40 protein-coding genes (2 of these 40 only partly in view) are annotated in these 57,671 nt (G+C 69.5%); 32 read left to right on the top strand and 8 right to left on the bottom strand.

Annotated elements, in window-relative coordinates; genetic code table 11:
* The 9 genes from OG329_RS02710 to OG329_RS02670 all read left to right on the top strand — a co-directional run.
* Positions 1 to 74, top strand: partial view of a 2-amino-3,7-dideoxy-D-threo-hept-6-ulosonate synthase gene (locus tag OG329_RS02710; protein WP_405792424.1) — the 3' end only. Its footprint begins 751 nt before the window's first position; 74 of the gene's 825 nt are visible here — the last part of the coding sequence; the start codon falls outside the window, past its left edge; its stop codon occupies positions 72 to 74.
* Positions 75 to 106: 32 nt separating this feature from the next.
* Positions 107 to 1,210: a 3-dehydroquinate synthase II family protein gene (locus tag OG329_RS02705; protein WP_405792422.1), complete on the top strand. Its 1,104-nt coding sequence runs from the start codon at positions 107 to 109 to the stop codon at positions 1,208 to 1,210.
* 3 nt (positions 1,211 to 1,213) lie between these two features.
* Complete coding sequence (locus tag OG329_RS02700; protein WP_405792420.1) at positions 1,214 to 2,014, top strand: amidohydrolase family protein; 801 nt, start codon at positions 1,214 to 1,216, stop codon at positions 2,012 to 2,014.
* Positions 2,007 to 3,323 (top strand): phenylacetate--CoA ligase family protein, encoded by a 1,317-nt coding sequence (locus OG329_RS02695; RefSeq protein ID WP_405792418.1) that lies wholly within the window; start codon positions 2,007 to 2,009, stop codon positions 3,321 to 3,323. The genes OG329_RS02700 and OG329_RS02695 overlap by 8 nt, the downstream gene beginning before the upstream one ends.
* A 28-nt stretch (positions 3,324 to 3,351) precedes the next feature.
* Positions 3,352 to 4,551 carry an FAD-dependent monooxygenase gene (locus tag OG329_RS02690; RefSeq protein WP_405792416.1) on the top strand — a complete coding sequence of 400 codons (1,200 nt, stop codon included), beginning with the start codon at positions 3,352 to 3,354 and terminating at the stop codon, positions 4,549 to 4,551.
* 2 nt (positions 4,552 to 4,553) lie between these two features.
* The gene (locus OG329_RS02685; protein ID WP_405792414.1) at positions 4,554 to 5,339 is read left to right on the top strand and encodes a 2,3-dihydro-2,3-dihydroxybenzoate dehydrogenase; all 786 of its coding nucleotides are present in this window, start codon (positions 4,554 to 4,556) and stop codon (positions 5,337 to 5,339) included.
* Between the two features lie 32 nt (positions 5,340 to 5,371).
* Positions 5,372 to 6,010 carry an isochorismatase family protein gene (locus OG329_RS02680; RefSeq protein WP_405792412.1) on the top strand — a complete coding sequence of 213 codons (639 nt, stop codon included), beginning with the start codon at positions 5,372 to 5,374 and terminating at the stop codon, positions 6,008 to 6,010.
* Positions 6,011 to 6,074: 64 nt separating this feature from the next.
* The gene (locus OG329_RS02675; RefSeq protein ID WP_405792410.1) at positions 6,075 to 7,682 is read left to right on the top strand and encodes a DUF6851 domain-containing protein; all 1,608 of its coding nucleotides are present in this window, start codon (positions 6,075 to 6,077) and stop codon (positions 7,680 to 7,682) included.
* 120 nt (positions 7,683 to 7,802) lie between these two features.
* Positions 7,803 to 8,504: an SDR family NAD(P)-dependent oxidoreductase gene (locus OG329_RS02670; RefSeq protein ID WP_405792408.1), complete on the top strand. Its 702-nt coding sequence runs from the start codon at positions 7,803 to 7,805 to the stop codon at positions 8,502 to 8,504.
* Between the two features lie 49 nt (positions 8,505 to 8,553).
* Here OG329_RS02670 and OG329_RS02665 read toward each other — a convergent pair whose 3' ends face one another.
* The gene (locus tag OG329_RS02665) at positions 8,554 to 9,291 is read right to left on the bottom strand and encodes a DUF6081 family protein (RefSeq protein WP_405792407.1); all 738 of its coding nucleotides are present in this window, start codon (positions 9,289 to 9,291) and stop codon (positions 8,554 to 8,556) included.
* Between the two features lie 201 nt (positions 9,292 to 9,492).
* On the opposite strand from OG329_RS02665, the gene OG329_RS02660 reads away from it, so the two are divergent.
* The 3 genes from OG329_RS02660 (at position 9,493) to OG329_RS02650 (ending at position 13,275) form a co-directional block, all read left to right on the top strand.
* Complete coding sequence (locus tag OG329_RS02660) at positions 9,493 to 9,828, top strand: DUF485 domain-containing protein (RefSeq protein ID WP_405792405.1); 336 nt, start codon at positions 9,493 to 9,495, stop codon at positions 9,826 to 9,828.
* Positions 9,825 to 11,564, top strand: a complete 1,740-nt coding sequence (locus tag OG329_RS02655; protein WP_405792403.1) for a cation acetate symporter — start codon at positions 9,825 to 9,827, stop codon at positions 11,562 to 11,564. Before OG329_RS02660 ends, OG329_RS02655 begins: the two co-directional genes overlap by 4 nt.
* Positions 11,565 to 11,676: 112 nt before the next feature.
* Complete coding sequence (locus tag OG329_RS02650) at positions 11,677 to 13,275, top strand: FAD-dependent monooxygenase (RefSeq protein WP_405792401.1); 1,599 nt, start codon at positions 11,677 to 11,679, stop codon at positions 13,273 to 13,275.
* 90 nt (positions 13,276 to 13,365) lie between these two features.
* Here OG329_RS02650 and OG329_RS02645 read toward each other — a convergent pair whose 3' ends face one another.
* The gene (locus OG329_RS02645) at positions 13,366 to 14,802 is read right to left on the bottom strand and encodes a vanadium-dependent haloperoxidase (protein ID WP_405792399.1); all 1,437 of its coding nucleotides are present in this window, start codon (positions 14,800 to 14,802) and stop codon (positions 13,366 to 13,368) included.
* A gap of 579 nt (positions 14,803 to 15,381) precedes the next feature.
* Here OG329_RS02645 and OG329_RS02640 point away from each other — a divergent pair.
* The 5 genes from OG329_RS02640 (at position 15,382) to OG329_RS02620 (ending at position 27,678) form a co-directional block, all read left to right on the top strand.
* Positions 15,382 to 16,272 carry a hypothetical protein gene (locus OG329_RS02640; protein WP_405792397.1) on the top strand — a complete coding sequence of 297 codons (891 nt, stop codon included), beginning with the start codon at positions 15,382 to 15,384 and terminating at the stop codon, positions 16,270 to 16,272.
* 99 nt (positions 16,273 to 16,371) lie between these two features.
* Positions 16,372 to 17,502, top strand: coding sequence for a sensor histidine kinase (locus tag OG329_RS02635; RefSeq protein ID WP_405792395.1), 1,131 nt, complete (start codon positions 16,372 to 16,374; stop codon positions 17,500 to 17,502).
* The gene (locus OG329_RS02630) at positions 17,499 to 18,161 is read left to right on the top strand and encodes a response regulator (RefSeq protein ID WP_405792393.1); all 663 of its coding nucleotides are present in this window, start codon (positions 17,499 to 17,501) and stop codon (positions 18,159 to 18,161) included. The genes OG329_RS02635 and OG329_RS02630 overlap by 4 nt, the downstream gene beginning before the upstream one ends.
* 189 nt (positions 18,162 to 18,350) lie before the next feature.
* Positions 18,351 to 26,174 carry an RHS repeat-associated core domain-containing protein gene (locus OG329_RS02625; protein ID WP_405792391.1) on the top strand — a complete coding sequence of 2,608 codons (7,824 nt, stop codon included), beginning with the start codon at positions 18,351 to 18,353 and terminating at the stop codon, positions 26,172 to 26,174.
* 700 nt (positions 26,175 to 26,874) lie between these two features.
* Positions 26,875 to 27,678 (top strand): Dyp-type peroxidase, encoded by an 804-nt coding sequence (locus OG329_RS02620; RefSeq protein ID WP_405792389.1) that lies wholly within the window; start codon positions 26,875 to 26,877, stop codon positions 27,676 to 27,678.
* A gap of 9 nt (positions 27,679 to 27,687) precedes the next feature.
* On the opposite strand, the gene OG329_RS02615 is transcribed toward OG329_RS02620, so the two are convergent.
* Positions 27,688 to 28,635 carry a methionyl-tRNA formyltransferase gene (locus OG329_RS02615; protein WP_405792388.1) on the bottom strand — a complete coding sequence of 316 codons (948 nt, stop codon included), beginning with the start codon at positions 28,633 to 28,635 and terminating at the stop codon, positions 27,688 to 27,690.
* Positions 28,636 to 28,868: 233 nt separating this feature from the next.
* On the opposite strand from OG329_RS02615, the gene OG329_RS02610 reads away from it, so the two are divergent.
* From OG329_RS02610 to OG329_RS02575, 8 genes are all read left to right on the top strand, one after another.
* Positions 28,869 to 30,215, top strand: a complete 1,347-nt coding sequence (locus tag OG329_RS02610) for a lysine N(6)-hydroxylase/L-ornithine N(5)-oxygenase family protein (protein ID WP_405792386.1) — start codon at positions 28,869 to 28,871, stop codon at positions 30,213 to 30,215.
* Positions 30,216 to 30,269: 54 nt separating this feature from the next.
* Positions 30,270 to 31,331 (top strand): FecCD family ABC transporter permease, encoded by a 1,062-nt coding sequence (locus tag OG329_RS02605; protein ID WP_405792384.1) that lies wholly within the window; start codon positions 30,270 to 30,272, stop codon positions 31,329 to 31,331.
* A complete protein-coding gene (locus tag OG329_RS02600; RefSeq protein WP_405792382.1) occupies positions 31,328 to 32,437 on the top strand; it encodes a FecCD family ABC transporter permease in 1,110 nt (369 codons plus the stop codon). The genes OG329_RS02605 and OG329_RS02600 overlap by 4 nt, the downstream gene beginning before the upstream one ends.
* A gap of 124 nt (positions 32,438 to 32,561) precedes the next feature.
* Positions 32,562 to 33,380, top strand: a complete 819-nt coding sequence (locus OG329_RS02595) for an ABC transporter ATP-binding protein (RefSeq protein WP_405801620.1) — start codon at positions 32,562 to 32,564, stop codon at positions 33,378 to 33,380.
* A gap of 157 nt (positions 33,381 to 33,537) precedes the next feature.
* Entirely contained in the window at positions 33,538 to 34,590 is a 1,053-nt protein-coding gene (locus tag OG329_RS02590) for an iron-siderophore ABC transporter substrate-binding protein (protein ID WP_405792381.1), read from the top strand.
* 28 nt (positions 34,591 to 34,618) lie between these two features.
* On the top strand, positions 34,619 to 36,472 hold the full coding sequence (locus OG329_RS02585) for an ABC transporter ATP-binding protein (protein ID WP_405792379.1): 1,854 nt from the start codon (positions 34,619 to 34,621) through the stop codon (positions 36,470 to 36,472).
* Between the two features lie 67 nt (positions 36,473 to 36,539).
* Positions 36,540 to 47,609, top strand: a complete 11,070-nt coding sequence (locus OG329_RS02580) for an amino acid adenylation domain-containing protein (protein ID WP_405792377.1) — start codon at positions 36,540 to 36,542, stop codon at positions 47,607 to 47,609.
* 64 nt (positions 47,610 to 47,673) lie between these two features.
* The gene (locus tag OG329_RS02575; protein WP_405801619.1) at positions 47,674 to 49,296 is read left to right on the top strand and encodes an ABC transporter ATP-binding protein; all 1,623 of its coding nucleotides are present in this window, start codon (positions 47,674 to 47,676) and stop codon (positions 49,294 to 49,296) included.
* 34 nt (positions 49,297 to 49,330) lie between these two features.
* On the opposite strand, the gene OG329_RS02570 is transcribed toward OG329_RS02575, so the two are convergent.
* On the bottom strand, positions 49,331 to 50,470 hold the full coding sequence (locus OG329_RS02570) for an alpha/beta hydrolase-fold protein (protein WP_405792375.1): 1,140 nt from the start codon (positions 50,468 to 50,470) through the stop codon (positions 49,331 to 49,333).
* Between the two features lie 110 nt (positions 50,471 to 50,580).
* Between OG329_RS02570 and OG329_RS02565 the strand changes: the two genes are divergently transcribed.
* Positions 50,581 to 50,793 carry an MbtH family protein gene (locus tag OG329_RS02565; RefSeq protein ID WP_405792373.1) on the top strand — a complete coding sequence of 71 codons (213 nt, stop codon included), beginning with the start codon at positions 50,581 to 50,583 and terminating at the stop codon, positions 50,791 to 50,793.
* Positions 50,794 to 50,904: 111 nt separating this feature from the next.
* Positions 50,905 to 51,450, top strand: coding sequence for a GNAT family N-acetyltransferase (locus OG329_RS02560; RefSeq protein WP_405792371.1), 546 nt, complete (start codon positions 50,905 to 50,907; stop codon positions 51,448 to 51,450).
* A 45-nt stretch (positions 51,451 to 51,495) separates the two neighbouring features.
* Here the strand turns inward: OG329_RS02560 and argB are convergent, their stop codons facing one another.
* From argB to OG329_RS02545, 3 genes are all read right to left on the bottom strand, one after another.
* Entirely contained in the window at positions 51,496 to 52,407 is a 912-nt protein-coding gene (argB, locus tag OG329_RS02555; RefSeq protein WP_405792369.1) for an acetylglutamate kinase, read from the bottom strand.
* Between the two features lie 109 nt (positions 52,408 to 52,516).
* Complete coding sequence (locus OG329_RS02550; protein ID WP_405792367.1) at positions 52,517 to 52,927, bottom strand: VOC family protein; 411 nt, start codon at positions 52,925 to 52,927, stop codon at positions 52,517 to 52,519.
* A 10-nt stretch (positions 52,928 to 52,937) separates the two neighbouring features.
* Positions 52,938 to 53,381 carry a helix-turn-helix transcriptional regulator gene (locus OG329_RS02545; RefSeq protein WP_405792365.1) on the bottom strand — a complete coding sequence of 148 codons (444 nt, stop codon included), beginning with the start codon at positions 53,379 to 53,381 and terminating at the stop codon, positions 52,938 to 52,940.
* Between the two features lie 180 nt (positions 53,382 to 53,561).
* On the opposite strand from OG329_RS02545, the gene OG329_RS02540 reads away from it, so the two are divergent.
* On the top strand, positions 53,562 to 54,017 hold the full coding sequence (locus OG329_RS02540; protein ID WP_405792363.1) for an iron chaperone: 456 nt from the start codon (positions 53,562 to 53,564) through the stop codon (positions 54,015 to 54,017).
* Positions 54,018 to 54,250: 233 nt separating this feature from the next.
* On the top strand, positions 54,251 to 55,048 hold the full coding sequence (locus OG329_RS02535) for an SAM-dependent methyltransferase (protein ID WP_405792361.1): 798 nt from the start codon (positions 54,251 to 54,253) through the stop codon (positions 55,046 to 55,048).
* A gap of 33 nt (positions 55,049 to 55,081) precedes the next feature.
* On the opposite strand, the gene OG329_RS02530 is transcribed toward OG329_RS02535, so the two are convergent.
* On the bottom strand, positions 55,082 to 55,930 hold the full coding sequence (locus tag OG329_RS02530) for an SAM-dependent methyltransferase (RefSeq protein WP_405792359.1): 849 nt from the start codon (positions 55,928 to 55,930) through the stop codon (positions 55,082 to 55,084).
* A gap of 360 nt (positions 55,931 to 56,290) precedes the next feature.
* Between OG329_RS02530 and OG329_RS02525 the strand changes: the two genes are divergently transcribed.
* The 3 genes in view from OG329_RS02525 to OG329_RS02515 are tightly spaced (at most 2 nt apart) and all read left to right on the top strand, a layout consistent with a single transcriptional unit that may run on beyond the window.
* Complete coding sequence (locus OG329_RS02525; protein ID WP_405792357.1) at positions 56,291 to 56,530, top strand: hypothetical protein; 240 nt, start codon at positions 56,291 to 56,293, stop codon at positions 56,528 to 56,530.
* Complete coding sequence (locus OG329_RS02520; protein ID WP_405792355.1) at positions 56,530 to 57,138, top strand: RNA polymerase sigma factor; 609 nt, start codon at positions 56,530 to 56,532, stop codon at positions 57,136 to 57,138. Before OG329_RS02525 ends, OG329_RS02520 begins: the two co-directional genes overlap by 1 nt.
* A 2-nt stretch (positions 57,139 to 57,140) precedes the next feature.
* Positions 57,141 to 57,671 carry the 5' portion of a hypothetical protein gene (locus OG329_RS02515; protein WP_405792353.1) on the top strand. Its footprint extends 156 nt past the window's final position, so the window shows 531 of its 687 coding nt (coding positions 1-531); the start codon lies at positions 57,141 to 57,143; the stop codon falls past the right edge of the window.

The raw sequence follows: 57,671 nt of genomic DNA, 5'->3' as shown, positions 1-57,671 counted from the left end.
CGCGCCTGGTGCATGAATCACCCCACGTCCCGGACCGGGACGGTGTGAACAACCATCTCGCCCTCACGTCATGAGACTTCCCGACCCTTCAGCCGAGGAGAAATCTGTGAAGCTGTGCTGGCTGGACATCCGCGACGCCGACGGCGCCAAGCAAGCCATAGTCGAGGAAGCCGTCCACCAGAGGGTGGACGCCATCGTGGCGGCCGAACTGGCCGACCTGGAGCCGCTTCCCCCGACCGTGAAGAAGGTTCTGTTCCCGAAGAATCAGCCGCTGCCGGAGAAGCTGGCACCGGCCGACCTCGTCATCGTCGACCCGGCGCTCCACGGGGAGCCCGCCGAACTGGCGCACCGTCACCCCGATGTGGAGTTCGGCCGGTACGTGGAGATCACGGACGCCGCCAGCCTGGACGACGCCTGCCGCGCGGCGCGCCTGGACAAGTGGAGCCTGCTGTACTTCCGCGACCCCACCAAGATCCCGCTGGAGATCGTGCTGGCCGCCGCGGCCGGAGCGGACGGCAGCACCATCACGCAGGTGGCCGACGTGGAGGAGGCGCGGATCGTCTTCGGCGTCCTGGAGCACGGCTCGGACGGCGTGATGCTCGCCTCGCGCGCGCCGGGGGAGGCGACCGGACTCAAGGCCGCGGCGGTCAGCGAGACGGCGGAACTGCCGCTCGTGGAGCTGGAGATCACCGGGATCCGGCGAGCGGGGATGGGCGAACGGGCATGCGTCGACACCTGCACCAACTTCGGTCTGGACGAGGGGATCCTCGTCGGCTCGCACTCCACCGGCATGATCTTGTGCTGTAGCGAGACCCACCCGCTTCCGTACATGCCGACCCGGCCGTTCCGGGTCAACGCCGGTGCGCTCCACTCGTACACGCTGTCCGCCGAGGGGCGCACCAACTACCTCAGTGAACTCGTCGCCGGCGGCAGGGTGCTCGCCGTCGACGCGAAGGGGCGGTCACGGGTCGTCACCGTGGGGCGGGTCAAGATCGAGACGCGCCCGCTGCTGGCGATCGACGCGGTCTCGGCGTCCGGTGTCAGCGTCAACCTCATCGTCCAAGACGACTGGCACGTACGGGTGTTGGGGCCGGGCGGCACGGTTTTGAACGTCACGGATCTGACGGCGGGTACGAAGGTGCTCGGCCATCTGCCGGTCAAGCAGCGGCATGTCGGCTACCCGATCGACGAGTTCTGCATCGAGAAGTGAGCCATGGCCGCCATGACCGCACAGCCCGTGCTGGACTTCCACGTACGCCTGGCACCCCGGCCGGGCGCCGGTGAACGGCTCCTGTCGACGCTGGACGACTGCGCTCTGACGCGAGCGGTGGTGTGCGCGGGCGGCACCATCGACCTGGACCGGCTGTCCCGCCAGCTCGTCGAGGGCGGGCACGTCCAGACCGACGCCGACAACGACGCGGTGCTGAAAATCTGCGCGGGCACCGACGGGCGCCTGGTGCCGTTCTTCTTCGCCAACCCGCACCGCCCGCCCGAGGTGTACCGGTCCAGCGCCGCCGAGTTCCACGGCCTGGAGATCTCACCCGCCGTCCACGGCATCGGCCTCACCGATCCACGAATCGCCGAACTCGTCGCCGTGGCAGCCGAGTTCGGCCACTCGGTGTACGTGGTGTGCCTGGCCAGGCGCGGTGCGACCGTGGCCGACCTGGTCGGCCTGGCCCGCCGGTTCCCGCGCGTGAACTTCGTCCTGGGACACAGCGGCATCGGCAACATCGACCTCCACGCCCTCACCCTGATCCGGGACGAGCCCAACATCCTGCTGGAGACCTCCGGCGGATACACGTGCGTGGCCGAGGCCGCGCTGAGCCGCCTCGGCGCCGAGCGGATGGTCTTCGGCACCGAGTACCCGCTCCAGCACCCGTCCGTGGAGCTGGCCAAATTCCGGGCACTGGGGCTGCCGCCCGAGCACTGGCGGCGCATTGCCTGGGACAACGCGCATCGACTGCTGGGCCAGGTCCGGGGAATCGACCGTCAGGAGAGGAAAAGCGGTGAATGACGTACGTTCGAGCCTGCCTCAACTCGGCGAGTGGAAGGGGCCGCAGGAGCTGCGGCGCCTCCAGGAGAAGCAACTGCCGCAGACCGTCGCCTGGGCGGCGCGCTCGCCGTTCTACCGCCGCCGTCTGAACGCGGCGGCCCTGCCCACGACCCCCGCCGACCTCGCCACCCTGCCGCTGACCACCAAGCAGGACCTGCGGGACAACTACCCGTACGGCATGCTCGCCGTCCCCAAGGAGCGGCTGGCCACCTACCACGAGTCGAGCGGGACCGCAGGCTCGCCGACGCCCTCCTACTACACGCAGGAGGACTGGACCGACCTCGCCGAACGCTTCGCCCGCAAGTGGATAGGGATCTCCGGCGAGGACGTCTTCCTGGTGCGCACGCCGTACGCGCTGCTGCTGACAGGGCATCTCGCGCACGCCGCCGCCCGGCTGCGCGGCGCCACCGTCGTGCCAGGCGACAACCGGTCGCTGGCCATGCCGTACGCCCGCGTGGCACGGGTCATGCACGACCTCGGCGTCACCCTGACCTGGTCGGTGCCGACCGAATGCCTCATCTGGGCCGCCGCGGCGACCGCCGCCGGGCACCGGCCCGGCGCCGACTTCCCCGCGCTGCGCGCCCTGTTCGTCGGCGGCGAGCCGCTGACCGCCGCCCGCCGCCGCCGGATCAGCAAGCTGTGGGGCGTGCCGGTCATCGAGGAGTACGGCTCCACGGAGACCGGCAGCCTCGCCGGAGAGTGCCGGCACGGCCGGATGCATCTGTGGGCCGACCGGGCGCTGTTCGAGGTGTACGACCCGAAGACCGGCACCGTCCGCGCGGACGGCGAGGGCCAGCTCGTGGTCACACCGCTGTTCCGCGAGGCGATGCCCCTGCTGCGCTACAACCTCGAGGACAACGTGTCCGTCTCCTACGGAGACTGCGAATGCGGCTGGGACCTGCCCACGGTCCAGGTGTTCGGCAGGTCGGCGTTCGGCCACCGGGTCGGTGCCGCGACGATCACGCAGCACCGACTGGAGGAGCTTGTCTTCTCCCTCCCGGACTCCTACGCAGTGGTGTTCTGGCGGGCGAAGGCGGAACCGGCGCTGCTGCGCGTCGAGTTCGAGGTGGACGAGGAGCACCGGGCGCACGCGCAGGCGCGGTTGGCCGCCTCGGTGCGAGCCGAGTTCGGCGTCGACAGCGAGGTCGTCGGGCTGGCGCCGGGGACTCTCGTACCGCATGACGCGCTGACCGCCATGCCCGACGTGGTCAAGCCGCGCAGCCTGTTCGGGCCCGACGAGGACTGGGGCAAGGCGCTCCTCTACTACTGATGGCCCACTGCCTACCGATGGGGACGACATGCCTCAGATGAGGGTGGCCGTGGCCGGGGCCGGAATCGCCGGCCTCACCTTCGTCGCCGCCCTTCGCCGGGCCGGCGTCGACTGCCACGTCTACGAGCAGACGCAGCACCTGGCCGAGGTGGGCGCGGGAGTACAACTGGCGCCCAACGCCACCCGGTTGCTGCGCAGGCTGGGACTCGGGGAACGCCTGCGCGACGTCGCGGTCGCACCGCGGGCGATCGAGATGCGCCGCTGGGACGACGGCACGCTGCTGCAACGCACCCCGCTGGGCGACGAGTGCCACAGCCGCTTCGGGGCGCCGTACTACACCGTGCACCGCGCGGACCTGCACAGCGCTCTGCTCTCGCTCGTGCCACCCGACCAGGTGCACCTCGGGGCCCGTTGCGTCGCCGTCACACAGGACACCGACGCGGCGGTGCTGCACATGTCGGACGGTTCGACGGTCGCGGCCGACCTGGTCGTGGGCGCCGACGGCATTCACTCGGTCGCGCGGGAGCAGTTGGTCGCCGACCGGCCTCGCTACTCCGGGCAGACGATCTACCGGGGCCTCGTGTCTGCCGACCGAGTGCGCCATCTGCTCGCCGAACCCCGTGTGCGGTTGTGGCTCGGACCGGACCGGCACTGCGTGTGCTATCCGGTGTCCGCCGGCCGGCAGGTGAGCTTCGGCGCGACCGTCGCCGCCTCCGACTGGCGGGAGGAGTCCTGGTCGGCACGGGGCGACGCCGCCGAACTCGTGGCCGCGTACGAGGGCTGGCACCCGGACGTCGTACAACTGCTCGGCGCGGCGCGGACGGTCAGCAGATGGGCGCTGCACGATCGCGACAGCGTGGACCGGCTCGGCTCGGGGCGGGTGACCGTCATCGGCGATGCCGCGCATCCGATGCTGCCGTTCCAGGCCCAGGGCGCGAACCAGGCGATCGAGGACGCGTTCGTGCTCGCGGTCTGCCTGGCCGACGCGGGCACCGGCACTGGCACCGGGGGCCTGAGCGCGGCCCTGCGCCGCTACGAGCGGATCCGCCTCGCGCGCACCACGCGGATCCAGGGCCGGTCCCGTAACAACGCGAAGACCTTCCATCTGGCCGACGGGGACGCGCAGCGCCGTCGCGACACCGCCGCCCAGACCTCATCGGGTCTGGACGGGCACGAGTGGTTATTCGGGTACGACGCCGAGCACGCCGCCACGACCAGCGGGAGCTGATGATGGAACTGACCGGAATCGAGTCGAAGATCGCACTGGTCACCGGCGCGGCGCAGGGCATCGGCGCCGCCGTGGCGAGCGTTCTGGCGGGCGCGGGAGCACATGTCGCGGCCGTGGACCGCAACGCCGACGCGCTCGCCACCGCCGTGGCCAAGCTCACGGCCGGCGGCGGGTCGGTCCGCGGCTACGGCCTCGACGTCTGCGACAGCGAGGCGGTGGACGCGCTCGTGCGGCGCGTCGAGGACGAACAGGGGCCCATCGGCATCCTCGTCAACGCGGCCGGCGTCCTGCACACCGGCCGGGTGGTCGAACTGACGGACCGTCAGTGGGAGGAGACCTTCTCGGTCAACGCGGGCGGGGTGTTCCACATGTCCCGTGCGGTGGCCAGACGGATGACCGGCCGCCGCCAGGGCTCGATCGTGACCGTGGCGTCCAACGCCGCCGGCGTGCCGCGCGTGGAGATGGGCGCGTACGCCGCCTCGAAGGCCGCGTCCGCCCAGTTCACCCGGTGTCTGGGGCTGGAGCTTTCCGACTACGGCATCCGGTGCAACGTCGTCTCGCCCGGCTCCACCGACACACCCATGCTGCGCTCGATGTTCCACGAGGACGCCGATCCCCGGCAGGTGATCGAAGGCTCCCCGGCCGCGTACCGCGTGGGCATCCCGCTGCGGAAGCTGGCCCGGCCGCAGGACGTGGCGGAGGCGGTCGCGTACCTCGTGTCCGAGCAGGCCGGTCACGTCACGATGCACGACCTGTACGTGGACGGCGGCGCGGCCCTGCACGTATGACGCCGTCCGACACACCAAGCAGGAGGCGAACCATGGCCATGAACCCGATCGCGCCCTACCGCATGCCCGGCGACGGCGATCTGCCGAATCCGGCGGTGCCCTGGCGCCCGCGCCCGGACCGGGCCGTCGTGCTGGTGCATGACATGCAACGATATTTCCTGCGTCCGTTCCCGGCCGGGCAGTCGCCGCTGACCGAGCTGGTCGCCAACGTCGCGCAACTGCTCGCGGCGGCACGCGCCGCCGACATACCGGTGATGTACACGGCACAGCCGGGTGGCATGAGCCGTCAGGACCGCGCGCTGCTGCACGACTTCTGGGGACCCGGCATGGGTGTCGACGAGACCGATCGCGCCATCGCCGACGAAGTCGCCCCCGAACCGGGCGAGACGGTGCTCACCAAATGGCGCTACAGCGCGTTCTTCCGCAGCGACCTGGAGGAACGGCTACGGCGGTCGGGACGCGACCAGCTCATCGTCTGCGGTGTCTACGCGCACATGGGGTGCCTCATCACCGCCTGCGACGCGTTCAGCCGCGACATCCAGCCCTTCCTCGTGGCGGACGCGCTGGCCGACCTGACGCTCGACGACCACCTCATGGCGCTTCGCTACGCCGCGGACCGGTGCGCGGTGCCCCTGTCCACGGCCGACGTGCTCGCCGAGTTGGGGCACTAGGAAGCCGTACGTCCCTGTACATCCCCCAGATGTTTTCAGCCCATCAGCGAAGAGGACACCACGCATGACGACACTCAGACCTTCTTCGGTCGCAGGATCAGGATCAGGAACAGGAACAGGATCAGGATCAGGATCAGGATCCGCGCCGCGGCGCCGGACGCTGCTGCTCAGTGGGCTCGGCGGTGCCTCGACCGCGGCGCTCGCCACCCTCGGGCAGAGCGGAACCGCAGCCGCCGCCGGAGAGCCCGCCCGCCCGGTGACGGAGTCGGCCGCCGACTTCGACTTCGACACCGGCAATTTCGTCCTGGAGCTGATCGCCCCGTTCCATCCGGCCACGGACGCCATCGCCCCCATGGATGTGACCGTGCTGCACCGGTTCATCCATCTGTCCACCACCGCGTGGTTCGACGCGCTGGCGCCGTACCACCCGACCGCGGTCGGTGTGCACTCCCGGCTCGCCCGCCGTCCGGCCGGCGAGTCGGCCACCAACCGGAACAGGAACATCGCCGCCCTGCACGCCTCGTACCAGGTGATCAAGGGGGTGGAGCCGGGACGGGGGCCGCTTTTCCGGGAGTTGATGACCTCGGTCGGCCTCGACCCCGACGACAGGTCCGAGGACCCGACCAGTCCGGTCGGTATCGGCAATCTGGCCGGCAAGGCGGTCGTCGCGGCCAGTGAGCGCGACGGTATGAACCAGCTCGGTGACGAGGGGCGCCGGTACAACGGCGAGCCCTACGCGGACTACACCGGCTACCGGCCGGTCAACACCGCCTTCGACCTGGTCAACCCCTCCCGCTGGCAGCCGAAGCTGGGGCCCCACAGTCGCCGTCTCGGCGGGGGAGGGGGCGACAAGGGCATCTTCACCGTCCAGCACTTCGTCACCCCGCAGATGCGCCTGACGAAGGCACACACCTTCCGCGACCCGAGCCGGTTCAAGCTCGCCCCGCCCCGGCACACCGACCACACCCGGGCCCGCGACTACAAGCGCTCGGTGGACGAGATCCTGGCGGCGTCGGCCGCCCTCACCGACGAGCAGAAGGCGAAGGCGGAGTTCTTCGACAACAAGATATTGGGCCTCGGCATGTCGGTGGGCGCGGCGGCCCTGGCCCACGGCGAGCTGGACCTGGACCGTTGGGTCCATCTGCTCTTCGCCAACACCGTGTCGCTGTTCGACTCGCTGATCGCCGTCTGGCATCACAAGGCGGCGTACGACGCCGTACGCCCGTTCAGCGCGGTCCGGCATGTGTACGGCAGCGCCCGGGTCACCGCCTGGGGCGGCCCCGGCAAGGGGACCGTGGACGACATGCCCGCCGACGAGTGGGCGAGCTATCTGAACGTGGGGGACCACTCCGACTACCCGTCCGGCTCCACCACGCTCTGCTCCGCCCAGGCGCAGGCGGCCCGGCGCTTCTTCGACGACGACGTCCTGAACCTGCGATACAGCGCTCGCGCCGGCTCCTCGCTCGTGGAGCCGGGGATCACCCCCGCCCGTGATCTGACCCTGCACTTCGCCACCTGGACGGAATTCGTCCGGGACTGCGCCACCAGCCGGGTGTGGGGCGGGGTGCACTTCGCGAAGACGGTCGAGAGATCCATCGACTTCGGTGTGCAATTCGGCGATCTGGCCTACGAGTTCGTGCAGCGGCACGTCAAGGGCGACGTCGCTTTCTAGAACGCGGGCGGAGTCGAGCGAAATCCCGCGAATACGGGGTGAACGCCGGCGACAGGGCGGGGGTACCTTCGGCTGACCGGCCACGAGGCCGGGAATGCGGAGACACGGAGGGACACGTCAATGCCGGATCGCACTCATGTCGTTGTCATCGGCGGAACGTCGGGCCTCGGGCGCCATTTCGCCGAGACATGCGCCGAACGAGGAAACGACGTGATCATCACCGGCCGTTCCGAGGAACGGACCAAAGGTGTCGCGGACGAGATCGGCGGGCACACGCGCGGGCTCGCGCTGGATCTGACCGACCCGGAGCGGGTGGTGGCCGGGCTGGCCGACGTACGACGCGTCGACCAGCTCGTGCTCGCGGCACTCCACCGGGACCACAACACGGTCCGCGAATACCGTCCGGCCGACGCGACGCGCCTGCTGACGGTGAAACTCGTCGGCTATACGGCGGTCCTGCACGCCCTCGCCGCACGGATGAACGACGACAGCGCCGTCGTACTGCTCGGCGGCCTCGCCAGCCACCGGCCCTACCCCGGCTCCACGACCGTGACGACCGCCAACGGCGGCATCGGGGCCCTGGTCCGCACGCTGGCGGTGGAACTCTCGCCGATCCGGGTCAACGCCCTGCACCCGAGCATCGTCGCCGACACGCCGTTCTGGGACGACAAGCCGGCCGCACGCGAGGCCGCGCAGACGCGGGCGCTCACCAAGCGGCCGGTGACGATGCGGGACTGCACCGAGGCGATCACGTTCCTGCTGGAGAACCGCGCGATCAACGGTGTCAACCTGAACATCGACGGCGGAGACGTACTCATCTGACTGATCCGACCGATCCGACCGATCCGACTGATCTGACTCATCTGCCGGATCAGCCTCCGGTCGTGATCCGCCACGGCCCCCACCGGCCCCGCGCGCCCTGCCCGTGCTCACGCTCCCGGCGGGCGTAGCGGGAGAGGTCGCGGGCGGAGAACAGGGCCATGCCCGCGTCGAAGCCCGTCACCGGCACCGGAAGCCGTGCCCAGTAGGCGAGTTGGCCGTCGACGTACCACCGGGCCTCCGACGTCTCGGCCCGGTAGGTGATGGCGTAGCGGTGTGTACGGCCCGGCTCCGTCGCTACGTCCATGACGGCCCGGTGGATGTAGTGCTCGTGCGGGTGGGTCACGCCGGGGATCACCAGCCGTTCGACCACCGCGTACACGGTGTCGTTGGTCGCGGCGGCGTTGAGTACGACACCGGTCTCGAGGTCGAAGAGGTTCACCGTGCCGAAGGCGTCGAGCAGATCGTAGGGAATCTGGCGGTAGGTCCGTACCGCCATGTCGACCTCGAATGTCAACTGTCCCGCCGCCGGCACGGCGAAGTGCCGCACCGACCGGTACATCTGCTTGGCGTTGTTCCGCCTGGGGTCCGTGTCGTGGAAGCGGGTGAACGGGTCGACGGTCAGCTCCAGTCGCCCGTCCCCGGTGCGCACCAGTGCGTTGCGGTCCTGGTAGCGGTGACTTTCGCCGTCGGCCCCCTTCGTCGCCATGATTCGCCAGCGGGCGGTGTCGAGTTCGACGCTGGTGAAGTCGTCGTACGTCCAGGTGTTCATCTCCGTCGCCGAGGTCATTCAGCCACCATCGGCCCGGCCGCGGTCGCGGGGAATCACACGTTCACGCGGTTCCCGGGGGCGCACGCCATTTCCGCGCGGCCCGCCGGAAATCCCGTGAATGGGCCATGTCGGGGCGGGTGTTCCGGCCCGAGACTGCCGTACTGACCGACCCCCACATCACGACGTCGTATCACGACGTCCTCAAATTGAGGAGGTGTCATGGGAGCGATGGATTCGGCAGCGGAAAGTGACCGCTATGTCGCGGTATATGACAGCGCGGAGTTCAAGACTCTGCGGCGCCGATCGAATACGTTCATCATCCGGGCGAGCATCATCTTCTACGGGTGGTGGCTCCTCGTCATCTTTCTTGCCGCCTTCGCGCCGGGCGTCTTCCGGCAGGGGCTAGGCGGCCCCATGAATGTCGGCCTGCTGTTCGTATTCCTGTCGCTCAACCTCGTGATGGTGATCTCCGGGATGTACATGCGATTCGCCCGCACCCGACTGGATCCCCTCAGTGAGCAGATCCGGGCGGACCTGGAAGGAGATCCCCGATGATGACCGGTGCCGCTCTCGCGGCCGCTCCGCCGCCTCCGGTGGACAACACGTGGGCGGCGCCGGCGATCGCCGCCGCTATGGCCATCGCCCTCGCGGTCGTGGTGTTCGCCCTGGTGCGCTCGGCGGGCGGCACCATACGCGACGGGGGCGACTTCCTTCTCGCGGGCCGGAAGATCGGTGTCGGCCAGAACGCCCTCGCGATGGTCGGCGGGGCCATCATGTACTCGACCGCGATCATCATCACCGGGCATGTCGCGCTGAACGGCTTCGACGCCGTACTCCTGCTGACGGCCTTCACGATCTCCACCGTGCTCGCGGTACTCATCTACGCCTCGCCCGTGCGCAACGTGGGCGGGCACACGATGGGCGATCTGTTCGCGCTGCGCGCCCGCGAACGCCCGGCGCGGATCGCGTCGGCGGTGATCACCCTGACGATCTACGGCATGTTCATGATCGTCATGGTGGCTGCGATCGGTATGGTCGCCAGCCGGATGTTCGACACCAGCTCCACGGTGAACAAGCCCCTGGTGGCCATCGTGGTCGCCGTCGTCGGTCTGGTCGCCATCATGTACGTCTACGTCGGCGGGATGCTCGGAATCACCCGGATGCTGGTGCTCAAGGTGGTTCTGGTGGTCGGCCTGATCGCCGTACTCACCGGCATCGTCATGGCCAGATACAAGCTGAACATCTTCGCCCTGCTCGACGACGCCGAGGCCAACGCGGCACCGGACAAACGCGGTTTCGACCTGCTGGGTCCGGGCCGCCTGTTCGGCGAGGGCTCCACGCCGAACTCGGGGCAGGACCCCTGGGTCCATCTGTCCAAGACCTTCTCCATCGCCGTCGGGGTCATGGGGATGCCGTTCCTCTTCATGCGCTACTTCGTGGCCACCAGCGGCCGCGCCGCGCGCCGGTCGGCCGGCTGGGCGTCGATGATCATTGTCGGGTTCTACCAGTGCATGATCGTCCTCGGTCTCGGCGCCATCGCGATACTCGGCGCCAAGAACATCGGCGTGATCCCGGCCCACCGCGACATCACCCTGCCCAAGCTCGCGGACGAACTCGGCGGTCAGTGGGCGTCCGGCGCGCTCGGCGCGGTGGCCCTGCTGTCGGTCGGCTCGGTCTTCGCGGTGCTGCTGATGAACGCGGTCATGTGCTTCACCAAGGACATCAACGCGGCCCGCGGCCGTAAGCCGGAACCGGCGACCGAGCTGAAGGACATACGGCGCAACGGACTGGTCATCGGAATCGTGACCCTCATCGTGGGCATGGTGATGCTGACGCAGCTCACCCACGTCTTCATTCCGACATCGATCGACGTGGGGGCCGCCACCGTCCTGCCGGCGGTCGTCTACTCGATGTTCTGGCGCCGCTTCAACACCGCGGGACTGATGTGGACGGTCTACGGAGGGCTCGCCGTGACCATGTTCATGGTCGTGTTCTCCAACGGGGTGTCGGGTGACCCCGCCGCCCTGTTCCCCGACGCCGACTTCAAGTTCGTGGACTTCGAGCCCGGACTCCTCGGCGCGCCGCTCGGCTTCCTGTTCGGCTACATCGGCACGCTCACCAGCGACGAGCGTAACGACGCCGGCTACGCCCAGATGCGGGTACGTGCCCTCACCGGCGCCGTCATCCCCGCCCGTACCGACGTGGGGACCGACGCCCGCAAGGACCTGCCGGGCCCGCGCGGCGTCGACGAGCCCGACCGGGAGAAACGGACGTCCAGCGAAGCGCTCTGAGCAATCCCGAACGGTGTGGGGCGGTCCGACCGCCCCACACCGTTCTGCGCTCGCCAAGCGCCCAGCCCCAGCCCCACCCCAGCCCCACCCCAGACCCCCTCGGGAGGCAATCGTGGATCCGGTACCGGTTCTTGTCGTGGGCGCGGGCCCGGTCGGCATGGTCACCGCTCTCGCACTCGCCCGCCACGGCGTTCACTGCGTTCTCGTCGACCGGGACTTCGAGACGTCCGTCCATCCGAAGCTGGACTACGTCAACTCCCGCAGCATGGAGTTCTTCCGGCAACTCGGGATCGCCGACGACGTCCGGGCCGCCGGTGCCGGGCCGGAGCATCCGGCCGACGTCATCTGGTCCACCGGCCTCGCGGGTGAGCCGATCACCACCTGGAGCCTGCCCTCGGTGTCCGAGCAGTGGCGGCGTATCACCGAGAACAACGACGGCACCCAGCCCGCCGAGCCCGGCCAGCGGATCTCCCAGATCGATCTGGAACCGGTCCTGCGTGCCCACTGCCGGCGCGAACCGCTCATCGAGCTGCGCCGCGGCCTGCGCTTCGACTCCCTCACCCAGGACGACGAGGTGGTGACCAGCCACCTGGCCGACGTACTGACCGGCGATCACCTCCGGCTGCGATCGCGGTACGTGATCGGTTGCGACGGTGCGTCGAGCCAGGTCCGCACGGCGGTGGGCATCGGCCAGGAGGGCTTCGACGTCCCCGGCCTGCCGGGCGCCTTCATGGTGCACTTCAAGAGCCGCGATCTGGACACCCTGCACCGGCACGGGCGGTTCTGGCACTACTTCGCCTTCAGATACATCATCATCGCCCAGGACGAGGTGGACACCTGGACCGCGCACGTCAACGGCGTGGACCCGGCCGAGTTCGACACACCACCGGCCGATCCCGCGGCATTCCTGCGCGACACGATGCGGGTGGACCTGAAGATCGACAAGGTGCTGCTGACCTCTCGCTGGCGCCCCGGCTTCATGATCGCGGACCACTACCGCGCCGGACGGGTTCTCCTCGCCGGCGACGCCGCTCACCGAATGTTCCCCACCGGCGCGTACGGAATGAACACGGGCATCGGCGACGCGATCGACGCGGCATGGAAGATCGCCGCCCTCGTGAAGGGCTTCGGCGGCCCCGCTCTGCTCGACAGCTACGAGGCCGAACGCCACCCGGTGGGGCTGCGCAACATGCGTACGTCGCACCGGCACCTCGGCGTGCACCTCGAGGCGGGGCGACTCCTGCGCGAGGGCGCCCCGATCGAGGCCGTGGCGTCCTTCCTCGACGCGGAGCGGGGCGAGAACGAGTACCCGGGAATCGAGCTGGGCTACCGCTACGACGGCTCGCCCGTCGTCTGCCACGAGGACTCGCCCGGACCGCCGTGGAGCCCTCAGGAGTACACACCGACGACCTGGCCCGGAGCCCGTCCGCCCAGCCTGCTGCTCGAGGACGGGACACCGATCCTCGATCGCTTCGGCCCGTCCTTCACGCTCATCGACTTCGCCGGTGACGGGAGCGCTGACGCGCTCCTCGAAGCGGCGGCCGCTCAACGTCTGCCGCTCAGCCACGTGGTGGTGGCGGACGCAGGCGCCCGGCGGACATGGGAGCGCGACCTCGTACTTCTGAGGCCCGACCACCATGTGGCCTGGCGCGGGAACAACGCCCCCGCGGACCCGGCCGCCGTGGTCCGACGCGTACGAGGCGCTTCGTAATCCCCTGGCAGACAGCAGACAGCAGACAGCAGCCGACTGCCGACGACGCCTGGGGGGAGGCGTCGTCGGCAGCCGGCGTCGGTGGGGAGCTCAGCCGCCGTTCAGCTTGCGCTGGACGAACTCGTAGCTCAGGTCGCCGATCTCCGGCGCGTACTCGTTCGAGGCATCGATCGAGGCAGGGAAGTTCTCGCCGCCCCAGACCCTGCTCTCACCGCAGTCGTCGGCGAAATCGGTCCAGTTGCTCCAGTGCAGAGTGAGATCACCGGCCGGGGTGGCTCCCGGTTCGACCAGGGAAGAACCCTTGGCGACGGGGAAGTTGATGTCGATCTTGTCCGTGCCGGTGAATCGCCGTACCTGCTGGGCGAAGGCGAAACAGAGTGAGGAAGTCGCGGAGGGATACTCGGGGTGGTCGGCCGAGTTCATGTTCAGATAGCTCTGCCACTCGTTCCCGGTGATGTCGTTGACGGTGCCCTTCTCCGGTCCGCCCCACGCCGTCACGTTCTTCTTCCCGTACAGGTAGTGAATCGCGCTGAACGGCCGCACCGAGTCGTATTTGCGCTTGAAGTGCCAGGTGGCGATGGTGACATCGACAAAGGCGACGTCGGACGTGGTGATGTAGTGCACCATCTTCTCGGTGCTGTACTTGCCCCCGGTGACCACCGGAGTGCCGGCGACAGCCCCGAAGGTCAGCACCTTGTCGTTGAAAAGCTCGGCGGTCATCTTCTGGCGGTCGTCCAGGTTCGCCGACGCTTTCAGGACCTCGTCGGCCTGACGCTGGTACGCCTTGCGATTGAAGTGGTTGCTCTGCGTCGGCGGAGAGACCTTGAACTGGGTGGGACTGTCGTACGAGAACGGCCGCACCCGGCCGAACTGGGGAGTCGCGAACTGCTGCTCTTTGAAGACGTTGTTCACCGTGGTCACGTTCGGCTGCCAGCGCGACGGGTTACGCAGCTCGTAGGCGCTGTTGACCGGCCGGTAGCCCGTGTAGTCCGCGTAGGGCTGCTTGTTGTACTCCCGACCGCCTTCGTCGCCCGCCCGGTTGGAACCGTCATTCTCCCGCGCCGCCATGGCGTTCTTGGCGGCGAGAATCCCAATACCGCTCGGAGTCGTCGGGTCTTCCTCGGTGTTGTCGGGGTCGAGGCCCGCCGCTTCCATCATCTCGAGCCAACGCGACTTGTACTGCGGAAGGATTTCGTTGAACGAGGTGAAAGCGGAGTAGATGACGGCGATGTTGATGTTACGCGTCGTGTGCTCGTCGCTCGGGCGCCGGCCGAGGTCCGAGAAGATACCTGAAGCCGTGGGGTGGTACGGGGCTATGGCGTCGAACCACGGCATCTCTATCAGCATGGCGTGATCCACGGTCAACGAGACGGACCGGCCGGAGCTCTGCTCGCGCGACACCCGCTGGAACTTCGGATAGATGACTTCGATCAGGGCGTTCCCGTGATCGAGATCGAAAGCCGCCGCTTTCTGCGGGGCCGCAGGCGCGGCGCTGGTGAGTGATCCCACCAGAGTCACCGCGGTCACGATGGTCACCGCGTACCCCAGGCGTCGGCTCCGCGGTCGCCTCAAATTCGTCACCGGAATTTCTCCTTGTCGGTCGACCTTCTGAATATCCGCAATCTGAGTAGTCGCAAGGGGCCGCGATTCCATTGAATCGAGGTTGGCAGGATCTTGAACGACGCTAGCGGGTCCCATTCTTCGAGTCCACTACTCGATTGAGCAGTGGACACTACCCACGCCGGGGCGGCGGCGGGGGTTGCTCGCGGTGCGACCCTGCGCCGATGATGCGGAGGGAAGGCAGTTTCCGTACGTGCATCAGCTCCTACCTATTGATAGGTGAGTGTTCGGATGTGGGGCAATGTGGAGACCCTGGAGATGGCCGGCAACTCAACCAGTGAGGGATTCCCGGCGCGCGAGGCGCATGCGCGGGGCCCGATCGCGTCGGACCGCAGGACCACCGTTTCGGTGCCGATATCCTCCCTGCTTCCCGGTGATTCACCCCGACTGGCCGGGGAGAATGCCGAACATGTAAGGCTGTTGGCCGGGACACAGGATCTTCCGCCGATTCTTGTGCACCGGAGCACGATGCGGGTCATTGACGGTATGCATCGGCTGCGAGTCGCCAGGCTGCGGGGCGACGAGAATGTCCTTGTCGAGTTCTTCGACGGTGACGAGAACGAAGCCTTTCTGCTCTCCGTCAACGCCAACATCAAGCATGGGCTGCCGCTTTCGCTGGCCGACCGGGAGGCGGCGGCGGGCCGCGTCCTCACCATGTACCGGCAATGGTCGGACCGGGCCATCGCCGCCGCCACCGGGCTGTCCCCGACGACGGTGAGCGCGATCCGCCGGCGTGCGTTCGTCCCGGCGGCGGAGCGGGAGAGCGGTCGCGTGGGGAGAGACGGGCGAGTGCGTCCCGTGGACGGTTCGTCAGGCAGACGGCGGGCGAGCGAGGTGATCGCCATGAGGCCCGACGCGTCCCTGCGCGCCATCGCCAGGGAGGCCGGTATCTCGGTGGGGACGGCGCGAGACGTGCGCCAACGGCTTCAGGCGGGCCGAGACCCCGTCCTGGCCCCTCAGCCGCCCACCGCCGAGGCGCACAGGCCGTCGCCCCACGACGGGGTGGACCCGCGGCGGCGACACGGCACGGGCAACGCCCAGCCGAGGAACACCCAACAGAACAACATGCCTCAGGGCAGCACTCCGCACGGCAGCACTCCGCAGCGGAACCCCCCCCAGAGCGGCGACTGGCGCGCGGTGCGGGGCAATCTCAGCAGTGACCCCGCGGTGAAGTACGCGGAGAACGGCCGCGCCTTCGTCCGATGGGTCGACGGTCACATGGTCGAGCCGGTCGAGTGGTGCGGGCTGGTCGACGCGGTACCGCCCCACTGGCGATATTCCGTCGCCGAGTTGGCCCGGTCGTGCGCGGGAGCCTGGCTGGACTTCGCCCAGGAACTCGAGCAGAGAGCGCGGACGCAATCCGATTCCGCCGGCTGACGGATTCCCGGACCCCGCGAAAAGTACCGTGGGCGTGGTAGTCAACTACTCGTCCGCCAGCAGGAGTTGTATGTGGCGAGATCCGGCTAAGGTGCCCGTATGAGCACAGGACTGGCCAGTGTCTGGGCCCAGGTAAGAGGTTGGGTGATCGCGGTCTGCGTGGCCGCGATGCTGCTGATCACCGCGCTGGCCGAGGATCACGCCGCCAGGGATCTCGATGTACTGGGATACGCGTTCGTCGTGACGAGCGGCCTGGCACTGGCATTCGGCCGCCGGGCTCCCGTCCCCGTCCTGGCCGTCACCGGGCTGTGCGCGCTGGGATACAACGCGGTCGGATTCGAAGTGCCCGCCGTCGCCTACCTGTTCGCGGTGTACGCCGCCGTACGGTCGGGGCACCGGATCATCACCCTGGTGACGAGCGTGGCCCTGCTGCTCACCCTCCCGCTCGCGGTCATGGCCTCACCCGGCGACGGGCCCGCGGGCGACGCGTTCGTACAGGCCCGGGGCGTCCTCGAACTGGCCTGGCTGATCGCCGCCGGCGCCGCCGGTGAGGCGCTGTGGCAGGCCGAGCGACGGGCGAACGAAGCCGAGCGCACCCGCGAGGAGACGGCGCGACTGCGTGCGACCGAGGAACGGCTGCACATCGCACGGGAGTTGCACGACTCGCTCACCCACCAGATCTCGATCGTCAAGGTGCAGGCCGAGGTCGCCGTGCATCTGGCCCGCAAGCGCGGCGAGCGGGTACCGGAGGCCCTGCTGGCGATCCAGCAGGCCGGCCGCGAGGCGACGCGGGAACTGCGGGCGACGCTGGAGACGCTGCGCGACGACGGCGAGACGTCCGCGCACGGTCTCGACCACCTCCCCGAACTGGTCGAACGGGCCCTGGGAATAGGGCTGAAGACGACGCTGACGATCGAAGGACAGCGACACGACGTGCCGGACGCGGTGGACCGGACCGCCTACCGCATCGTCCAGGAGTCCCTGACGAACACCGCCCGGCACGCCGCCGCGGCCACCGCGTCGATCCGGATCGACTACCGCTCGGACGCTGTCGCCATCCAGATCGACGACGACGGAACGGCCGATCCCGGCGCCGAACTGGTACCCGGTGTCGGGCTGTTGGGGATGCGCGAACGCGTCACCGCGCTCGGCGGCAGGCTGCGCGCGGAGCCGCGCGTCGAAGGCGGGTTCACCGTCCAGGCCGAACTCCCCATGGTGAGGGTCTCGTGATCCGTGTCCTGCTCGTGGACGACCAGCCGCTCCTTCGCAGCGGCTTCCGCGCGCTTCTCGACGCCGAGGACGACATCAAGGTGGTGGCCGAGGCCGCCAACGGCAAGGAGGGCCTGGCCCACGCCAGGGAACACCTGCCGGACCTCGCCCTCATCGACATCTCGATGCCGGTCATGGACGGCATCGAGGCGACCCGCCAGATCGCCGCCGACCCGGTCCTCGCCCAGATCCACGTCGTCATCCTGACCAACTACGGCCTCGACGAGAACGTCTTCAACGCGCTGCGCGCGGGCGCCGCCGGATTCCTGGTCAAGGACATCGAGCCGGACGACTTCCTGCACTCCGTACGCGTCGCTGCACGCGGGGACGCCCTGCTCTCACCGTCGATCACCAGAATGCTGATCAGCCGGTACGTCGCCCAGCCGCCCAGCACAGGGGTCGCCAAGGGCCTGGAGGAGCTGACCAACCGCGAACGCGAGGCCGTCGCCCTGGCCGCGCAGGGCCTGTCCAACGACCAGATCGCCGACTTCATGGTGATCAGCCCGCTCACCGCGAAGACCCACATCAACCGCGCGATGACGAAACTCCAGGCCCGCGACCGCGCCCAACTGGTGGTCCTCGCCTACGAGTCCGGCCTGGTGGCCCCCCGAATCCGCTGAACGCGTCGGCCTCGCGGGAGCGTGATCCGGCCGTCTTCGCCCTGCCCTTCAAGGCTGTTGGCGTGATCTTGTCATTTTCCGCCCTGCTGTGACGGATTGTGTGTAAGTTGTGACCGCTCGCATGGGGAGTGTGAGCGTCATGGGTCCTTGGTGACGCATGGGGGGGCTCCGGGGAGGGACGCGGTGCGCATGCACGGCGAACGCTTTGGGATACGGCTGTCCGCACGCAGACGGCTGTCCGCACGTAGACGGTCGCTGACGATCGGTCTGCTCGCGCTGGCCCTGTCGGCGGGCCTGGTCTCGGCGGAAGCGGCACCACCGCCACCGGCCCCGCCGCCGGGCGCTTCCACGCCGAAACTGGTCGACGCCCCGGCGGCTCCTGTCGGCCCGGTGGCCCCGGCGAGTGCGGATGCGGCGGCGGCCGAGCCGACGACGAAGAACGCCGTGTACGCCTACGACGCGGCGTCGCGGCTGGTCGGCGTGACGGACCCGGCGGGCGAGACGGCCCGCTACCGCTACGACGCGGCGGGCAACCGCCTCGGCGTAGACCGCTTCGCGTCGAGCACCCTGTCGGTCCTATCCCTGGTCCCCGTCCGCGCCCAGGCGGGCAAGGAGGTCACCCTCTCCGGCACCGGTTTCTCCCCGACCCCGGCCTCCAACTCGGTGAAGTTCGGTACGACGACGGCCACGGTCACCTCCGCGTCCGCGACCCGCCTGGTGGTGACGGTCCCGGCGGGTGCCGCCGACGGCAAGGTGTCGGTGACCACGGGCGGTACGACGGCGCAGTCCCCCGAGTCGTTCACCCTGGCCACGCCCGGCCCTTCGATCACGAAGGTCGAGCCGACGTCAGGTGTCGTGGGCTCTCGCGTGGTGCTGACCGGGACGAACTTCGCCCCGGCGGCATCGGAGAACGTCGTGCGGTTCACCGGGGGTGTGATCGGCGAGATCGTGAGCCGCACCAGCACGGCACTGACCGTGCAAGTGCCGCTCGGGGCCGCGAACGGCCCGCTGGAGATCGCCACCCCGGACGGCGAGGCGACCTCCGCCACCAGCTTCCGGATCCTCTACGGCGACGGTGGCGGTGAGATCGAGACGTCCGAGGAGACCACGGTCGGGGACGAGACCCCGCCGACGGTGTCGGTCACCACCGCGGGCAATCAGGCACAGGTGGTCTTCAACGCGTTCGCCGGTGACGACATCAACATCGGCATCACGGGCTCCACATTCAACTCGACGGTGAACGCCCGACTGATGGATCCGCAGAACAAGCGCGTGGATTCCTTCGCCTTCTCGCGAGAGCAGGCCGACGGCGAGTTCACCGATGTGCCGGTCAGCGGCCAGTACTCGCTGATACTGGACCCCGGATCGAGCAACATCGGAGCCGCGACCGTCGTTGTGTCGAGCCCGAAGACCGCCGCGCTCACCCTCTCCGGAGCACCGGTCATCTCGCAGCTCACCCGGCCGGGGCAGGACCAACTGCTCACGTTCACCGGCGCGTTGGGCACCTCGCTGAGCCTGGCGATCGACGCCGCCCAGATGCCCGGTGGACTGACCGCGCGGCTGTACGGTCCGAACGGCGCCCAGCTCGAGTCGGCCTCCATCACCGGCGCGAGCGGCGCCATCGACGTGGACGCGCTCCCGCAGTCGGGGACGTACACCCTGGCGCTGGACCCCGCGAAGGGCGGCAGCGGCACCCTCACGGTGACCGCGTCGCCCTACGTGGACGCCGGCACGCTCGCACTGACGGGACCGCCTGTCGTCGTGTCGCTCACCCGTGCGGGGCAGGACGGACTCGCCCGGTTCTCGGCCGAGGCGGGTCAGCGCGTGTCCCTGGGGGCGACGGCCGCGGGCTTCGGCGCTTCCGTGCAGTTGGATATCCGACGCCCGGACGGATCCGAGGTCGGCTCCTTCTACACCCCCGCCGAAGGCACCGAGGACTGGGACAGCGAACCGCTCCCGGACACCGGCGTCTACACCGTCGCGGTGCACCCCAACGGGGATCTGGCGACCGGTTCGGTGTCACTGTCGCTCTCCCGCCCGGTCAGCGTGGCCCAGCTCAGTGTGGCCGGTTCCGCCGTTCCGATGGACGTCGGCCGCACGGGCCAGGACGCGGAGACGGTCTTCCAGGGCCAGCAGGGTGACACCCTCTCCCTCGGTGCGACCGGCAGCACCTTCACCGAGTACGTGGACGTCACGGTGGTCGCGCCGTCCGGTGCGAAGGTCGTCGACGGAGTCAACGTGTCCGCCGGCGCGTCGGCCACCATCGGGCTCCCGCCGCTTCCGGAGACCGGTACCTACCGCCTGTACGCCGACCCGAACGACGGCGCGGTCGGAGCCCTGTCGATGATCCTCTCCGCCGACGTGCGGACGACGCTGACACCGGACGGCCCCCAGCAGGCCACCACGACCGCCCGCGCCGGTCAGCGCGTGCGGGCGCAGTTCACCGCACCCGATGCCGCGTCCCTCGGTATCGGCATCACCGCCAACACCATGCCGGAGATCACGGAGATCACTCTCCTCGGCCCGGCCGGCGGCACGGGAACGACCGTCGGACGCATGGCCCGTACGGCGCCCGAGGCGTACTACGTGAACGACCTCACGCCGGGGACCACGTACACCCTGCTCCTCGAACCGGAGGAAGCAGCCAACGGCGCCATGACGCTCTGGCTGTCGAAGCCGGTCCAGGCGGGCACCCTGACCGCCGGATCCGCACCGCGCGTCGGGCAGATCACCCGCGCCGGCCAGCAGCTCGAGTACCGGACAGACGTGGTCGCCGGCGCCGGCGCGGCCGTCGTCTTCGACACAACCACGTTCGCCAAGACGTCGACGCTCGTCCACCGCGCTCCGGACGGTACGGAGGAGAGTCTTGGCTCCCTTACCAGGACGTCGTCCGCCGAGGCCGACCTGCGCGCGCCGCTGACGGTAGGCACCCACCGGGTGTTCGTACGTCCCAGCGAGCCGGTCACCGGCACCACAAGCGCGACGCTGATCCCCGACGCGGACGGTGGAGCACTGGCCACCACAGGCACGCGTAAACCCGTCACCATCGCCACGGCGGGCCAGAACGGCCGCTACACCTTCACCGGCACCCAGGGCCAGAAGCTCACCCTCGGTCTGAACACCCCGCCCGCCGCCTGGTCGTTGTCCGTGTACGGCCCGGACGGCAAGTGGCTGGTCGACGGGCGCTCGATGAGCGCGACCGCCGTCACGTACGCACTGCCGACGCTCCCGGCCACCGGCACGTACACGCTCACGGTCGATCCGAACACTCTCAAGACCGGCACCTACACCCTGGGTCTGACGGCAGCCGCGGCGCTCACCGGTGCGGACAAGGCCGACGCTTCGCCGGACAAGCCGAAGACGGTCGGCGACGACACCGCACCCCCGGCCACCCGTACCACTCCCAGCGGCCCGGACGCCTGGCAGCCGGACAAGGGAAACCTCGCCGGCTACGACTGGCTGACCCGGCGTGGCGACGCCCCCAAGGGCCCGGCCGGGCTCCGTGCCCCGCCCAAGACCACCGCGCTGACCGGTCACGTCCTCAAGCTCGACGGCAAGCCGCTGGCGAAGGTCACGGTCTCCGTCGGCAAGAAGTCCGCGAAGACGGACGCGCGCGGCAGGTTCGTGCTGAGCGGTATCGCCGACACGTCCACCACCCTCGTGGTCGACGGCGCGAGTGCGAACAACTCCAAGCGCAGTTACGGCCGTTACGACATCCGGATCACCCCGAAGGCGGGCCGGACGGTCGATCTCGGGTTTCCCGTGTGGATGACTCCGCTGGACACGAAGAACACGGTGAGGTTCGCGGCTCCGGCCAAGGCCGACGTCGTGCTGAAGACCCCGAAGATCCCAGGTCTCGAAGTCCACATCCCCAAGGGCTCGGTGGTCCGCGACGAGAAGGGGAAGCCGGTCACGGAGCTGGGGATCACGGCGATCCCGATCGACCGGCCGCCGTTCCCGCTGCCGAAGAACGGCATCGTGCCGGTGTACTTCACCGTGCAGCCGGGCGGTACGTACGTCTTCCCCGAGGGCGCGCAGATCATCTACCCGAACTACACGCGTGAGGCCCCCGGCACTCGGGTCAAGTTCCAGGACTACGACCCGAAGAAGAAGGGCTGGTACGTCTACGGCACGGGTGAGGTGTCGGCGGACGGCCGTCAGGTCATACCCGACAAGAAGACCCGTGTATGGGCCTTCCACGGCGCGATGTTCAACATCGACGACCTCATTCCGTGGGAAGACACCTGGATCGAGGATGTCATCGACTGGCTGTCGGGAGACCCGGTCGAGCTGTCGACGGGCCTGCTGACCGACTCCCGTACCGACCTCGCGGTCGCCGGTTCGAACGCTTCCGCCGACGTCACACGCACCTACTGGCAGGGCGACAAGGAGAAGCGTGCCTTCGGTATCGGCCGCGACCTGTCCTACAACGCTTTTCTGCACTCCGAGAAGCAATGGGACGAAGTGGATCTTTATCTGCCGGGCGGCAGCAAGACCCACTTCACCCGCACCTCGTCGGGGAACGACTGGACCAACGCGGAGTTCGAGCCGCTCGACACGTCGTCCGACTTCCAGGGCTCGAAAATCACCTGGAAGGGCTTCAACGGCGGCTGGGACCTGACGTTCCGCGACGGCACGGTGTGGGTGTTCCCGCAGTACGCGGCGCTCAAGGAGATCCGTGACCGGCACGGCAACACGGTCAAGCTGACCCGCAGGGACGGCAGGAACGGCGAGATCACCCGCATCACCGCATCCGGCGGACGGTGGATCGCGCTGGACTACGACACCCAGCACCGTGTCTCCGTCGCGAGGGACAACACCGGCCGCAGCACCTCGTACACGTATGACAGCGCCGGCCGTCTGGAGACGGTGACGGACGCGGCCGGCAAGGTCAGCCGGTACACGTACGACGGCACGTCGAACCGGATCAAAACGGCTGTCGACGCCCGTGGCATCACGTACATGACGAACGAGTTCTACGCCGACGGCAGGGTGAAGGAGCAGACCCTCACCGAGGGCGCGGCGTACTCGTTCGCGTACACGCAGACCGGTGCCGGGAAGGTCACATCGGCGAGCGTGACACAGCCGGGCGGCTCCGTGCGGCGAGTCGAGTTCGACGCGGACGGCTACGGCGTCAAGGACACCGAGGCGTACGGGAGTTCGCTGGCACGGGCCACGCAGTACCACCGTGGCCCGAAGCACCGGATCGACGCGGTGACCGATCCGTACGGCCGGCGCACGGAGTTGACGTACGACGCGAACGGCTACGTCACGCGCACGACGGAGCTGGCAGGTACGGCGCAGGCGCGCCAGTCGGGTACGGCGGTGTACAACGGCCCGTACGACCAACCCACCTCCCTCGCCGATGCGTTGGGCAACGAGACGAGACTCGCGTATGACGCAGAAGGTGATCTGCGGACGGTCACGGACCCCGAGAACCGGGAGACGACCCTCACTCACACACCGGACGGTCAGATCAAGACCGTTACCGACGCGTCGAACGCGGTCACGGAGTACACATACCGCCACGGCGAGTTGGTCTCCGTGAAGGACGCGGAGGGCCGAACGGGCGGCCAGTTCCTGGACGCGGCGGGCCGTCCGACGGTCATGACGGACGAGGCGGGTTCGCGTACGACGCTCACGTACGACGCGCTGAACCAGACCCGTCAACTCACGGACCCACTCGGCCAGTCGACATCTCTCGCATACGACGAGAACGGCAACCTCAAGACACTGACGGACGCCCGGCAGAACAGCACCACTTGGGCGTACGACGACGCGGACCGCACGAAGTCGGTGACGGACCCGCTGGGCGCGCAGGCGTTGTTCGGGTACGACGTGGCGGGCCGGCTGACGAAGGTGACCAGCCGTTCCGGGCAGGTCGCCACGGCCGAGTACGACCTGCTGGGCCGGTCGAAGAACACCAAGTACGGCGTGAACGCGGCCGGTGTGGCCGAGTCCACGGCCACGTACGCGTACGACGCCGTGGACCTGCCGAAGACGGTCACGGACACGCAGGCGGGCACGGAGACGTTCGGTTACGACGTGTACGACCGGCTGAAGACGGTCAACGGCCCGACGGGGACGGTGGGTTACGACTACGACGCGGCGGACCGCCGCAAGGAGATGACGGCGGCGGGGAGCACCACGCTCTACGGCTACGACACCTCCAGCATCCTCACGTCCGTCACCTCGGGCGGCCAGGCCGTGACGTTCGGTCTGGACGCGGTGGGCCGGGAGAAGACGGCGAGCCTGCCGGGCGGCATCAGCCGCACCACCACACTCGACAAGACCGGCACCGTCCAGGCCATCGACTACACGAAGGGCACGACCGGCGTCGGCGACCTCACCTACACCCGAGACACCAGGGGCCTCCAGACGGGCCTGACCGGCAGCCTCGCCTCCGTCGCACTCCCCGCCGCCGAAACGGGCGCGGTGTTCGGCAAGGACAACCGGGTTACGTCTTTGGGCGGCCGTTCCTTCACGTACGACGCTGACGGACAGCTCACGTCGGACGGCAAGAGGACGTACGCCTGGAACGCCCGGGGCGAGTTGTCGGGTGTGGAGTCGGCCGCAGGTGGTCCGGCCGCCCTGTTCGGCTACGACCCGCTGGGCATCCGCAGCTCGAAGAAGCTGGGCGACACGACGCAGAAGTACCTCACCGATGGCTCGAACCCGCTGGTGGAACAGACTGGTTCGGGCGCGACTTCGGCAACGGTGGCCACGTCGGGTCTGGACGAGTATCTGACCCGCACGGAGAACGGTGCGACGCAGGTCTATCTGACGGACGCGCTGGGCAGTGTGGTGGGCCTGGCGAACGCGGACGGCACGGTCGCCACGAGCTACACCTACGACCCGTACGGCCAGCCGACCGCTTCGGGGGCGGACTCGACCAACCCGTACACGTTCACTGGCCGCGAGTCGGACGGCACGGGCCTGCTGTACTACCGCAACCGCTACTACGACCCCGAGTCCGGCCGTTTCATCTCCCAGGACCCGATCGGCTACGCGGGCGGCACGAACCTCTACCAGTACGCCCTCAGCTCCCCGACGACGTACACCGACCCCACGGGCAACTCCCCGATGCTGGCAGGCTGCGTGATCGGCGGCCTGGGCGAGGCGGGCCTGGACTGGCTGGGCCAGCGGCTGTCGGGCCGGAAGGTCAACTGGGGCCAGGTCGGCACGTCGGCGGCGCTGGGCTGCGCGGGCGGCATGCTCGGCAAGATCAAGCTGCCGAGCTGCGGGAAGGGCTTCCGCTTCCCCAACAGCTTCACGGCCGACACCCAGGTCCTCCTGGCGGACGGCACCCGCAAACCGATCAAGGACATCCGGATCGGCGACCAGGTCCTTGCCACCGACCCGGAGACGGGGGAGTCGGGTCCCCGTCCGGTGACGGCCTTGATCAAGGGCACGGGCGACAAACAACTGGTCGACATCACCCTGACCGGCGGTAAGACCAACACCCTCACCGCCACGGACGGCCACCCCTTCTGGGTTCCGGCCCTCGGCCGCTGGGCCGAGGCGGATGAACTCACCGCAGGCCAATGGCTCCAGACCAGCACCGGCACCTGGGTCCAGATCACCGCAGTCACCCACCACACCAAGTCGTTGGCGGTCTACAATCTCACCGTCGACGACCTCCACACGTACTACGTGTATGCAGGCGTCACGCCGGTACTCGTTCACAATGCAACGCCAGGCCAGAAGTGCGATCTTACGCTGGGTGCTGGGCCGAATGCCCGCGAGGGGGTAGCCCTGGAAAACGGCGACATTGAGGCAGATGGTGTTCGAGATTTGATCACTGAATCAGGAAACGCCCACGGTTGCCACACTTGCCCCGCCAAGACCCCTGGGACCAAGGACGGGGACTGGATCCCGGATCACCAGCCTCCGTCCAGTCTCGTTCCTCCTGGGTTCCCTCAGACGGCGTACCCTCATTGCCTGCCCTGTGCTCGACGGCAGGGCGGCATTGTCTCGCAGATTTCACAAGGAAGGAGTAAAAAGGAATGGTAGCCAATGGACCCGCAGTTTCATTCCTGGCGAAAGTAGAGCACGGATGCCTGATCTTGCGCGATGCGGTAAGTGAAGACGACGTCACGGGCTGGGATCCGGAAGCGAGTCATTGGCACAGAGCGGGAAGTTCGCTCATCTTTGGTGTCCAGGCTAGCGTTGACGGTCCGGTGGAATGTGAGGTGTGGAAGTCGGTTCCTCCGACGAAACTGCCTGCAATGCTCTTCGAAGGGCGACTGTCATGCCCGTCGGGGTGGTTGGTATTGCACGACCCGAATGAGTACGTCCGAATGCAATTTGTTGGGACCCGAGGGCCTTTGCTTTGTTCGGTATCGGTGGATGATCTGCAATTCCCGTCAAAGGTGCAGATCATGTTGGGGAGAGACGAGGAGTAGCCTCTTAACGAAGTATGAGGAGAGGGGGACGGGTGCGGCGTAGGTCGTTGGTGGTTTCCGGGGCGGCCGTTGGGCTCGGACTTGTGGGCGCGGGTGTGGTCGCAGTGCGTGCGGGGGGTCCCCCGGCAGAGGCCGACGAGCGCTCCGGGGCGGGAGCCGACGCCGCTGCGGCGCGGGTGCTGGGTGCGCAGCAGCCGGAGGGGCGGGCGGGGTTCGTCGTCCTTGACCGGGGGTCCGGTGGGGAAGTGGGCCTTGCGGTAAGGGCGTTGGTGGGGGAGGTGCGGGCCGTCGGTGGGGGTGGCCTTGCCTTGGGGGCGTCCCTCTTCGAGGGCGCGGGGGCGCGGGCGCCTCGGCAGTTGAAGGTCATGCCGTCCTTCGCCGGGGATCTGCTCGATCCCGCGCAGTCGCACGGGGACCTTCTCGTGCGGGTCGCGGGGGAGGACGCCTCGGCCGTGCGTAAGGCCGTGGAGAGCGTCAAGGGCGTTGCCAAGCAGTCCGGTTGGGCCGTTCGCTGGGCCATCGACGGGTTCCGGGCGGACAATCGTGTCGAGGGTGGGCGGGGGCTTGCCCGTAATCCGTTTCACTTCACCGAGGGGTTCGGGAATCCGGAATCCGAGCGGGAAGTCGCCGACCGGGCCCTCGTCCGGGACGGGCAGGGCGAGCCCGGCTGGGCCGTTGGCGGGAGTTATCAGGTCGTACGGGTCATACGCTTCGCCACCGCGTTGTGGGACAAGGACTCCGTCCACGAGCAGGAGCGGATCATCGGCCGGCGGCGTGACGGGAAGTGGCTCGACGGGACTCCCGTCCGCGAGGAGCCGAACTTCGCCGCCGACCCCAAGGGCCGGCTGACACCGCTCGACTCGCACGTACGGCTCGCCGCCCCCGACCGCCGCGATCCGCCCCCGCTCGTACGCCGCAGCTACAGCTACGACCGGGGCGATGGCGATACCGGCATTGTTTTCTCTTGTTTTCAGCGGGACTTGGCCAAGGGCTTCGAGGCGGTCCAGCGGCGGCTGGAGGGGGAGGCGCTGGCGAAGTACGTTCTGACCACCGGCGGCGGCTACTTCTTCGTACCCCCGCCCGGCGACGCCTGGATCGACGCCCTCGGCTAGAAGCAGCCGTCAGACACGGGTGGTCAGGTAGCCGCCCATCGACGTGAAGTACTCCGTCGCGGGCAGCTCAAGCCCCTCCTCGGTGCGTACGCGCGTGATGGCCAGGCCGTGGTTGCGGCCGGTGCGGGCGTGGGCGCCGGCGACTATGACCACGCCCTCGCCCTCGCGGTAGAAGATGCGGCCGGGCGTACCGCCGTAGCGGCCCTGGGACACCACCGCCGCGAGGACTTCGAGGCGCTTGCCCTTGTGGAAGGTGTAGGCGCTGGGATACGGCTCCGACTGGGCGCGGACCAGGCGGTCGAGGTCCTGGGCCGGCCAGGTCCAGTCGATGCGGATGTCTTCGGCGGACCGCTTGTGGAAGAAGCTCGCCTGCGAGCGGTCCTGCTTGGTGAACTCCGTCTGCCCGGCGGCGATAAGGCCGAGCGCGCCGATGGTGACCGGTGCGATAAGGTCGACGGTCTTGTGGAAGAGGTCGGTCGTGGTGTCCCTCGGGCCGACCGGAACCGTCTCCTGCCGGACGATGTCGCCCGCGTCGAGTTCGTCGTCCATCATGTGCGCCGTGACGCCCACTTCGGGCTCGCCGTTGATCAGTGCCCAGATCAGCGGGGAGAAACCGGCGTACTTCGGCAGCAGCGAGTCATGGATGTTCAGCGTGCCGTGGCGCGGAAGGCCGAAGATCCGCGGGGGGATCCAGGTCCGCCAGTTGTTGGCCACGATGATGTCCGGGTCGGTCTCCTTGAGGCGGTCGAACAGCTCGTCGTCGTCCGGGCGGTTGCGGATCAGCACCCGGACGCCGTGGTCTTCGGCGAGGTCGGCGACGGAGTCGCTCCAGATCTTTTCGTACGCGTGCTCGCTCTTGGGGTGCGTCACGACCAGCACCACGTCGTGCTCGGAGTCCAGAAGGGCTCGCAGGGTGCGGTGCCCCCAGGTCTGGTAACCGAACATGACGACCCGCATGGGGTTCCTCCTCGGAGCAGGGAATGACCGAGGGTAGTTAAGCAAGGCTTACCTTAGTTTGCAACTGGCCGATCTGGCAGGCCAGTCGGCGGGCGCCGGGGCTCGGCCATCCACTCGACAGTCGTCAGGGATTAGCTTAGGCTCACCTAAGTTCAGGGTGGGGTCGCTTCGTCGACGTGGCCACCCTTCGCGCCTTTTGTGTCTTACCTGCCCCCCCCACGAATGGGAGTGACATGTCACAGGTTCTTCCTGGCGACGCAGCACCGGTCTACGACCTCATAGGCATCGGCTTCGGGCCGTCCAATGTGGCGATGTCGATCGCGGTCAGCGAGCACAACGCACGCGTCGGCAGGCAGGAGTCGGTCACCGCTCACTTCTTCGAGCAGCAGCCGTCCTTCGGCTGGCACCGGGGCATGCTGATCGATGACGCGACCATGCAGGTGTCCTTCCTGAAGGACCTGGTGACGCTACGGAACCCGACCAGTGAGTTCAGCTTCCTGTGCTACTTGCAGAGCAAGGACCGGCTGATCGATTTCATCAACCACAAGAACCTCTTCCCGCTGCGGGTCGAGTTCCACGACTACTTCGAGTGGGCCGCCGCCAAGGTCGACGACATGGTGTCGTACGGGCACGAGGTCGTCGGCGTCACACCGGTCGTCCGTGACGGAACCGTGGACCATCTGGATGTGACCGTCCGGTCGGGGGAGGGGCTTGTGGTCCACCGGGCCCGCAATCTCGTCATCGGCACCGGGCTGCGTCCCCAGATGCCGGAGGGCGTGGAGCGCGGCGACCGCGTGTGGCACAACTCCGAACTGCTCAGGAAGGTCGAGGGGCTGGCCGACGGGCTGGACGGCACCTCGCCCTCCCGGTTCGTCGTCGTCGGCGCCGGGCAGAGCGCCGCCGAGAACGTCGCCTATCTGCACCGCCGCTTCCCGAAGGCCGAGATCTGCGCGGTGTTCTCCCGTTACGGCTACAGCCCCGCCGACGACAGCGCCTTCGCCAACCGCATCTTCGACCCCGAGGCGGTCGACCAGTACTTCGCCGCTCCCGAGGACGTCAAGGGCCGGCTCATGGACTACCACGGGAACACCAACTACTCCGTCGTGGACATCGACTTGATCGATGACCTGTACCGGCAGATGTACCGGGAGAAGGTCCTCGGCACCGAACGGCTGCGCTTCATCAACGTCTCCCGGCTGGTCGACGTCAAGGAGACGCCCGACAAGGCCCGTGCCACGGTCAAGTCCCTTGTCACGGGGGAGGAGACCTTCCTGGACGCGGACGTCGTCGTGTTCGCCACCGGCTACGGCCAGGCCGACCCCGTCGGTCTTCTCGGCGAGGTGGCGGAGCGCTGCCTGCGGGACGACGAGGGACGGGTACGCGTCGAGCGCGACTACCGCGTCGCGACGGATCTCGACCTGCGCTGCGGCATCTACCTCCAGGGCGGTACGGAGCACACGCACGGCATCACGTCGTCCCTGCTGTCCAACACCGCGATCCGGGTCGGCGAGATCCTGGACTCGCTGCTCGAGCGGGGCGTCAAGTCCGCCTCCGGCGAGGCTCGGCGCAGTAGGGCGTGAGCTGCCCAACTGGCCATGTTTTCCACGTAGATCAAAGGGATGACGTACGTCGACATGAGCACGACCGCAGCAGAACGCCCGCTGCCTCAGGGCGGAACACAGGCCCGCAGGCACCGGCGGGCCATGGGGCTGGGCGCGCTGGTGGTGATCCTCGTGATCGCGGGACTGGTGTCGCTGGCGGTCGGCGCCCGTTCGCTCAGTCCCACCGAGGTGTGGCACGGGTTGTTCGCGGCGCCGGACGCCGATCAGCGGCTCACCGATATCAGGCTCATCGTGCGGACGGTGCGGGTGCCCCGGACTGTGCTCGCGGTCGTGGTGGGCGTCGCCCTGGGGGTCGGCGGGGCGTTGATCCAGGGGTATACGCGTAACCCGATCGCGGACACGGGTCTGCTGGGTGTGAACGCCGGCGCGTCGTTCGCCGTGGTGTCGGCGATCGCCCTGTTCGGGTTCACCAACCCGTTCCAGTACGTCTGGTTCGCCTTCCTGGGGGCGGCGGTCGCCGGTGTCGTCGTGTTCGGTGTGTCGAGCATCGGCCGGGGCGCCGGCAACCCGCTGACGCTCGCACTGGTCGGGCAGGGGATCACCGTGTTCCTCATGGCGATGACCACGGCGATCTCGCTGTCGGACCAGAAGGCGCTGAACGCGCTGCGGTTCTGGAACTCGGGCTCCGTGGCCGGTGTCGGATTCGATGTCATCTGGCCGGTGACCGCGTTCATCGCGGTCGGGCTGGTGCTGGCGCTGATCACGCTGCCCGCCCTCAATCTGCTCAACCTCGGTGACGACGTGGCGCGCGGGCTGGGAGTGAACATCGCGCTGAGCCGGACCATCGGCATCGTCGCCATCACCCTGCTCGCGGGAGCGGCGACGGCGGCCTGCGGCCCCATCGCGTTCCTCGGGCTCATGGTGGCCCATGTGGCCCGCTATCTCACCGGTCCGGACTACCGCTGGCTGGTGCCGTACGCGGGTGTGCTCGGAGCCCTGATCCTGTTGGTCTGCGACATCGTGGGGCGATTGGTGGTGCGGCCGGGCGAGTTGGACTCCGGCGTCGTCGTCGCCCTCCTCGGCGCCCCGTTCTTCGCGGGCCTCGTGTGGCGAGGAAAGTTCAAGAGCGCATGAGTAGTGAGACAGAGGTTGGGACAGGCGTCGGGGCCGGTGTCAAGGACGAGAAGCGAACGGTGACCCCGGGCGTACGGGTCGGGCGGCTGTCGTTCGTATGGCGGCCCTGGATGGTGCTGGTCACGCTGCTGCTGACGGCCGCGACCTTCCTGGTGTTCTGCCTGTCCATCGGCGTCGGCGACTTCCCCATCGGGCTGGGGCGCGTGATCGCGACGATCCTCGGCCGGGGCGAGCAGGTGGACCAGTTCGTCATCATGGATCTGCGGATGCCCCGCGCCCTGGCCGGTCTCGTCGTGGGAATCGCGCTGGGGGTGTCCGGGGCGATCACACAGTCCGTCGCGCGCAACCCCCTGGCCAGCCCGGACATTCTGGGGATCACCTGGGGCGCCGGCGCGGTCGCGGTGTTCCTGGTGACGGTGTCGGGCGGCACCGCCACGGCGGTGGTCAGCTCCGTGGGTGTGTCGGCGGCGGCGCTCGGCGGCGGCCTCGGTACGGGGCTGCTGGTGTACTTCCTGGCGTGGCGGCGTGGGATCGACGGCTTCCGGCTCATCCTCATCGGCATCTCGGTGAGCGCGATGATGCAGGCCGTCACCACCTGGCTGCTGGTCAACGCCGATATCAGGGACGTGGCGCGGGCGCAGGTATGGCTGGTCGGCTCGCTGGACAACCGGTCGTGGGACGAGGTGCGGGTGGCGCTCTGGTGCACGCTCGCCCTCATGGTCGTGGTGGCGGGCGCCGCGTTCCAGTTCAAGCCGCTGCATCTCGGCGACGAGGTGGCCGCGGGCCTGGGCGTCCGGTACGCGGCGGTGCGGGCGGTCCTGCTGCTGTGCGCGGTGCTGCTGGCCGCCGTGGCGGTGAGCGCGGCGGGCCCGGTGGCGTTCGTCGCGTTGGTGGCGCCGCAGGTGGCGATGCGTCTGGTGAGGTATCCGACACCGCCGTTGGTGGCCTCCGGTCTGGTCGGCGCGCTGCTGCTGACCGGTGCGGACCTTGTCGCGCGTGCGGCGCTGCCGATCAGTCTCCCGGTCGGTGTGGTCACCGCCGCGATCGGCGGCCCGTTCCTCGTCTATCTGCTTGTCAGGGCCAACCTCCGACAGACAGATAGATGATAGAAAGGTTAGGCAAACCTAATAAGGGGGGCTTGTGGCCGTTCAGTCCATCACCGAGTCCATCACCGAGTCCAGCACCGGATCCGTCGCCGAGTCGGCGATCGGGCCCGAGGTCAGGTCCGAGATCAGGTCCGCGAGCGGGTCCGGCGCCGATGGCGTCGTACGGCTGGCAGCCAGGGACGTCACGGTCGGGTACGGCGCCCGGACCGTCATCGACGGTCTCGACGTGGCGATCCCACCAGGGGTGATCACCACGATCATCGGCCCCAACGGCTGTGGGAAATCAACCCTGTTGCGCACCCTGACCCGGCTGCTCAAGCCGACCCGGGGGACGGTCGTGCTGGACGGCGAGGACATCGGCCGGCTCCGGACCAGGGACGTGGCGAAAAAGCTCGGTCTGCTGCCGCAGGCGCCGGTCGCGCCCGAGGGGCTGACGGTGGCCGATCTGGTCGCCAGGGGGCGCCATCCGCACCAGAGTTGGCTACGGCAGTGGTCGTCCGACGACGCCGGTGTCGTGGAGCGCGCGCTGGCCATGACCGGGGTGGCCGATCTGGCCGACCGTCCGGTCGACTCGCTGTCCGGCGGGCAACGCCAGCGCGTCTGGATCTCGATGACGCTGGCTCAGGGCACCGATCTGTTGCTGCTGGACGAGCCGACCACGTATCTGGACCTGGCGCACGCGATCGACGTGCTCGACCTGGTGGACGATCTGCACGAGTCGGGGTGCACCGTGGTCATGGTGCTGCACGACCTCAATCTGGCGACGCGTTACAGCGACAACCTCATCGTGATGCGCGAGGGGTCGATCCTGGCGCAGGGGCATCCGCGTGACGTGATCACCGCCGAGTTGCTGCACGAGGCGTTCGGGCTGCGCGCCCAGGTGATCGACGCCCCGGTGGGCGACAGCCCGATCATCGTGCCGCTCGGCCGTACGCACGTTTAGCGACGTACGAAGGGCGTGTGTCCGTACGTCCCGGTTCAACCCGCGTGCCGGTCAACGCAATTCGTAAGTTAGGCTAGGCTAACCTCACCTGCTCAGGATAAGGTTTGGCTGCCCTAACACAAGGTGCAGCGGACAGTGCGAACGCAAGGGATCCCGGATGCTCTTCCACAGAACGACGCTCGCGAAGCCATGGCGGCGACTGGCGGCGACACTGTCCGCCGCGGCCCTCGGCGTCGGCCTTCTCACGGCGTGCGGTTCCGACTCGGCGGACACGTCGAACGACGACGCGCCGCCCGCCACCGCCGGCGGCGCGTTCCCGGTCACCGTGGAGCACGCGTTCGGATCCACGGAGGTCAAGAAGGCTCCGCAGCGGGTCGTCTCCGTCGGCTACACCGACGACCAGGCCATCCTGGCGTTCGGCATCAAGCCGGTCGGCATGGTCGACCAGTACCCCAACCCGGAGGGCCAGTCTCCCGACATCAACACCCAGTGGCCGTGGGTGAAGGACAAGTGGGGCGACACCCGCCCCGAAGTCATCATGAAGAACGGTGACTCGGGCCCCAACTACGAGAAGATCGCCGCCCTGCGCCCGGACTTGATCATCGCGGTGTACTCCGAGATCGACCAGGCCGCCTACGACAAGCTCTCCAAGATCGCCCCGACCGTGGGCCGCACCAAGGCCGAGAAGGAGCCCTTCAGCGCTCCCTGGCAGGACAACGCGGTCCACATCGCCAAGGCGCTCGGCAAGGAGGACGAGGGCACCGAGCTGGTGGGGGGCATCCAGGACAAGCTCGACACGGCCAAGAAGGAGAACCCGGAGTTCGCCGGCCAGACCGCCGTCGCGGTGTCCTGGTACAAGGACTCGGTGGCGCCGTTCACCTCCACCGACGTGCGTGGACAGCTCATCACGGGCACCGGATTCACGTACCAGACCAAGATCGACGAGATCGCGGACGGCGGCTTCTCCACCGAACTGTCCCCCGAGCGTATGGATCTGATCGACGTGGACCGCATCTTCGTCATCAACGACAAGGCGGACACGGAGGCGCTGAAGAAGTTCGAGCTGTTCGCCAACCTGCCCGCGGTCAAGAACGACAAGGTGTCGTACCTGCTGGACAGTGAGGGCCCCGCGATCGGCGCGGCCATGTCCCAGGGCACCCTGCTCTCCCTGCCGTACGCGATCGACGAGCTCGTCAAGTCGGTCAAGTAGCGATGACGAAAGCGATGGTGACCTCCGGGTGAGCGCCACCGGCACCGATGTCGCCCCGGCGGCCCCGGCGGCCCCGCGCACGGCCACTCTGCGCACGGCGACCGGACGCGAGGCCACCCGGTGGGTCGTGGCGCACTGCCGCGAAACGCCGTGGCTGACGGCCGCCACCGTGCTCACCACCGTGGCAGGGGCGGCGCTCCAGGTGCTCCCGGTACTCCTGCTGGGGCGGGTGGTCGACGGGGTGGTCGAGGGCGAATCGCGCTCGATCCTGGTCACGATCGGGGTGTTGATGGGGGCCGCCGCGCTGCTCGGCGCGGCGGCCACCGCCGTATCGACGTACCTGATCGGGCGTCTCGGCGCGGATCTGCTCGCGCGGCTGCGCGAACACGCCGTCCGGGCGGTACTGGGAATGCCCAGCGCGCGGATCGAACAGGTGGGCCGGGGCGACGTGTTGTCGCGCGTCGGCGATGACGTCGCCGTGCTGTCCAAGGGCATACGGACGGCCGTCCCCACCGTGTTCTCGGCGGGCGTGCTGGTCTTCATCGCCACGGTCGGCATGTTCGGACTGGACTGGCGGCTCGGACTGGCGGGCGCCGGCGCGCTGCCCGCGTACGCGCTCGCGCTGCGCTGGTATCTCCCGCGCTCCGCCCCCCTCTACCGCAAGCAGCGAGTGGCTCAGGCCGATCGTGCGCAGGCGCTGATCAGTGGGCTGAACGGCATCGATACGGTACGGGCGTACCGCCTCGAGGAGTCCGTCCGCGAGAGCGTCACCCGTGAGTCGTGGCGGGTGCGCGATCTCGGTGTCGAGGTGTTCCGGTTCTTCGGCCGCTTCGTCGGCAGGGAGAACCGCGCCGAGTTCATCGGGCTCGTCCTGATCCTTGTGGTGGGGTACGCCCTGTTGGAGGCCGATGCCGCCACCCTCGGTGAGGTGTCGGCCGCCCCGCTGATGTTCCACCGGCTGTTCACCCCGCTGGGCGCCATCATGTTCACCTTCGACGAGGCGCAGAAGTCGGGCGCGAGTCTGACCCGGCTGGTCGGGGTGCTCGGGGAGGACGCGCAGGACCGGCTGGTGGGTGACCGTTCGGACGACGACGACGACGCAGCAGCAGCAGCCGTCGCCGCCGCCGAGGTCGTGCCGGACGCTGTGACGTATCCCGTGACGGTGGAGGGGCTGACGTTCAGTTATCCCGACACCGATGAACCGGTCCTGCGCGACGTCGACTTGACCATTCCGGCGGGCGGTTCACTCGCTCTGGTGGGGGCGACCGGCGCGGGCAAATCCACCCTGGCCGCACTGATCGCCGGCATCGGGACCCCGCAGAGCGGATCGGTGCGTATCGGGTCGCACGACCTGGCCGCTCTGGACGAGGCCGGTTCGCGTGCGTTGGTGAGCATCCTCACGCAGGAGACGCATGTGTTCTCCGGTCCGCTCGCCGACGACCTGCGGCTCGCCGCGCCGGAGGCGACCGACGCCCAGTTGGCGGACGCGCTGCGCACGGTCGGCGCCGGCGGGTGGGTCGACGCGCTGCCGGAGGGGCTGAACACCCTTGTCGGCGAGGGCGGTGAGCGCCTGGACGTCACCAAGGTCGCCCAGATCGCCCTGGCCCGGCTGGTGTTGGGCCGGGCGCCGGTGGTGGTCCTCGACGAGTCGACCGCGGAGGCGGGCAGTGAGGGCGCCGCCGAGCTGGAGCGGGCCGTGCTGGCCGCGTGTGCGGGGCGGACCACGCTGTTCGTGGCGCACCGGCTGACCCAGGCGATGGCGGCGGACCGGATCGCCGTGCTCGACGCCGGACGGGTCGTGGAGCGTGGCACGCACGAGGAGCTGGTGGCTCTGAGCGGCCGGTACGCGCGGCTGTGGCAGGCGTGGCGAGAAGGTAGTTAGGTAAACCTAAGTTAGGCTAGGCTAACTTTTCATGCCTGGAAGGGATGCTGAGTCTTCGATGTCTTCGATGTCTTCGACGAGGGAAACGAGCGCTCGTCTCGTACTGCTCTCCGCCGCGCGACTGGCCGATGTGCGCCGGCGGACCGGGAACAACGACCACGGTGACCGGACCATCGCCGAAGCGTGCGCCGTCGGGCTGTCGTACTGGGCGACCGGACAGAGCCCGGACGGCATCGACCTCGCGCCCGGCACCCTGTTCGGCGATGTCCTCGGCTGGGTCGACAACGGCGGTGCGGGGCCCGGTGGTTGGGCGGCCGACGCGGTGGGCTCGGGCGGAGCGGGAGACTGGAGCATCGCCGTCCCCGAAGGTGTCGCGACCGCCGACGCGCAGCTCGCGCTGGACGACCTCGCCGACTTCCCCGACCGCCCCCTCGGCACCATCACACCCTCCGGCGCGGCGGCGCGGCTCAAGGCCCTGGCCGAGTGGAACGACACCACGGCCGACCGGGGGATCCGCCCGACCGTCGTGGAGATGTTCCTCGAGCAGGCGCGTACGAGGCCGGACGCCGTCGCCGTCGTGGACGATCAGCGGTCCCTGACATACCGTCAAGCGGCCGAACTTTCCAGTCAGTTGGCCCATCGACTGATCGAACGCGGTCTCACCGCCGAACAGGTCGTCGGCATCTCGCTGGGCCGCTCCGCCGAAATGGTGATCGGGCTGCTCGCCGTGCTCCAGGCCGGCTGCGCGTTCGTACCGCTCGATCCGCAGTGGCCCGCCGCGCGCCGGGCCGTCGTGGTCGAGGACGCCCGGGCCGTACTGCAACTCAACGCCACCGGCGAGCCCGGTCCGGGTGAACCGCAGGCGGAGCCGGTCGACTTGGACGACTGGCGGTTCGGCTCCTACCCCGCCGAGGGCACCGGGATATCCACCCCCGGCGCCGCCCTCGCCTATGTGATCTTCACGTCCGGCTCCACCGGCCGGCCCAAGGGCGCGATGATCCGGCACGAAGCGATCAGCGAGCGCCTGCTGTGGCAGGTCAACGAGATCCTGGGCTTCGGCCACGACGACGCCTCACTGTTCAAGGCGCCGCTCTCCTTCGACATCTCCATCAACGAGATCTTCCTGCCCCTGGTCTCCGGCGGCCGACTCGTGGTCCTGCGCCCCGGCGGTGAGCGTGACCCGCACCATCTGCTGAGCGTGATCGCCGAGCAGCGCGTGACCTTCACCTATCTGGTCTCGTCCATGCTGGACGTCCTGCTGGAGATGGCGGGCGACAGCGGGCGGCTCGACAGCCTGCGGCACGTGTGGTGCGGCGGTGAGGTGCTGACCCCGGAGCTGTACGAGCGGTTCCGTACGCGCCTCGACATCCCCCTCTACCACGGCTACGGCCCCGCCGAGACGACCATCGGTGTCTCGCACGTCATCTACCGGGGTGCGGCGGAGCGCCTTTCGACGTCGATCGGCAAGGCCAACCCCAACACCCAGTTGTACGTACTGGACGACGAACTGCGCCCGGTCCCGGTCGGGGTCGGCGGCGAACTGTACGCGGGCGGCTTCCTCCTGGGACGCGGATACGTCAACGCGCCCGGCCTGACGGCGTCCCGGTTCGTGGCGAACCCGTTCGCCGACGACGGGTCCCGGCTGTACCGCACCGGCGACCTCGCGCGCTTCGCCCCGGACGGGTCGCTGGACTTCCTCGGCCGGGCCGACAACCAGATCAAGATCCGCGGCATGCGGCTGGAGATCGAGGACGTCGAGGCCGGTCTCGCGGAACACCCCGGCGTACGGCACACCTGCGTCGTCGCGAAGAAGAACGCGGCGGGTGGCACCTACCTGGTGGGGTACGTCATCCCGGCCGCCGGGAACGAGGAGCTGCGGGCCGACGACGTCAAGGCGTGGGCCGCCCGGCACATGGTCGAGTACATGGTGCCCGCGCACACCGTCGTCATGAAGGAGTTCCCGCTCACCGCGAACGGCAAGCTCGACCGGGCCGCGCTGCCGGAGCCCGTCATCGGGGCGGGCGCGATCCTCCCGCCCGCCACCGACGACGAGCGCGTGGTGTCGAGGGCCGTCGCGACGCTGCTGCGACTGGACGAGGTCGGGGTCAACCAGGACTTCTTCCAGCTCGGCGGAGACAGCATTCTGGCGATCTCGCTGCTGAGCGCGCTGCGCGAGGCGGGCCTGTACGTCACGGCGCGGCAGATTTTCACGCACAGCAACGTACGGGCACTGGCGGCGGTGGCGAGCCGCGAAGACGTCACCACCGTGGACCACCGCGACGTTCCGACCGGTTCCGTCGTCGGGTCGCCCGTCGTGCAGTGGCTCGGCGAGACCACGGACGCGATCGACGGCTTCGTACAGTCCGTGGTGCTGAACACCCCGGCGGCGCTGACCGCCGACGCCCTCGACCAGATCCTTGCCGCCGTGGTCGGGCGCCACGACATGCTGCGTGCCAGGCTGGTACGCGGCGACCGCTGGAGCTTCGACATCCCGCAGGAACAGTCAGCCGTGGGGTGGCAGGAGAGCAGCGAGGCGCTGGAGGAGTGCGTCGCGCTCGCCACCGCCGCCCTCGACCCCGACAGCGGCGTGATGCTGCGCGCGGTCTGGCGCCGCGAGGCACGGCAACTGGTCGTGGCCGTCCACCATGTGGTGGTCGACGGGGTGTCCTGGCGGATCCTGATGGAGGATCTGGCCACGGCCTGGCGGCAGTTCACCTCGGGCGTGCCGGTGGAGCTGCCCTCGGTGGGCACCTCGTTCCGGCGCTGGACACAGTTGCTGGAGCGCGCCGCGTTCGACGCGGACAGTGCCTACTTCCGGCGTCAACTGCCGGGACCGGACGGTCCGGTGGGCAGGCGCGCGCCGGCCGAGAGCGACACCGTCGCGCGCGAGCGCACGCGCACCGTGGCGGTCGGACCCGAGGTGACGGCCGCGCTGCTGGGCGAGATCCCGGCGAAGTTCCACGCGGGCGTCAACGACGTGCTGCTGACCGCCCTCGCCGTCACTCTCGCCCGGTGGCGCCGCGATCTCGGGCAGGACCAGACGTACGCGCATATCGAACTCGAAGGCCATGGCCGAGAGGGCCGGTTCGTGGCGGGGAGCGCGGGCTTCGAGCCGGAACTGTCGCGCACCGTGGGCTGGTTCACCACCCTGTTCCCGGTGACGGTGGACCCCGGCGCGGCGGCCGACCTCACCGCGCCCGAGTATCTGGCCGCCGCGCTCAAGGCGGTCAAGGAAGACCTCGCCCGCGTACCGGACAACGGCGTGTCGTACGGCGCCCTGCGCTACCTCACCCACTCCGAATTCGACGCGCCCGCACCGCAGGTGCTGTTCAACTACCTGGGCCGTTTCGACGCGGGAGCGTCCGGGGACTGGCAACTCGCCGGTACGACCGGGCAGTTGGGCGAAAGGCGCGACCCGAGGATGCGTCTGCCGCGTGCCCTGGAGTTCAACGCGATCGCCGAACCCGCCGCCTCCACCGGTGAGTACGAGCTGGTCACCACCGTCTCCTGGCCCGAGGGGATGTTCACCGACGAGGACGTCGCGACGCTCGGCGACTACTTCCGGGACGCGCTGGCCGGGCTGGCGGCTCTGGCCGCGCTCGGTCACGGCGGTCACGGCGGTCACGGCGGTCACGGCGGTTACGGTGGCCACTCACCCAGTGACTTCCCCCTGGTGCCGCTGACCCAGGCCGATGTGGACAGCCTGGACGGTCCGGCGCTGCGCGACATCCTGCCGTTGACCCCGTTGCAGGAGGGCCTGTACTTCCACTCGGTCTTCGACGACGACTCGGCAGGCAGCTATGTCGAGCAGCAACTCATCACGCTGGACGGCGTGGCAGGGGGTGAAGTGGACGCCGACCGCCTCGCGGCGGCGGCCACCCGACTGCTCACGCTGTTCCCGAACCTGGCCGCCCGGTTCACCGCACTCGCCGACGGCCGAGTGGTCTGCGTCCAGGAGAACGGTGTGCGAGCGCCGTTCACCACACTGGACCGCCCCGGCATCACCGACGACGAGATCCGTGAACACGCCGAGCGGGACCGCCGCGCCGGGTTCGACCTGGCCACCGGACCGCTGATGCGCTTCACGCTCATCCGAGCCGGCGCCGGCCGGAACGTCCTGGTGCAGACCGTGCACCACATCATCGCCGACGGCTGGTCGGTGCCCCCGACCCTGCGCGCACTGCTGGCCGAGTACGACGCGCCGGGCAGCGTGTACCCGCTCGGCGGCTTCTCCGACTATCTGAGCTGGCTCGCCGGACGCGACGACGACGAGAGCGACCGCGTCTGGCGCGCCGAACTCGCCGAGCTGCCCGGCCCCTCACTGGTCGCCGAGGGCCACACCCCGTCCGACCGGTTCGCCGACACGGCCGTGGAGCCGCAGGACGACATCGACGCGGCCGTCCGGTCGGCCGGCGTACCGCTGAGCGTGGCCGTCCACAGCGCCTGGGCGCTGACGCTGGGCGGCATCCTGCGCGGCAGCGACGTCGTGTTCGGCTCCACGGTGTCCGGGCGTGACGCGGAAGTGCCCGGCATCGGGGACATGGTCGGACTGTTCATCAACACGATTCCCGTGCGCGCCCGCTGGGCAGGCGGCACCACGGCCCGCGACCTGCTCGCCGCCGTCCGGGAACACCAGAGCGCGGTACTGCCGCACCAGCATGTCTCGCTGGCGGGGATCGGCCGGCAGGCGGGCGTCGGGACCCTGTTCGACACCCTGGTGGTGTTCGACGTCGCCACGGACGTGGCAGGGCTACGGGGGCCCGGCGGCGGACTGGGCATCGCCGACATCGTCAACGAGGGTGCCCCGCACTACCCGTTGACACTCGTCGTGGAGCGCACGGTCGACGGGCGTCCGCGCTTCAACCTGATCTACGACGGTGAACTGCTGCGGGAGACGAGCGCCCAGGCGGTCCTGCGTACGTTCACCCGGACCCTCACCGGGCTGCTCACCCGCCCGGACACACCGGTCGCCGAGCTGGCACCCGAGACGGGGCGGGCTCCCGCGCGGATCGTCCCGACGACCCTCGGCGGACTGTTCGACACCGCCGCGAGCCGCGATCCATCCGCGACCGCCGTCACCCAGTGCGCTCTCGACGGCGCTACGAGGTCCCTGACCTACGGCGAACTCGCCGACGCGAAGGACGAGTTGGCGCTGGCGCTGCGTGCGGCCGGTGTCCGGCCGGGCAAGCGGGTCGCGGTCGCCGTCCCGCGCTCTGTGGAGCAGGTCGTCGCCCTGGTCGCGATCGTGACGGCGGGCGGCGCGTACGTACCGCTCGACATGGCGTACCCGGACGAACGGCTGGAGTACATCCTCGCCGACGCCGCTCCGCAGGTCGTACTCGTGGACCGTGAACAGCGCGAGCGCTTCACCGGGTTGCTGTCCCGAGCGGGCGTCCCCGCCCGCGTACTCGTACTGGGGGAGGAACCGCCGCTCGACACCTCGCAGACCCGCGAGCCGGTGCCCCGGACCGACTGGCGCGACCCCGCGTATGTGATCTACACGTCCGGATCGACCGGTCGGCCCAAGGGAGTTGTCGTCCCGCACGCCGCCGTGGTGTCTCTGCTCGCGAACACCCGGCCCGGCATGGACTTCGGACCGCAGGACGTCTGGGTGCAGTTCCACTCCTTCTCCTTCGACTTCGCGGTCTGGGAGCTGTGGGGCGCGCTGGCGCACGGCGGTGAGCTGCTGGTGCCGGAGTACGGGCTGACGCGCTCCCCTGTCGACTTCCACCGACTGGTCCGCGAGCGCGGGGTGACCGTCCTCAACCAGACCCCGTCGGCTTTCTACCAGTTCATCGAGGCCGACCGGCATGCCGGCCGACCCGTCACGGCACTGCGCCGGATCATCTTCGGAGGCGAGGCACTGGACCTCGGGCGGCTGCGCGGCTGGGTCGAGCGGCACGGCACCCGTACGCCCGAGCTGGTCAACATGTACGGCATCACCGAGACCACCGTCCATGTCACCCACCGGGTGCTGACCGACGACGACTTCGGCGATTCCGGCGATTCCGGCGGCCCCGATTCCGGCTCCGACGTCAGTCCGATCGGCGGTCCGATTCCCGGACTGGTCACCTATCTGCTGGACGACCGGCTTCGCCCGGTGCCGCCGGGCCGGGTCGGCGCGATCTATGTCGCGGGCGACCAGGTGTCACTCGGCTATCTGGGCAGGCCGGGGCTCACCGCCGGCCGGTTCGTGGCGAACCCGTTCGCGGACGACGGCTCCCGGATGTACCACACGGGCGACCTCGCCCGCCGTACGCTCGACGGTGAACTGGAGTTCACCGGACGCGCCGACGATCAGGTACAACTCAAGGGTTTCCGCATCGAGTTGGGCGAAGTGGAGTCCGCCGTCAGGGAACTCGACGGGGTGGTCGACGTAGCCGTCACCGTGGCCGCCGGCGGCGACCATCTCGTCGCGCACATCGTCGGCCGGGTGCCCCGCGACTTCACCGGCCCGCTGTCCGCGAAGCTGCCCGCGCACATGGTGCCGGACCGGGTGCTGCCGGTCGACGCCCTGCCGCTGACGGTCAACGGCAAGCTGGACCGCAAGGCCCTGACCGACCGTGCCGCACAGGACGACACCCCGGTGGCCGCGAGTGCCGCGAGTGATTCCGCGCTCGCCACGCTGGTCGGCATCTTCGCCGAGACGCTGCCCGGCGCCGGCACGGTGGACGCCGACACCGACTTCTTCATGGCCGGGGGCGACAGCATCGTCGCCATCACCGTGATCAACCGGGCCAGGGCGCTCGGCCTGCCGATCGCGCCCCGCGACGTATTCCTGTTCAGGACACCGCACGCGCTCGCCGCACACCTCGCCTCGCGCGCACCGCGGGCGGCCGAGGCACCCGCACCCGCCCGCCGCGAGGACGGCCCGCTGACACCGACGCCGATCCTCCTGCGCCAGCGTGAACTGGGCGGCTCGCTCGTCCGGTTCGCCCAGGCCAGGGCGCTGGTGGCGCCCGAGGGCGCCGGCTTCGCCGACGTGCGGCGCGCCGCGAACGCCGTCGTGGCCGCGCACCCGCTCCTGCGGCTGCGGTTGCGCGTCGAGCACGGCGTATGGGCGCTGCGTACCGCCCCCGCCCGCGAAGTCACCGTTGTCCGTGGGGACGGGACAGACGCGACGACCGCCGCGAACGAGGCCGCCCGACGGCTCGATCCCGAGTCCGGGGAGGTCATCGCGTTCTCCTGGCTGGAGGCGAGCCGGACCCTGGTCGTGACCGTGCACCACACCGCCGTCGACTCCGTCTCCTGGCTGGTCCTCCTGGACGACCTGACCGCCGCCATGAGCGGCACGGCCCTGCCGCCGCCGACCACCTCCTACGCCGAGTACGCCGAGGCGCTGGCGTCCCGGTCCACCCAGGTGGTCGACGACCTCGGGCACTGGATCAGCACCCTCCAGGCGCCGGAACTGCTGCCCGCGGTCGAGGAGCTACGCGAGACCACCGTCGTCCTCCCCTCCGACGTGAGCGACCGGCTGACGCGGGCCGCGCCCGCCGCCCTCGGCGTGGGTCTCACCGAGCTGCTGTGCGGCGCCCTGCGCATAGCGCTGACACACAGTCAGCCCGTGCCCACCGACCTCGCGATCGAGCTCGAGCGGCACGGCCGGGTCCCCGCCCTCGACCACCACGACTACAGCCGTACGGTCGGCTGGTTCACCTCCATCGCGCCGGTACGGCTCACGGCGCACACCGACCCGGTCGCCGCCGCCCGCGAGGTCGCCGAACGCCAGCCGGACGAGTGCGGCCACGTCGCCTACGGTCAACTCCGGTATCTCAACCCGCAGTCGGCTCCACTGCTGAACGGCCGCCGCCCGCAGGTGCTTTTCAACTACCTCGGCCGGGGCGGCGAGTCGCGGGCGCTGCCTCTCACCGGTGGCGATCAGCCCAGCCCGTACGCCGTCGAGGTCAACGCCTGGACCGATGACGCGACCGGCGCCCTGCACGCGGCGTTCACCCTCGCCGAGGGCGTCCCCGACGAGATAACCGGGCATTGGCGGCGCGCGCTGGAGCACATCGCGGACGCCGCCGCGACCGCCGAACGTACGGCTCCCGTCACACCCCTCCAGCGCGGACTGTTCTTCCAGGCCCAGTTGGCGGGCTCGGCCGGACACTATGTCGCGCAGAGCTACTTCACCTTCGACCGGCGACTGGACACCGACGCGCTGGCCGAGGCCATGGCGTACGTGATCGCGCGCCACCCGGTCGTGGGCGCCGGCTTCACCACCGACGACGACGGGAACCCGGTCCAGAGCCTCAAGGCGGGCCGGCGGGTCGACGTCCGCACCGTGCGTCTGTCGACGGAAGCGGAGATCGAGGCCCTGCGCACCGAGGACCGCGACACCGGATTCGACCCGGCCGAGCCGCCGCTGATCCGGTTGACCGTGGTACGGCTGCCGGACGACCGGGACGGTCTGCTGCTCAGCTACCACCTGCTGCTGTGGGACGGCTGGTCCCGGGAGATCCTGCTGCGGGACCTGTTCGACGCGTACGAGGCCGCCCTCGCGCGCGAGCCACTGAACACGTCCCCGGCCCCGGCCGTCGTCCCGGCCACGCCGAGCTTCGAGGAGTACGCCCGGACGCTTGCCGCCAAGGACCCCGCCGTATCGGAACGCTTCTGGGCGGAGCATCTGGCCGGCCTCACGGGCCCGACGCTGCTCGCCGGACCGGCGCCGTCCTTCTCGGACGACCTGCCGCGCGCCCTGACGCACACCGTGTCCGCCGAGCTGTCGCAACGGCTGCGGGAAGCGGCCAAGACACACGGCGTCACACTGAACTCGGTGCTGACCGGCGCGTTCGGTCTCCTGCTCGGCGCGCACACGGGCCGCGGTGACGCGGTGTTCGGCGTGACCGTCTCCGGACGCGAGGGCGAAGGACTGTCCGACGTCGTCGGCGTCCTCCTCAACACCGTGCCCATGTGGACGCGGGCCCGGCCGGACGACACGGTCGGCGCGTATCTGTCCGCCGTACAGGCGGCCAGGGTCGAGGCGATGGAGCACGAGCACCTGGGGCTCGGCGAGATCCAGCGGGCCGGCGGGCACGACACCCTGTTCGACAATCTGTTCGTGCTCCAGAACTTCCTGGACATGGACGCGTTCGCCGAGATGAACGCCAGGCACGGCATCACCTCGGTGAAGGCCGACGACTCCACGCACTACCCGTTCACCTGGGTCGTCACGCCGGGCGACCGGCTCACGGTCAAGCTGGAGCACCGCGACGGCGACCCCGAGAACGCCCGCCGTCTCCTCAACGACTATCTGCGGGTGCTCGCCGACCTGGCCAGGTCGGCGGGGCAGGTCGGCGCGCTGCGCGGGCTGGGTCCGGAGCCCGAGCCGGCCGAGCGTACGGACGTCGGCACGGACACGGTGGTCGACCGGTTCGACCGGGCGGCGGACAGTCATCCGCGGCGGGTCGCGCTCGTCGCCGACGGTGCCACCATGACTTTCGCCCAACTCCGCGACCGTAGCCGGGTGTTGGCGGGTGTGCTCGACCGGCGGGGCATCGGCCCCGAGAGGACCGTGGCTCTCGCGATCCCGCGTTCGCTCGACTCGATCGTGGCGCTGTTCGCCGTGCTGCGCGTCGGCGCCGCGTATGTGCCACTGGAGTTGGACCACCCGGACGAGCGGATCGCCACAATCGTCGCGGACGCCCGCCCGGACGTCACCCTCACCGTGAGCGCCGTGTCCCCCCGGCTGACCGGCGAGCTGATCGAGCTGGACCAACCCCTTCCCGAGGCAGCGCCGTTGACGCCGTTCACGACGTTCGCGCCGGACGACCCGGACCGGCTGCGGCACCCCGCGTACACGATCTACACCTCCGGTTCGACCGGCAGGCCCAAGGGCGTGGTGACCGAATACGCGGGCCTGACCAACATGCTGATCAACCATCAGCGCAGAATCTTCGAGCCGGTCCTCGCCGAGCACGACCACCGGGTCTTCCGGATCGCGCACACCGTGTCGTTCGCCTTCGACATGTCGTGGGAGGAGCTGCTGTGGCTCGCCGACGGCCACGAGGTGCACATCTGCGACGAGGAACTACGCCGTGACGCCCCCCGGTTGGTGGAGTACTGCCTGGAGCACGGGATCGACGTCATCAACGTGACGCCCACCTACGCGCAGCAGTTGGTGGCAGAAGGGCTGCTCGACAACCCTGAACGGCGGCCCGCGCTGGTGCTGTTGGGCGGCGAGGCCGTCACCCCCACGCTGTGGCAGCGGCTCGCCGAGACCGAGGGGACGGTCGGCTACAACCTGTACGGACCCACCGAGTACACCATCAACACCCTTGGCGTCGGCACCTTCGAATGCCAGGACCCGGTGGTGGGCGTGGCGATCGACAACACCGACGTGTACGTGCTGGACCCATGGCTGCGGCCCCTGCCGGACGGGGTCCCAGGTGAGCTGTACGTATCGGGCATCGGCATCGCGCGCGGCTATCTCGGCCAGAGCGCGCAGACCGCGCACCGCTTCGTCGCCTGCCCGTTCGGCGCACCCGGCGAGCGCATGTACCGCACCGGGGACCTGGTGCTCCGGCGGCCCGACGGGAATCTGACCTATCTGGGCCGCACCGACCAGCAGGTCAAGATCCGGGGTCACCGCGTCGAACTGGGCGAGGTCGAGGCCGCGTTCGCGGCGCACCCGGCGGTGCGCTTCGCCGCCGCGGTCGCCCAGCCCGACCCGCGGGTCGACGGCGCGTACCGGCTGGCCGCGTATCTCGTGCTGGACGGCGCCGACCTGGCGGCGGTCGCCGCCCAAGTGGGCGCCGGACTGCCGGACTTTATGCGGCCGACGCACTACGCCCAGGTCGACGGCATCCCGCTGACGGTGAACGGGAAGGCTGACACCAAGGCGCTGCCCGAGGCCAGGCCGCTCGGCGCGCTGACCACGGCGGGCGAGCGCGGACCGCGGACCGAGACCGAGATCGTGGTGTGCGAGTTCTTCGCCGAGGCGCTGGACCTGGACGACGACGAGGTGAGCGCGGAGAGCGACTTCGTGTCCCTCGGCGGGCACTCCATGCTGGCGGTGCGGCTGATCGGGCTGCTCCGCCGCGAGTACGGACCTGTGGTCACGATCCGTGATCTGCTGACCCTGCGAACCCCGGAAGCGATTGCCCGCCATCTTGAACATCGTGAAGACAACTCCTGACACCCGGCGGCCCCGCCCCGGCGCCGACATCCTGCGCACCGCCCTGCGCCGTAACGTCGGTGCCATGACCAGGGGCACCGTCCTCATGGGCCTGTACCAGGCGGGGGAGACCGCCTTCCCCATCGCGCTCGGTCTGATCGTCGAACACGCCCTGCGGGACCGGAGCCTGGGCGCTCTCGGCCTGTCGATCGCCGCGCTGGCCGTGATCATCACGACCGTGTCGCTGTCCTGGCGGTTCGGGATGCGCACGCTCCAGAAGGCCAACACGACCGAGGCGCACCGCTGGCGGGTGCGGGTGGCGGAATGCGGACTCCAGCCGGTGGCCAGGGACGTCGATCTGAAGTCCGGCGAGGTGCTGACCATCGCCACCGAGGACGCCGACCAGACCGCCGACATCATCGAGGTGGTGCCGCTGCTGATCAGCTCGCTGGTCGCGGTCCTCGTCGCGGCGGTCGCGCTGGGCCTGGCCGACATCCGGCTCGGCCTGCTGGTGATCGCGGGAACCGTCGCGATCCTGTCGATCCTGGCCGTGATGTCAAGACAGATCGGCGCCAGCACCCGTGAACAGCAGGCCCGCGTGGCGCGGGCGGGCGCGAAGGTCGCCGACCTGATCAGCGGACTGCGCCCGCTGCACGGCTTCGGCGGCAACCACGCGGCGTTCCTCTCCTACCGGAAGGTCAGCTCGGACGCCAGGCGCCAGTCGATCACCGTCGCCAAGGTGAACGGTGTGTACGCGGGCACCGCACTGGCCCTGAACGCGGTGCTCGCCGCCGCGGTGACCCTGACGGCCGGCTGGCTGGCCTTCGGCGGTGAGATCACGATCGGCGAACTCGTCATGGCCGTGGGCCTCGCGCAGTTCATCATCGAACCGCTCAAGCTGTTCTCGGAAATGCCGAAGTACGTGATGATGGCGCGCGCGTCGGCCGAGCGGATGGCGCTCGTCCTGTCGGCGCCGCCGGTGACGACCCCGGGGGCGCGGCGCCCGGCCCCCGGCGGAGACCTGGAGATCGACTGCGTACGGTACGGAACCCTGCGGCAGTTGAAGTTCCACGTACCGGCGGGCGAGTTCGTGGCGATCGCCGTCTACCAGCCGCGCGCGGCGGCCGACCTCGCGTCGATCCTGGCCGTCAACGTCCCGCCGGACACCTACGAGGGCACGGTACGGGTCAGCGGGCAGCCGATCACGGACCTGTCGGTCGAGGCGGTCCGCGAGCACATGCTGGTGAACCCGTACGACGCGGAGATCTTCGCGGGCACGCTGCGCACGAACATCGACCCGTCGGGCACCGGCCGGATGATCCCCGAGGCCGTCGAGGCGTCCATGCTGACCGATGTCGTCGCGCTCCACCGCGACGGACTGGACTACGGGGTGCGTGACCGTGGCGCGAATCTCTCCGGGGGGCAGCGCCAACGGCTGTCCCTGGCACGCGCGTTGGCCACCGACAGCGACGTCCTGGTGCTGCACGACCCGACGACGGCCGTCGACGCGGTCACCGAACAGCTCATCGCGCGCAACGTCGCGAAGCTGCGCCGGGGCCGTACCACGATCGTGCTCACCAGCAGCCCGGCCCTGCTGGACGCCGCCGACCGCGTCCTCGTGCTGGACGACGGCGTCATCACCGCCGAGGACACCCACCGCAACCTCCTTGCCAGGGACGAGACTTACTGCCTGGCGGTGGCGAGGTGACCGGGTAGCGGGGAGGGGCGGCCCGCTGAACGGCTCAGCCGAGCGCCCAGGCCACATCCCTGAGCAGAGCGTGCCGCCATCCCACCCGGTCATGGTCGGACGGCGACCGCGAGACGCGTACGGTCGCACCGGCCTGTTCGGCCAGGGTCTCGGTCAGCTCGCAGTGGGGCAGCATCCGCGTCTCGTGTTCGCCCACGTCGAACGCGAGGCGCAGCCCAGACAGTTCGGACCTGTGGGCCCGCAGCCGCGCGGCGACCGATCCGCCGACCGGCCCGCCCAAGGGGTCCGCCAGCCCCAGGGCGTCAGGCGTCCACCAGAACGACCCCGACTGGCAGGCGACGCGCGAGACCAGATCCGGGAACTCCAGCGCCGCGTACACCGCGCTCAGCCCGCCGAGGCTCTGCCCGGCGACCACCAGTCGGTCCAGGTCGGCACGCACGCCGGACTCCGCGACCAGCGGCAGCAGTTCGTCCCGTACCGCCTCCCACAGCTCGGGCCGGCACCCGAACTCGGCCTCCCTGTCCTTGGCCGGCAGGAAGACGAGGGTGACGGGTGGCATCTCACCGGCGGCGACGGCCGAGTCGAACGCGGTCATGGCCGGGTGCAGATACAGCCAGTCGTCCCCGTCGAGCAGCAGCACCACCGGCCCGCCACCGCCCGCCGGATGAACGCGTACGGTGCGGCGTCCACCGACCCGTCCACCGACCCGTCCACCGACCTGTCCGCCGAGCCGTTCGCTGTTCCACCGGAGCCGGGTGCGGGGGAGGGGCAGGACGGCATCGGTGCCGCCGATCGCCGGCCAGTGCGGCTGCGCCGGGATGTCGGGGGTCGCGGCGACGGAGCGGTCGGCGCCGGCGCCCACCGGATTGAACGGGTCGGCGTACGCCGCGTCTCCCGCGAGGAGTTGGTACGTCACCCGCAGCCGCGCGGGCATGGGCACCTCGGCGTACCAGCAGTCCGTGTCACGCCACCGGCGCAGGGGAACGGGCTCCGACCAGCTCTCGAAGCCGACGCTCGCCGCGGACCCGCGCCACAGGAACAAGGTCCGCCAGCCGCCGCCCTCGGCCGGCAGCGACACGGGTGTGCGCGCACCCGCCCAGAACGCGTCGCTGCCGGGTTCGCCGGGCAGTCCGAACGCGGCGAAGGCGCTCTCCTCGTCGGCCGCGAGGCGCATGAACGTCTCCTTGTGAGAGGGAAAGGGAGACGTTAGGCTCCCCCTTGATTAGGCGAGCCTAACCTAATATGAATCTCGCCTTTTGTGTGGACCCGAGGAGGAACTGACACATGAGCACCAATCCGTTCGACAATCCCGAAGGCCGTTTCCTGGTCCTGGAGAACGACGAGGGGCAGCACTCGCTCTGGCCGTCCTTCGCCGAGGTGCCCGGAGGGTGGGCGGTCGTCCTGGAGGAGAACACCCGCGACGCGTGCCTGGACTTCGTCGAAGCCCGCTGGACCGATCTGCGCCCCCGATCTCTCGCGGTGTCCACGGACGGCTGACCCCCCCGCGCTGGACTCACAATTAAGGTAAGGCTACCCTTACTTCGTTTGCTCGTCGGAGTGACATGGCGACAAGCCGTTCTCCGAACGTGGAACCGAGGAAGGAAAGCCTTGACCACGGCTACCCCCCGCCCCGCCCAACTCCCGCTGCCGCATGCACCGCACGCACCGCACGCGCTCCGCGCGTCGCTCCACCCCGTACGCCCCGCCCGCGCGGCGGACGCCGCCGCACTCGCCGAGCTGTCCCAACCCTTCGCGCACTCAGGGGCGTTGCGGGAGCGGCCCGCCGACCTGTACGTCGCGCACGCGGCCGACTTCCTCGTGACGCAGGGCCCCGGAGGCCGGCTCGAGGGCTGCGTGGGGCTGCGCGTACACCCGGCCGGACCGGGGGAGTGCCGCAGGCCCGCAGGTGTTCTGTACAACTTCTGCGTGGCCGGGCACCGGCAGGGACACGGCGTGGGTGCCGCGCTCCTGCGCGCCGTGCTGACCGTGGCGCGTGCCCAGTCGCTCGGTGCGCTGTTCACCGCGACGACCGGCGGTGGCGGGCTGTTCCTCCGGTACGGGTTCACGCCCACGACCGCGCGTCAGGCGCCCCGGTCCTGGGCGGAGTCCCTGGATCCGCGGCGCGACGCACGGATCCTCGCCAAGGCCCTGTGACCGCCGCGACGGCCAACTCCCCGGCCCCACCTGCTCGTTCAGCGGTCAGGAGGCGCTTTTGTCGGGAACGACGGTGGTGCCGGGGGCTGTCTCGTCGAGGACGCCTCGCAGCACCGCGTGCGGCACGCGCCCGTCGAGCACCTGCGCCCGGCGCACTCCACCGCGTACGGCCCGCAGACAGCCCTCCATCTTCGGCAGCATCCCGCTCGCCAGCCCCGGCAGCAGCCCGTCCAGCGCGTCGGCCGTCAAGTGCTCGATCACCTCGGTGCTGTGCGGCCAGTTCGCGTACAGCCCCGCCACATCGGTGAGTATCACCAGCCGCTCGGCGCCGAGGGCCACGGCCAGGGCCGACGCCGCGAGATCGGCGTTGACGTTGTAGACCTGCCCGTCCGCACCGCGCGCCACGGGGGAGACCACCGGGATATGGCCCTGTTCCAGGAGCGTACGCACCATGCCCGGGTTCACGTCCACGATGTCGCCCACGAGGCCGATGTCCACCGGCCGGCTGTCCACCCAGGCCGGGCGTCGCTCGGCCGTCATCGTGTGCGCGTCCTCGCCCGTCATGCCCACGGCGAAGGGCCCGTGCGCGTTGATGTGGCCGACCAACTCCCGCTGGACCCGGCCCGTCAGCACCATGCGCACCACGTCCATGGTCTCCGGCGTGGTCACCCGCAGCCCCGCCTCGAACCGGGTCTGAAGTCCGAGGCGGTCGAGCATGGAGCTGATCTGCGGCCCGCCCCCGTGCACGACGACCGGGCGCAGGCCCGCGTGCCACAGCTCCACGACATCCTGGGCGAACGTCCGTCGCAGGCTTTCGTCCACCATGGCGTTGCCGCCGAACTTGACGACGACGGCGCCGCCCCGGAGTCCGTCCGACCGGAGAACAGATTCGGTGGACGGACCCGTGTCCGCCGCGCGCTCCGTACCGACCGGGCTCATGTCCGCCCGCAAGCGCATCTGGTTCCCCCCTGTTGACGCACGCACCCCCTGGGGGCCGTACCGCCAGAGGCAACTTAGCGAAGCCTAACCTAAATAGGAGCTGGTGTGCCGTCCGGGGCGGTCGCCGTCAGGTGAGCTGGTTGACGCGGATGAGGTTGCCGGCGGGATCGCGGAAGGCGCAGTCGCGCACTCCGTAGTCCTGGTCGATGGGTTCCTGGACGACATCGGCACCCGCCGCCTGGAGCCGTTCGAACAGCCCGTCGAGGTCGTCGGTGCCCAGCGTGATGGCGGTGTAGGCGCCCTTGGCGATGAGTTCCAGGATGGTACGGCGCTCGTCGTCGGTGACGCCCGGATCGGTGGCCGGCGGGTGCAGCACGATGGAGGTACCGGGCTGGCCGACCGGCCCGACGGTGATCCAGCGCATGTCTTCGTAGCCGGCGTCCTCACGGACCTCGAAGCCCAGGATGTCGCGGTAGAAGCCCAGAGCCGCTTCGGGGTCGGTGTGCGGGAGGAACGCGTAGTGAATGGTGATGTTCATGCGCATCACGCTAGGCGTCCCCAGGAGCGCGGGCTTCTTGATTCCTGACCGGTCTGGTCACCTGTTTGGCCAGACACGGCGGGATCCCCGCCCCGGCACGGGAGTGGTCGCGGCGGTAGACGCTCGGCGGTACGCCGACCAGCTCGGTGAACCTTGTGCTGAACGTGCCCAGCGACGAGGAGCCCACCGCGAAACAGACCTCGGTGACGCTGAGGTCTCCCCGGCGCAGCAGGGTCATCGCCCGTTCGATGCGCCGGGTCATCAGATACGAGTACGGGGACTCGCCGTAGACACGGCGGAACTCCCGGCTCAGATGTCCGACCGACATGTTCGCCCCACGGGCCAGTGCCTGGAGGTTCAGCGGCTCGGCGTACTCCCGGTCGATCCGGTCGCGGACACGACGTATCGCGACGATGTCGCGCAAGCGCTGCGCCTCCGCACGGTCGGGTCCCATGTGCGTCATCGTGCCACGTCGCACCGGTCACGAATCAAGAAGCGGCAGGTCGCCCGGCACGGCTAGCGTCGGAAGCGCTTCACCGATCGCGATCAGAACGATCACGACGAACCGATCACGAGCGACCGATCACGGCCGAGTGATCACGACGAACCGATTACGACCAGGAGAGTGACAGCGATGAGCGCGAACACCGGCGAGACGGGCACGGGCGGCTTCTCCGAGCAGGAACGCGCCGCCATGAAGGGGCGCGCGGCGGAGCTGAAGAAGGAGGCGAGCGGTCGTGGTAAGAACAAGGCGGCAGCCGCGGAACTCGACGTGCTGGCGAAGATCGCGAAGATGGAGGCACCGGACCGCGCGGTGGCCGAACGACTCCACGCCATCGTCGTCGCCCATGCCCCGGAGCTGTCGCCGAAGCTGTGGTACGGACAGCCGGCCTACGCCAGGGACGGAAAGGTCGTGTGCTTCTTCCGCAGCGGGCACGTCGACAAGGAGCGTTACTCGACCTTCGGCTTCACCACCGGGGCGAACCTTGACGACGACAGTGGCCTGTGGCCCACGTCCTTCGCCGTGACCGAGCTGAGCGACGAGGCCGAAGCCAGGATCACGACCCTCGTCAAGCAGGCCGTGACCTGACACCACGCGGGTGTACGTCGCCGGCGGGGCGGCCTCGTGCCGCGCCGGCGGCGGCGACCGTCGCCGGATCGCCGCAGGCGGGGCCCCCACTCGCCACCGCCTTGCCCCGCGTGCCCGCCCGGTGACGAACTACGGTCGGCGGCAGCCGAGTTGGTGATCGTGCCGATGTGGGAAACTGTCGGCATTCGTTCGCGGGCGGGGAATCCGGGCGCGGTTGTCGAGAGGAGCGCATTGTGGGACAGAACGGCTTCCGTGCCGAGGGGATCGACACCAGCAGGCCGCACCCCGCGCGGATCTACGACTATCTGCTCGACGGCAAGGACAACTACGAGGTCGACCAGGCGGCCGGCGACGAACTGGCCGCCGCGGCGCCCGAGGTGCGGATCGGCGTACGAGCCAACCGCGCCTTCCTCCAGCGCGCCGTACGGTACGTGGTCGGCACCGGCGTCCGGCAGATCCTCGACGTCGGCACCGGTCTGCCCACCTCGCCGAACGTGCACGAGACCGCCCAGGAAGTGGCGCCGGACGTGCGCATCGCGTACGTCGACAACGACCCGATCGTGAACGCGCACGCCAACGCGCTGCTCAACCGCTCCGCCGAGACCAGCATCGTGCTCGCCGATCTGCGCGACCCGCGGGCCATCGTGGACCACCCCGATGTCCGCCGGGTCATCGATTTCGACCAGCCCGTCGCCCTGCTCCTCGTCGCGATCCTCCACTTCATCACCGACGCGGAGGAGCCGGAGCGGATCGTCGCCGACCTGCGCGACGCGCTGCCGGACGGCAGCTTCCTGGTCCTCTCGCACGCCACGGGTGACTTCGCCGACCGCAGCGAGGCCCAGGCCATTTACAACAGGGCCACGGCCACCCTGAATCTGCGGTCCCGAGCCAGGGTCGAGCGGTTCTTCGACGGCTTCGAACTGATCGAACCCGGCCTGGCCCAAGTCCCGTTCTGGCGCCCGGACGCCCCGCCGCCGGCGGAATCCGCGCAGATCGGCTTCTTCGGCGGCGTGGCACGCAAGTCCGGGTGAGTGGGTCTCAGGCCGGGGTTCGAGGGTCAGGGTTCAGGGTTTGCGGGCGATGCCCGCGTAGCAGCCGGCTTCCGCGTCCGTGACGTTCTCCGTGTCGCCGTCGAGCGTGGGGCGCCAGCGCTGGGTGGGGACGACGCCGGGGTCGAGGAGTTCCCAGCCGTCGAAGAGGCGGGCTATCTCGGCCTGGGTGCGTGCCGCGACGGAAGTACCGGCGGCGCGGTAGGCGTTGATGAGGCCGGCGACTCCCACGGGGTCGAAGTCGGGCGTGAAGTGGGTGATGGCGAGGGTGCTGCCCGCGGGCAGTGCCGCCTTGAGGTGGTCCACGATGCCCTGGGCGCCGCCGTCGTAACTCTCGTCGGTGACGAAGTGCAGCAGCGCGTTGAGACTCAGCGCGATGGGCCGATCGAAGTCAAGTACGCCCGCGATCCCCGGTGTTGCCAGGAGCGCGGCCGGGTCCTTGACGTCCGCCTGCGCGTAGGAGGTGTGCCCGTCGGCGTGGCTGTGCAGCAGAGCCCGTGCGTGCGCGAGGACGATCGGGTCGTTGTCGGTGTAGACCACGCGCGCCGCGGGGGTGATCTCCTGGGCGACCTCATGGAGGTTGGGGGACGTGGGGATGCCCGTGCCGATGTCGAAGAACTGGGTCATGCCCTCCTGGGCGAGGAACCGCGTGGCGCGCCGCATGAAGCGCCGGTTGATGCGCGCGGCGCTCAGGGCGGCGGGGAATGCGGCGAGGGCCTTGCCGGCCGCTTCCCGGTCGGCGGGGAAGTTCGTCGTACCGCCGAGGTAATAGTCGTACATGCGAGCTGAATGCGCCTGATCCAGCTTCAGATCCACCGGGCTGCTGTCCACCGGGCTGGTGTCTACCGTGCTGTTGTCCGCCATGCCGCGCCCCCAAGGGTTCTTCGATATCCTGCCGGGCCGGGTACGCGCCAACCGGCGCGTCCCCTCCGCCACAGCGGTTCACTTCCCGCCGCCCGCACGGGACAACCGTGGGAGCGCAGGCCGTTCCGCCAAGGCCCGTGGCGGGCTGTTCGGACGAACGGGGAACGTGTTGCCGAAGCCGCCACCCGAACGCCTAAGTAGTCATACTATTACTGTCGGCGAAGAAAGTTGGGCGAAGGGTTGCACAGGAAGCCCCTTCATCCGGTTGGCTGTCGAGAGACACAACACGTCTCCACCGACTCGCTCCACCGGCACACTCCGCCGTCGAGCGGTGCGGTGCCCATTCACCCAAGGACATGTGTGGAACTCGATCGGGAAGCTCCGGTGGTTCGGGAACTCTTCGCCCGGGACTTCGTCGCCGACATACTGACCGGCACGCGGTATCTCCCGGCCGCCGTGGTGCGCGCCGGGGCACGCCACCTGCGCCGCCGGCAGTACGCCCCCCACGCTCCGTCGAGCGCCGCCTCGACGCCGGACGCGCCCGTTCCCGCATCCGTGCCCGGTTCCGTGCCCGGTTCCGCTTCCGAGGAGGAAGCATGATGGCCGCTCCTTCTTCCCGGACGCGAGGCGCGAACGCGCCCGGTGCCACAGTCGTCCCGAGCGAAGCCCGGCAGGGGCGGCTGGGCCTGACCTTCGACGCCTTCCACGACTACCACCGCGAATTATGGATGCGGTACGCCCACACCCAGGTCGGCGGCCGGCCCATGGCCGAGGCCGTCGTGGACAGCGCCTGCGCGCGGCTGAAGACGGACTGGGAACACGCCCTGGCCCAGGAATCCGTACCCCGCTACGCCTGGTCGCTGCTGAAGGCAGAGGTCCACGGATGGCTCGACGCACGCGGACTGCAACCGCTCCTGGTGGGCACCGCCGCCTTCCACGCGGCCATCTCGAAACTCCTCCTGCACGAGCCGCGCGACGAGTTCACCGTCCTGGAAGGTGAACTCGGCCTGTACGGCGCCATCGTGGAGCTGCCCGAGCGCCAGTACGACGTCATCGTCCTGCGCTTCGTCCTCGGCAAGGACGAGGAGCATGTCGCGGAGTACCTCGGTATCGAACTCGCCACGGTACGCTCCCAGTTACAGCATGCCCGCCGCCGCCTGGCACGCGAGCTCGACATGGCCCTCGACCGGACCGAGACGCAGGAGTAGACGTGCGCACCGACGACCACGCCTCCATCAGCGCCCGGCTCGACCAGGCAGAGGTCCTTGTCGACACCTACTCCGACTACGACACCGAAGCCGCCCGGCAACGCGTCGACGCCAAGGCCGCCTCCATACCGCCCGAAGCCGCCCCCGGGGCGTCGCGTACTCCCGCCGCGCACGAGCAGGCCGCCCGCGATCTCGACCTCGCGGTCGCCCTCATCGTCGACACCCCGCAGGCGGCAACGGCCCTGGCACAACTGGCCGATGACGACCGGCCGGACCCCGAGGGCGCGGTCGTCTTCGGCGCGCTGCTGCATCTGGCGCGGGCTCATGACGCGGCCCAGTTCTGGTGGCAGTTCGCCGCGGGCGGCGGCAACCGTACGGCCGCCTTCTGTCTCTACCTGGCTCACGGGCGGCGTGCCGAGTTCAGCGACGCCAGGTACTGGCGCGCGGAGGCCCGCCGGCTGAGCGCCCCGGACAGCACGTCACCGGCCCCCGCCGCGCGTCCGCGTCCGCTGCTGCCGGAGACCATCCGTCAC

It is taken from the genome of Streptomyces sp. NBC_01506, from assembly GCF_045040295.1.
Lineage (GTDB): Bacteria > Actinomycetota > Actinomycetes > Streptomycetales > Streptomycetaceae > Streptomyces.
Note: the sequence above shows the minus strand (reverse complement) of the source record. Positions and strands in the feature narration are given on the sequence as shown.

Excerpts from the sequence above, each read along its gene's own strand:
- OG329_RS02700 (WP_405792420.1), top strand. The coding sequence starts at position 1,214 with ATGGCCGCCATGACCGCACAGCCCGTGCTGGACTTCCACGTACGCCTG.
- OG329_RS02690 (WP_405792416.1), top strand. The coding sequence starts at position 3,352 with ATGCCTCAGATGAGGGTGGCCGTGGCCGGGGCCGGAATCGCCGGCCTC.
- OG329_RS02685 (WP_405792414.1), top strand. The coding sequence starts at position 4,554 with ATGGAACTGACCGGAATCGAGTCGAAGATCGCACTGGTCACCGGCGCG.
- OG329_RS02680 (WP_405792412.1), top strand. The coding sequence starts at position 5,372 with ATGGCCATGAACCCGATCGCGCCCTACCGCATGCCCGGCGACGGCGAT.
- OG329_RS02675 (WP_405792410.1), top strand. The coding sequence starts at position 6,075 with ATGACGACACTCAGACCTTCTTCGGTCGCAGGATCAGGATCAGGAACA.
- OG329_RS02670 (WP_405792408.1), top strand. The coding sequence starts at position 7,803 with ATGCCGGATCGCACTCATGTCGTTGTCATCGGCGGAACGTCGGGCCTC.
- OG329_RS02665 (WP_405792407.1), bottom strand. The coding sequence starts at position 9,291 with ATGACCTCGGCGACGGAGATGAACACCTGGACGTACGACGACTTCACC.
- OG329_RS02660 (WP_405792405.1), top strand. The coding sequence starts at position 9,493 with ATGGGAGCGATGGATTCGGCAGCGGAAAGTGACCGCTATGTCGCGGTA.
- OG329_RS02655 (WP_405792403.1), top strand. The coding sequence starts at position 9,825 with ATGATGACCGGTGCCGCTCTCGCGGCCGCTCCGCCGCCTCCGGTGGAC.
- OG329_RS02640 (WP_405792397.1), top strand. The coding sequence starts at position 15,382 with ATGCATCGGCTGCGAGTCGCCAGGCTGCGGGGCGACGAGAATGTCCTT.
- OG329_RS02635 (WP_405792395.1), top strand. The coding sequence starts at position 16,372 with ATGAGCACAGGACTGGCCAGTGTCTGGGCCCAGGTAAGAGGTTGGGTG.
- OG329_RS02625 (WP_405792391.1), top strand. The coding sequence starts at position 18,351 with ATGCACGGCGAACGCTTTGGGATACGGCTGTCCGCACGCAGACGGCTG.
- OG329_RS02615 (WP_405792388.1), bottom strand. The coding sequence starts at position 28,635 with ATGCGGGTCGTCATGTTCGGTTACCAGACCTGGGGGCACCGCACCCTG.
- OG329_RS02610 (WP_405792386.1), top strand. The coding sequence starts at position 28,869 with ATGTCACAGGTTCTTCCTGGCGACGCAGCACCGGTCTACGACCTCATA.
- OG329_RS02605 (WP_405792384.1), top strand. The coding sequence starts at position 30,270 with ATGAGCACGACCGCAGCAGAACGCCCGCTGCCTCAGGGCGGAACACAG.
- OG329_RS02600 (WP_405792382.1), top strand. The coding sequence starts at position 31,328 with ATGAGTAGTGAGACAGAGGTTGGGACAGGCGTCGGGGCCGGTGTCAAG.
- OG329_RS02590 (WP_405792381.1), top strand. The coding sequence starts at position 33,538 with ATGCTCTTCCACAGAACGACGCTCGCGAAGCCATGGCGGCGACTGGCG.
- OG329_RS02580 (WP_405792377.1), top strand. The coding sequence starts at position 36,540 with ATGTCTTCGACGAGGGAAACGAGCGCTCGTCTCGTACTGCTCTCCGCC.
- OG329_RS02575 (WP_405801619.1), top strand. The coding sequence starts at position 47,674 with ATGACCAGGGGCACCGTCCTCATGGGCCTGTACCAGGCGGGGGAGACC.
- OG329_RS02570 (WP_405792375.1), bottom strand. The coding sequence starts at position 50,470 with ATGCGCCTCGCGGCCGACGAGGAGAGCGCCTTCGCCGCGTTCGGACTG.
- OG329_RS02565 (WP_405792373.1), top strand. The coding sequence starts at position 50,581 with ATGAGCACCAATCCGTTCGACAATCCCGAAGGCCGTTTCCTGGTCCTG.
- argB (WP_405792369.1), bottom strand. The coding sequence starts at position 52,407 with ATGCGCTTGCGGGCGGACATGAGCCCGGTCGGTACGGAGCGCGCGGCG.
- OG329_RS02550 (WP_405792367.1), bottom strand. The coding sequence starts at position 52,927 with ATGAACATCACCATTCACTACGCGTTCCTCCCGCACACCGACCCCGAA.
- OG329_RS02545 (WP_405792365.1), bottom strand. The coding sequence starts at position 53,381 with ATGGGACCCGACCGTGCGGAGGCGCAGCGCTTGCGCGACATCGTCGCG.
- OG329_RS02540 (WP_405792363.1), top strand. The coding sequence starts at position 53,562 with ATGAGCGCGAACACCGGCGAGACGGGCACGGGCGGCTTCTCCGAGCAG.
- OG329_RS02530 (WP_405792359.1), bottom strand. The coding sequence starts at position 55,930 with ATGGCGGACAACAGCACGGTAGACACCAGCCCGGTGGACAGCAGCCCG.
- OG329_RS02520 (WP_405792355.1), top strand. The coding sequence starts at position 56,530 with ATGGCCGCTCCTTCTTCCCGGACGCGAGGCGCGAACGCGCCCGGTGCC.